The 56189-nt window shown below is 72.6% G+C and carries 52 protein-coding genes (1 of these 52 running past the window's edge); 29 read left to right on the top strand and 23 right to left on the bottom strand.

All coding sequences use genetic code 11. From position 1 onward, the window contains the following. On the top strand, positions 1-1019 hold the 3' portion of the coding sequence (locus tag ABD944_RS22590) for an MFS transporter (RefSeq protein WP_345179499.1). Its footprint begins 406 nt before the window's first position; only the last 1019 of its 1425 coding nucleotides appear in the window; the start codon falls outside the window, past its left edge; it ends in the stop codon at positions 1017-1019. Positions 1020-1285: 266 nt separating this feature from the next. Here the strand turns inward: ABD944_RS22590 and ABD944_RS22585 are convergent, their stop codons facing one another. After that, a complete protein-coding gene (locus tag ABD944_RS22585; protein WP_345179498.1) occupies positions 1286-3442 on the bottom strand; it encodes a TerD family protein in 2157 nt (718 codons plus the stop codon). A gap of 53 nt (positions 3443-3495) precedes the next feature. After that, positions 3496-4767, bottom strand: coding sequence for an acyltransferase family protein (locus ABD944_RS22580; protein ID WP_345179497.1), 1272 nt, complete (start codon positions 4765-4767; stop codon positions 3496-3498). Positions 4768-4898: 131 nt separating this feature from the next. Here ABD944_RS22580 and ABD944_RS22575 point away from each other — a divergent pair, with 131 nt between their 5' ends. Together ABD944_RS22575 and ABD944_RS22570 are read left to right on the top strand one after the other, a co-directional pair. Continuing rightward, complete coding sequence (locus ABD944_RS22575) at positions 4899-5426, top strand: VOC family protein (RefSeq protein ID WP_345179495.1); 528 nt, start codon at positions 4899-4901, stop codon at positions 5424-5426. Between the two features lie 47 nt (positions 5427-5473). After that, on the top strand, positions 5474-6142 hold the full coding sequence (locus ABD944_RS22570) for a nitroreductase family protein (protein ID WP_345179494.1): 669 nt from the start codon (positions 5474-5476) through the stop codon (positions 6140-6142). Between the two features lie 254 nt (positions 6143-6396). On the opposite strand, the gene ABD944_RS22565 is transcribed toward ABD944_RS22570, so the two are convergent. The 5 genes from ABD944_RS22565 to ABD944_RS22545 all read right to left on the bottom strand — a co-directional run bounded on the left by ABD944_RS22565 (position 6397) and on the right by ABD944_RS22545 (position 13913). Continuing rightward, complete coding sequence (locus ABD944_RS22565; protein ID WP_345179492.1) at positions 6397-8958, bottom strand: glycosyl hydrolase family 18 protein; 2562 nt, start codon at positions 8956-8958, stop codon at positions 6397-6399. Between the two features lie 10 nt (positions 8959-8968). Further along, a complete protein-coding gene (locus ABD944_RS22560; protein ID WP_345179491.1) occupies positions 8969-9589 on the bottom strand; it encodes a DUF305 domain-containing protein in 621 nt (206 codons plus the stop codon). Between the two features lie 13 nt (positions 9590-9602). Further along, positions 9603-10478, bottom strand: a complete 876-nt coding sequence (locus ABD944_RS22555) for a lytic polysaccharide monooxygenase auxiliary activity family 9 protein (RefSeq protein ID WP_345179490.1) — start codon at positions 10476-10478, stop codon at positions 9603-9605. Positions 10479-10570: 92 nt separating this feature from the next. After that, on the bottom strand, positions 10571-12334 hold the full coding sequence (locus ABD944_RS22550) for a chitinase (RefSeq protein ID WP_345179489.1): 1764 nt from the start codon (positions 12332-12334) through the stop codon (positions 10571-10573). A gap of 10 nt (positions 12335-12344) precedes the next feature. Beyond that, complete coding sequence (locus tag ABD944_RS22545; protein WP_345179487.1) at positions 12345-13913, bottom strand: chitinase; 1569 nt, start codon at positions 13911-13913, stop codon at positions 12345-12347. 424 nt (positions 13914-14337) lie between these two features. Here ABD944_RS22545 and ABD944_RS22540 point away from each other — a divergent pair, with 424 nt between their 5' ends. Together ABD944_RS22540 and katG are read left to right on the top strand one after the other, a co-directional pair. Then, positions 14338-14742: a Fur family transcriptional regulator gene (locus ABD944_RS22540; protein ID WP_378190713.1), complete on the top strand. Its 405-nt coding sequence runs from the start codon at positions 14338-14340 to the stop codon at positions 14740-14742. Positions 14743-14772: 30 nt separating this feature from the next. Then, positions 14773-16989, top strand: coding sequence for a catalase/peroxidase HPI (gene katG / locus ABD944_RS22535; protein WP_345179483.1), 2217 nt, complete (start codon positions 14773-14775; stop codon positions 16987-16989). 99 nt (positions 16990-17088) lie between these two features. Here katG and ABD944_RS22530 read toward each other — a convergent pair whose 3' ends face one another. Next, positions 17089-17523 (bottom strand): Fur family transcriptional regulator, encoded by a 435-nt coding sequence (locus ABD944_RS22530; RefSeq protein ID WP_345179481.1) that lies wholly within the window; start codon positions 17521-17523, stop codon positions 17089-17091. A 126-nt stretch (positions 17524-17649) separates the two neighbouring features. Then, the gene (locus tag ABD944_RS22525) at positions 17650-19218 is read right to left on the bottom strand and encodes a cellulose binding domain-containing protein (protein ID WP_345179479.1); all 1569 of its coding nucleotides are present in this window, start codon (positions 19216-19218) and stop codon (positions 17650-17652) included. A gap of 314 nt (positions 19219-19532) precedes the next feature. Between ABD944_RS22525 and ABD944_RS22520 the strand changes: the two genes are divergently transcribed. Next, the gene (locus ABD944_RS22520; RefSeq protein WP_345179478.1) at positions 19533-20258 is read left to right on the top strand and encodes a hypothetical protein; all 726 of its coding nucleotides are present in this window, start codon (positions 19533-19535) and stop codon (positions 20256-20258) included. A gap of 52 nt (positions 20259-20310) precedes the next feature. Here the strand turns inward: ABD944_RS22520 and ABD944_RS22515 are convergent, their stop codons facing one another. Further along, entirely contained in the window at positions 20311-20883 is a 573-nt protein-coding gene (locus tag ABD944_RS22515) for a cysteine hydrolase family protein (RefSeq protein WP_345179475.1), read from the bottom strand. 116 nt (positions 20884-20999) lie between these two features. Between ABD944_RS22515 and ABD944_RS22510 the strand changes: the two genes are divergently transcribed. Further along, positions 21000-21926: an NAD-dependent epimerase/dehydratase family protein gene (locus ABD944_RS22510; protein ID WP_345179473.1), complete on the top strand. Its 927-nt coding sequence runs from the start codon at positions 21000-21002 to the stop codon at positions 21924-21926. 61 nt (positions 21927-21987) lie between these two features. Here the strand turns inward: ABD944_RS22510 and ABD944_RS22505 are convergent, their stop codons facing one another. Next, on the bottom strand, positions 21988-22149 hold the full coding sequence (locus ABD944_RS22505) for a hypothetical protein (protein ID WP_345179471.1): 162 nt from the start codon (positions 22147-22149) through the stop codon (positions 21988-21990). A gap of 38 nt (positions 22150-22187) precedes the next feature. Between ABD944_RS22505 and ABD944_RS22500 the strand changes: the two genes are divergently transcribed. Next, a complete protein-coding gene (locus tag ABD944_RS22500) occupies positions 22188-23732 on the top strand; it encodes an AMP-binding protein (protein WP_345179470.1) in 1545 nt (514 codons plus the stop codon). Between the two features lie 42 nt (positions 23733-23774). Here ABD944_RS22500 and ABD944_RS22495 read toward each other — a convergent pair whose 3' ends face one another. Both ABD944_RS22495 and ABD944_RS22490 read right to left on the bottom strand, forming a co-directional pair. Continuing rightward, positions 23775-24221, bottom strand: coding sequence for a hypothetical protein (locus ABD944_RS22495; protein WP_345179468.1), 447 nt, complete (start codon positions 24219-24221; stop codon positions 23775-23777). A gap of 383 nt (positions 24222-24604) precedes the next feature. Further along, positions 24605-25987: a cytosine permease gene (locus ABD944_RS22490; RefSeq protein WP_345179465.1), complete on the bottom strand. Its 1383-nt coding sequence runs from the start codon at positions 25985-25987 to the stop codon at positions 24605-24607. Positions 25988-26143: 156 nt separating this feature from the next. Between ABD944_RS22490 and ABD944_RS22485 the strand changes: the two genes are divergently transcribed. After that, a complete protein-coding gene (locus ABD944_RS22485) occupies positions 26144-27700 on the top strand; it encodes a PucR family transcriptional regulator (protein WP_345179463.1) in 1557 nt (518 codons plus the stop codon). A 14-nt stretch (positions 27701-27714) separates the two neighbouring features. On the opposite strand, the gene ABD944_RS22480 is transcribed toward ABD944_RS22485, so the two are convergent. The 3 genes from ABD944_RS22480 to ABD944_RS22470 are packed head-to-tail and all read right to left on the bottom strand — an operon-like array spanning position 27715 to position 30435. Continuing rightward, a complete protein-coding gene (locus ABD944_RS22480; RefSeq protein ID WP_345179462.1) occupies positions 27715-28581 on the bottom strand; it encodes a polysaccharide deacetylase family protein in 867 nt (288 codons plus the stop codon). 34 nt (positions 28582-28615) lie between these two features. Beyond that, complete coding sequence (locus tag ABD944_RS22475) at positions 28616-29746, bottom strand: NADH:flavin oxidoreductase (protein ID WP_345179460.1); 1131 nt, start codon at positions 29744-29746, stop codon at positions 28616-28618. 47 nt (positions 29747-29793) lie between these two features. After that, on the bottom strand, positions 29794-30435 hold the full coding sequence (locus tag ABD944_RS22470) for a DUF1989 domain-containing protein (protein ID WP_345179459.1): 642 nt from the start codon (positions 30433-30435) through the stop codon (positions 29794-29796). Positions 30436-30811: 376 nt separating this feature from the next. Here ABD944_RS22470 and ABD944_RS22465 point away from each other — a divergent pair, with 376 nt between their 5' ends. From ABD944_RS22465 to ABD944_RS22385, 17 genes are all read left to right on the top strand, one after another. After that, positions 30812-31609 (top strand): STAS domain-containing protein, encoded by a 798-nt coding sequence (locus tag ABD944_RS22465; RefSeq protein WP_345179456.1) that lies wholly within the window; start codon positions 30812-30814, stop codon positions 31607-31609. Beyond that, positions 31609-31995 (top strand): STAS domain-containing protein, encoded by a 387-nt coding sequence (locus ABD944_RS22460; RefSeq protein WP_345179454.1) that lies wholly within the window; start codon positions 31609-31611, stop codon positions 31993-31995. Before ABD944_RS22465 ends, ABD944_RS22460 begins: the two co-directional genes overlap by 1 nt. After that, a complete protein-coding gene (locus ABD944_RS22455) occupies positions 31992-32402 on the top strand; it encodes an anti-sigma regulatory factor (RefSeq protein ID WP_345179452.1) in 411 nt (136 codons plus the stop codon). The genes ABD944_RS22460 and ABD944_RS22455 overlap by 4 nt, the downstream gene beginning before the upstream one ends. Next, on the top strand, positions 32390-33445 hold the full coding sequence (locus ABD944_RS22450) for an ATP-binding protein (RefSeq protein ID WP_345179450.1): 1056 nt from the start codon (positions 32390-32392) through the stop codon (positions 33443-33445). Before ABD944_RS22455 ends, ABD944_RS22450 begins: the two co-directional genes overlap by 13 nt. A 4-nt stretch (positions 33446-33449) precedes the next feature. After that, positions 33450-35174 (top strand): sensor histidine kinase, encoded by a 1725-nt coding sequence (locus tag ABD944_RS22445; RefSeq protein WP_345179449.1) that lies wholly within the window; start codon positions 33450-33452, stop codon positions 35172-35174. Next, complete coding sequence (locus tag ABD944_RS22440) at positions 35171-36751, top strand: SpoIIE family protein phosphatase (RefSeq protein WP_345179447.1); 1581 nt, start codon at positions 35171-35173, stop codon at positions 36749-36751. The genes ABD944_RS22445 and ABD944_RS22440 overlap by 4 nt, the downstream gene beginning before the upstream one ends. Positions 36752-36946: 195 nt before the next feature. After that, positions 36947-37921, top strand: coding sequence for an urea transporter (locus tag ABD944_RS22435; RefSeq protein WP_345179445.1), 975 nt, complete (start codon positions 36947-36949; stop codon positions 37919-37921). A 34-nt stretch (positions 37922-37955) separates the two neighbouring features. Beyond that, positions 37956-38264, top strand: coding sequence for an urease subunit gamma (locus tag ABD944_RS22430; protein ID WP_345179443.1), 309 nt, complete (start codon positions 37956-37958; stop codon positions 38262-38264). 92 nt (positions 38265-38356) lie between these two features. Next, the gene (locus ABD944_RS22425; protein WP_345179442.1) at positions 38357-39031 is read left to right on the top strand and encodes a sirohydrochlorin chelatase; all 675 of its coding nucleotides are present in this window, start codon (positions 38357-38359) and stop codon (positions 39029-39031) included. A gap of 24 nt (positions 39032-39055) precedes the next feature. Next, positions 39056-39487 (top strand): urease subunit beta, encoded by a 432-nt coding sequence (gene ureB / locus ABD944_RS22420; RefSeq protein WP_425550312.1) that lies wholly within the window; start codon positions 39056-39058, stop codon positions 39485-39487. A 6-nt stretch (positions 39488-39493) separates the two neighbouring features. Next, positions 39494-41215, top strand: a complete 1722-nt coding sequence (gene ureC, locus ABD944_RS22415) for an urease subunit alpha (protein ID WP_345179441.1) — start codon at positions 39494-39496, stop codon at positions 41213-41215. Beyond that, positions 41212-41922 carry an urease accessory protein UreF gene (locus ABD944_RS22410; protein WP_345179438.1) on the top strand — a complete coding sequence of 237 codons (711 nt, stop codon included), beginning with the start codon at positions 41212-41214 and terminating at the stop codon, positions 41920-41922. Before ureC ends, ABD944_RS22410 begins: the two co-directional genes overlap by 4 nt. 23 nt (positions 41923-41945) lie before the next feature. Continuing rightward, positions 41946-42581 (top strand): urease accessory protein UreG, encoded by a 636-nt coding sequence (gene ureG, locus ABD944_RS22405; protein ID WP_345179437.1) that lies wholly within the window; start codon positions 41946-41948, stop codon positions 42579-42581. Further along, a complete protein-coding gene (locus ABD944_RS22400) occupies positions 42563-43531 on the top strand; it encodes an urease accessory protein UreD (RefSeq protein ID WP_345179435.1) in 969 nt (322 codons plus the stop codon). The genes ureG and ABD944_RS22400 overlap by 19 nt, the downstream gene beginning before the upstream one ends. Before the next feature lie 8 nt (positions 43532-43539). Then, complete coding sequence (locus tag ABD944_RS22395; RefSeq protein WP_345179433.1) at positions 43540-44055, top strand: FluC/FEX family fluoride channel; 516 nt, start codon at positions 43540-43542, stop codon at positions 44053-44055. Continuing rightward, positions 44052-44408, top strand: a complete 357-nt coding sequence (gene crcB / locus ABD944_RS22390; protein WP_345179431.1) for a fluoride efflux transporter CrcB — start codon at positions 44052-44054, stop codon at positions 44406-44408. The genes ABD944_RS22395 and crcB overlap by 4 nt, the downstream gene beginning before the upstream one ends. An 18-nt stretch (positions 44409-44426) precedes the next feature. Next, the gene (locus ABD944_RS22385) at positions 44427-46346 is read left to right on the top strand and encodes an FUSC family protein (RefSeq protein ID WP_345179429.1); all 1920 of its coding nucleotides are present in this window, start codon (positions 44427-44429) and stop codon (positions 46344-46346) included. A 13-nt stretch (positions 46347-46359) separates the two neighbouring features. On the opposite strand, the gene ABD944_RS22380 is transcribed toward ABD944_RS22385, so the two are convergent. Continuing rightward, positions 46360-47574, bottom strand: a complete 1215-nt coding sequence (locus ABD944_RS22380; protein WP_345179427.1) for an ammonium transporter — start codon at positions 47572-47574, stop codon at positions 46360-46362. A gap of 323 nt (positions 47575-47897) precedes the next feature. Between ABD944_RS22380 and ABD944_RS22375 the strand changes: the two genes are divergently transcribed. Continuing rightward, on the top strand, positions 47898-48905 hold the full coding sequence (locus tag ABD944_RS22375) for an NBR1-Ig-like domain-containing protein (protein ID WP_345179611.1): 1008 nt from the start codon (positions 47898-47900) through the stop codon (positions 48903-48905). Positions 48906-48952: 47 nt separating this feature from the next. Here the strand turns inward: ABD944_RS22375 and ABD944_RS22370 are convergent, their stop codons facing one another. The 3 genes from ABD944_RS22370 to ABD944_RS22360 are packed head-to-tail and all read right to left on the bottom strand — an operon-like array spanning position 48953 to position 51729. Continuing rightward, positions 48953-49900: a peptidase inhibitor family I36 protein gene (locus tag ABD944_RS22370; protein ID WP_345179426.1), complete on the bottom strand. Its 948-nt coding sequence runs from the start codon at positions 49898-49900 to the stop codon at positions 48953-48955. A gap of 34 nt (positions 49901-49934) precedes the next feature. Next, the gene (locus ABD944_RS22365; RefSeq protein ID WP_345179425.1) at positions 49935-50825 is read right to left on the bottom strand and encodes a peptidase inhibitor family I36 protein; all 891 of its coding nucleotides are present in this window, start codon (positions 50823-50825) and stop codon (positions 49935-49937) included. Positions 50826-50868: 43 nt separating this feature from the next. After that, positions 50869-51729, bottom strand: coding sequence for a peptidoglycan-binding domain-containing protein (locus ABD944_RS22360; protein ID WP_345179424.1), 861 nt, complete (start codon positions 51727-51729; stop codon positions 50869-50871). Between the two features lie 235 nt (positions 51730-51964). Here ABD944_RS22360 and ABD944_RS22355 point away from each other — a divergent pair, with 235 nt between their 5' ends. Next, complete coding sequence (locus ABD944_RS22355) at positions 51965-52741, top strand: aldo/keto reductase (RefSeq protein ID WP_345179422.1); 777 nt, start codon at positions 51965-51967, stop codon at positions 52739-52741. 52 nt (positions 52742-52793) lie between these two features. On the opposite strand, the gene ABD944_RS22350 is transcribed toward ABD944_RS22355, so the two are convergent. Genes ABD944_RS22350 through ABD944_RS22340 form a run of 3 tightly spaced genes read right to left on the bottom strand, consistent with a single transcriptional unit; the run spans position 52794 to position 54965 of the window. Continuing rightward, positions 52794-53714, bottom strand: coding sequence for an NAD-dependent epimerase/dehydratase family protein (locus ABD944_RS22350; RefSeq protein WP_345179421.1), 921 nt, complete (start codon positions 53712-53714; stop codon positions 52794-52796). Then, a complete protein-coding gene (locus ABD944_RS22345; protein ID WP_345179419.1) occupies positions 53711-54316 on the bottom strand; it encodes a dihydrofolate reductase family protein in 606 nt (201 codons plus the stop codon). The genes ABD944_RS22350 and ABD944_RS22345 overlap by 4 nt, the downstream gene beginning before the upstream one ends. Before the next feature lie 46 nt (positions 54317-54362). Continuing rightward, the gene (locus ABD944_RS22340) at positions 54363-54965 is read right to left on the bottom strand and encodes a dihydrofolate reductase family protein (protein ID WP_345179418.1); all 603 of its coding nucleotides are present in this window, start codon (positions 54963-54965) and stop codon (positions 54363-54365) included. Positions 54966-55072: 107 nt separating this feature from the next. On the opposite strand from ABD944_RS22340, the gene ABD944_RS22335 reads away from it, so the two are divergent. Next, on the top strand, positions 55073-56189 hold a 1117-nt coding region (locus ABD944_RS22335), incomplete at its 3' end, for an ATP-binding protein (RefSeq protein WP_345179416.1).

Here is a 56189-nt window from a genome sequence, read left to right as displayed (position 1 = left end):
CCGGGACGTTCCCCGAGGGCCCGGCCCGGACGAAGGCGATCGCCATGTGGACGGCCGTCGGCACCGCGGGCGGCGCGACCGGCGGCCTCGTCGGCGGGCTGCTGACCGACTACCTGAGCTGGCGCTGGGTGCTGCTGATCAACGTGCCGGTCGGCGCGGCGGTCGCGGCCGTCGCCGCCCGCTGGCTGCGCGGCGACGGCGACGCGGCCGGGCGGCGCCGCCTCGACCTTCCCGGGGCCGTCCTCGTCACCGCGGGCGTGGGCCTGCTCGCGTTCGGCATCGGCGAGACCGGGGACCACGGCTGGAGGGGCGTGGTGCCGGTCGCGGTCGGCGTCGTCCTGCTCGCCGCGTTCGTCGCCGTCGAGGCGCGCACTCCCGAGCCGCTCGTGCAGTTGCGGCTGTTCCGGCTGCGCAGTGTCGCGGTCGGCAACCTCGCGACCCTCGTCGGGACGATGGCGGGCTTCGCGCTGTGGTACTTCCTGTCGCTCTACATGCAGAACGTCCTGCACTACAGCGCGGTCCGGACGGGCCTGTCGTTCCTGCCGCACACGGCGGGGATCATCATCGGCTCGCGGCTCGCGCCGCCCCTGATGGCCCGGATGGGCACCCGGCGCCTCGCCGGCATCGGCGGGGTCATGGCCGCGGCGGGCTTCGCCTGGCAGAGCCTCGTGCTGGACTCCGATGGAACGTTCCTGACCGCGATCCTCGGTCCGGGCGCGACGATGGCCCTCGGCTTCGGCCTCCTGATGACCCCGCTGGTGGAGGCGTCGACCAGCGGCGCGAGCTCGTCCGAGGCGGGCGCGGTCGCGGGCGTCGTCAACACGTCCCGCACGATCGGCGGCGCGATCGGCCTCACCGTCCTCGGCACCGCCGCCGCGCACACCGGGCCGGACCTGGTGGACGGCTACGCGGCCGCCTTCCTCGTCGCGGCCGCGATCACCGCCGCCGGGACGGCCATCGTCCCGTTCCTGCCGCGGCCTCAGGGAGCGGCCCGGTCCGAGGAGCCCGTGATCGCGTGACGCACGGCCCCGGCCGCGACGACGGCGGTCATGCCGGGGCTTCCGCCGCCACTCACTGGTCGCCCGCCCCGGTCGCGTTCCCGCCCGGTGCTCGTTCACGGATCCGCTATGGCCGCGTCGCGGGGCTCGGGCCAGTGACCGAAACAGAACGGGCGCGCCGGAAGGCGCGCCCGTTTCTGTCAGAAGCGAGGAAAGCGAAAGGGCTGGTTTCATCTGTAGGTATGAGAAGGAAGCCCTTTCATGGCCTCGCACGGCGACTTTAGCAGTCAGGCCGGGATCAGGTCACTCAGGTTTTCCGGCGTGTAGACCGTGGAATCCGCGTGCAGGCCGTCCGGGCGTTCCAGGCCGATGAACGTGACCGGCTCGCCGGGCGCCGTGCCGTCCCAGACGGTCGTCTTCCCGGCGTCGAGCAGGTCCACCAGGTGGCGGACGGTCAGGTGGCGGCGTTCCACGATGCCGCGCAGCAGCGTCGACGTCGTCACGCGGTTGTCCTCCACCCGGTTGAAGTTCGTCGCGCCTCCCAGGTGCAGGTGCAGCCACTTGGCGCGCCACCGGCCGTCGTCGCCGCGCAGGAACACCAGCGGCAGCGCGATCCTGCCCGGCCCGCGCAGGTCCGACTTCATCCGGACGGTCCGCGCCTCGAACGGACGCCCCCGCTGCTCCGCGTCGCGCAGCATGAATCCGAAGAACGACTCCTCGACCTCCTCGAATCCCTCCCCGGAGAAGACGTTCACCTGCGGGACGACGAACCGGGCCCTGACTTTCGCCAGGGTCAGGTTGATGAACTCCGAGGCCCCTTCGGGCGCGTCGGTGATATCGCCGGAATGCTCTCCCGCCACGGTGCTGAGATTGGTGTAGGACAGCCATTCGGGGCTGCCGTAGTCCTGGTCGAGCATGAGCGCGGAAAGGTCGAAGTCCGTCCTGTGCTCGTGCTGCCGCCAGTAGACGAAGAACCGCAGCAGCTCGCCGTCGACCGGGGTCACCGACCCGCGCGGCAGGACGCCGAGCCCCTTCCCGGCGGCCTTCCCGCTGAGCGGCAGCGCGACGTCGAGCACGTCGGGGTCGACGACCAGGCGGCCGACGGCCGGGAGGCGGCCCCGGATCTCGTCCTCCAGCATCGCCGCGAGCCGCTCCGCCGCGTCCGGCTCCAGGGGCGGGCGGGTGTCGGGCACGGCGGCGCCGCGGCCGAGCCGGTTGGCGAACAGCCGCGTCCGCCCGGGCTCGCCGGCGCGGTTGAGCAGGTGCTCCCGCACCGACAGCAGCACCCGTCCCGACACCCGGTCGATCACCGACTCGGCCGTGTCGAGCACCGCGTCCCGGGAATCCGGCGCGAGGCGCAGCAGCCGGTCCAGGGACCGGAACAGCGTTCCTGGCGCGCCCGCCGCCACGCGCGCCGCGCCCGTGACGTCGCCGTCCGCCAGCCGCGCCTCGAAGCGCGCCGCGAACGACGGCGCCTTCTTCTCGCCGCGCGCGACCGCGAACACGTCCGCCGCCCCCGCCCACCTCGGGTGCTCGTGCGGGTGGAGCCGCTCGCCGAGCCGCTTCCACGGCTCGCGCCGGGCGGCGACGTCGCCGAGCTTGCCGGGGTCGTCGCGGACGACGCCGTCGAGCGCGGCGAGCAGCGCCCGGCGCGTGGGGCGCGGCATCGAGACGAACCGCGTGGGCTCCTGGAGGGTCACGTCGCCGTCCGACAGCGCGCACGCCAGGCGCAGCACGTCGGTGACCGTGTCGACGAGCAGGCCGGCGCCCAGCGCCAGGCGGACCCGGTTGATCACGGCGCGGTTCTCCCGGACGGGGATCCGCTCGGGATGGGGGCCGGAGGCGTGGTGCGCGGCCAGCTTCTCCAGGGTCTCCAGATCCTCCTCGCCCAGCGGCGTGGTGCTCTCGGCGAGCCGCAGGTACAGCTCCGCGGCCTCCTCGGCGAGGGCCCGCCCGAGGTGCAGGACGGTCACCCGGTCGCCCGCGGCGGTGACCAGCTCGTCCTGCGCCGCCAGCATCTCCTCGTAGGTGTGCTGGTAGCGGCCGTAGCCCTTGAGGGTGAGCAGGTCGAGAACGCCGTCTCGCAGGGCGCCGCGCGCCGCCGGGGCGAGCGCGGCGTCCTGAAGCGTCTCGTGGAGGAGCCCGAGCCAGAAGTCCAGGGTGTCGGGCACGTTGCGGGGGAAGTCGCGGAAGTAGGAGTTGTGCCGGACGTGGTCGCCCGCCATCTCGCGGACGGTGGCGAGCGTGCGCACCGCGACGCTCCGGACGGTCTGCTCCGACAGCCCCGACAGCGCGCGCAGGACGTCCGCGGAGAGCTTGAAGCCGACCGACATCAGGGCGGCGTCGAACTGCCGCGCCACCGTCGCCCCTTCTCCGGACGGACCGGACGGCGCGGGAATGCGATGCGTGTTCCGGACGACCAATGCCTCAAGCCAGATGTTCACCGCGCCATGGTGACAGAGCGCCATAAATCACTGCACGCTATTAAGTGAGCCGATCAGGAGGCGAGGACGTGCTGTTCCCGCCGCGCGTCCGGAGTGCGCGAGCGGGCCAGGCGCCGTCCCAGCCTTTGCGCGGGCGCCTCGATCCAGCGCTGCGAGGCCCAGCTCGCCGCCACCAGGACGAGAAGGAACAGCGCGAGGCCGACGGCGTCCTCGCGTCCGGAAGCGCCGAGGAATTGCGCGGCCACCATGAGCAGCAGCGGATGCAGCAGGTACACCGAGAAGCTGATGGTGCCGAGACCGGTCGCCCAGGCGGGGAAGCTCCGGTTCCGCAGCCGCCAGCCCGCCGCGAACGTCGCGGACGCCGCCAGGACAGCGCCGCACCACACGAGCTGGGCGTTGCGGCCGTAGGGGGCGGCGTTCCACGTCCCGGCGGCGAGCGCGCCCGTCAGGACCGCCGCGCCCGTCGCTCCGGCCGCGCGCCGGGAGATCTGGCCGTGCTCGGCGCGGTGCACGGCGGTGCCCGTGAACATGGCCGCCAGCATGAGCAGGCCCTCCCACGCGCCGAGGCGACCGTTGACCGCGACCAGCGCGAGGGCGAGCAGCCCGCCGAGCAGCCCGCCCGCGACGCGCGGCGCGGGACGCCGGGACGACGCCGCCGGGATCGCCACCGCCAGGGCGGCCACCGTCACCGCGACCACCGGGCCCGTCCCCGCGGTGCGCGACAGCAGGGCGGCGGGGGCGTACGCGCCGGTCAGCAGGCCGCAGGCGGTCAGCGCGACCGCCGCAAGCGCGACGACGGTGAGGACCACGGCGGCCGGCGCCGAGCGGCGGTGCCCGCCGACGACGAACAGGGCGACGACCAGCAGGTAGAAGGCCATCTCGTAGGAGAGCGTCCACAGCACGTTCATCGCGTTCGGGACGTTGAGGACGTCCTGCAGCATCGTCATGTGCGCGAGGACGGCGGTCGCGGGGGAGTACTGCTCAAGCCCCGCCCGGAGCCCGAGCACGCCCAGCAGGAAAGGCAGGACGGCGAGGAGGCACGTCACCGCCAGCAGCGGGTAGATGCGGAAGAACCGGCCGACCCAGAACCCGCGCACGCTGCCGCGCCGCTCCAGCGAGGCGGGCACGATGTACCCGCTGACCAGGAAGAACACCAGGACGCCGAACAGGCCGGGGTCGAACCAGTCGGCGAGGCGCACCCGCAGGTCGGGCAGGTACACGTAGCTCGCGTGGTGCAGCGCCACCGCCAGGGCCGCGGCCCCCCGCAGCGCATCGAGCCACCCAAGCCTGGACGATACGGGGGAAACACCCAAAGCGGGAAGCATTCCGACAGACTAGTAGCTCTCGTCTCATCTCCACCATCCAGCTCAGGCCTTCCCTTAATCGAATATCTGCCGTGAAATGGACGAGAAAGGTTTCTCGCTCGCCGCGCCGAATGCGGCGGATCGGAGGAGAAGTGCCGGGAATCACGCATCGCTCGACCAGGGAACCCGCGATCAAGCCGCGTTTCCTTTCGCACGGCACGCTGAAGATCACTGATGTGGCGGCGACGCGGCGCTTCTACGAGGAGGTGCTCGGCCTGGAGGTCGTCCAGCCGATGACGGCGGTCCTCTACGTCCGGCTCGGCGGCGACCACACCTACGTGTGCGTGGAGTCCAGGCCGGACCGCCCCGACATGCCGCTGCTCTACCACAACGGGATCGACGTGGGCAGCGACGAGGAGGTGGACGAGGCCTACCGCGCGATAGCGGAGGCCGGCGAGGAGTACGGGGTCAGGGAGCTCAACAAGCCCGTCCGCCAGCACGGCGTCTACTCCTTCTATCTCAAGGACCTCGACGGCAACTGGTGGGAGATCGGGCACCTGCCGCCCGGCGGCTACCGGTTCCGGTTCACCGACGCGCGCAACGACCTCACCGGCCGCACGGACCTCACCCCGCGGGAGGCGAAGGACGTCTTCCTCAACCCGGTCGTCGACACCGGCTGACGGCGGCCCTCCCGGGTAACCCGGGGCCGCCGGGGGACGATGGTGGCATGACGACCGACCAGGGTAAGACCACGCTGCCGCTGAGCCCGGACGAGCTGCTCACCACGACGCGCACCGTGCGCAAGCGCCTCGACCTCGACCGCCCCGTCCCCATGGAGCTGGTCCGCGAGTGCCTGGAGATCGCCGTGCAGGCGCCGAGCGGCAGCAACCGGCAGGGCTGGCAGTGGATCGTCGTCACCGACCCCGGGACCCGCGCGGCGATCGGCGAGCACTACCGGCGGGCGTTCGCCGCCTACGCGCAGGCGGGCGGCGCCGGCGGCGCGCAGTACGAGGGGGACCCGGAGCGGGCCGAGGTGCAGCGCCGCGTCGGGGAGAGCGCCGCCCACCTGGCCGACCGCATGGGCGACGTGCCGGTCCTGCTGATCCCGTGCCTGCGCGTGCCCGGCGGACGGCTGCCGGAGGGCAACCAGGCGGGCCTGTGGGGCTCGCTGCTGCCCGCCGTCTGGAACTACGCCCTCGCGGCGCGCGCCCGCGGACTCGGCACCGCCTGGACGTCCCTGCACCTGGTCTACGAGCGGGAGGTCGCCGAACTGCTCGGCCTTCCCGAGGACGTCCGCCAGGGCGCGCTCATCCCGACCGCCTACTACACCGGCGACACCTTCCGCCCGGCCCCGCGGGTCCCGCTGGAGGAGATCCTCCACCTCGACCGCTGGTGAGAGCTTATTGTCGCAGCGCCAATAAGCGTCTAGGATCCGGAGTGCGCCCCGGAGACACCGGCGGCCCCGCGTGATCCCCGTCTACGCGCCAGACGCACGCGGGACCGCCGGCTTCCGGACCGGAGAGGGAGGCCCCGGGGACGGCGTCCGGGCATGGAACAGGGCCGGCGCCGCGAGCGGGCAGCGACGCCGGCCCTGGGATCGGGGACGGGACGGGCTCAGGCCGTCATCTCAGGCCGTCATCTCGGGCCCGCTCATTTCAGGCCGTCGTCGAGGGCCTTGGTCAGGACGCCCGGGTCGCCGGACATCTCCCAGATCATGGCGCCGAGCAGGTTCTTGCTCCGCAGCCAGGCGGTCTTCTTCTGGATCGACCAGGCGTCGTCGAACGTCCACCACTGGCCGTTGTCGCCGGTGTAGCAGGACGTCGCCACCGCCTGCTCGTCGTGGACGACCCGGCAGTTGGGCACGCTGGCGATCAGGTTGCTGTAGCCGCGCGTCCCGGCCTCCTCCTGGAACTGCCCGGGCGCCGCGCCCTTGGCGGCCTGCCATTCGCCGCTCTTGCCGCCGTCGGTCACGTTCTGCCAGCCGCGGCCGTAGTAGGCGAGGCCGAGCGTGAGCTTGCGCGGGTTCACCCCGGCGTCCAGGTACGGCTTGACCGCGTTCTCGACGCTGAAGTGGAACGGGTACGGGTCGTCGGTGTCGGCGTAGAGGTTGCCCTGGTGGCCCGTCCGGTTGGGCTCCCAGGAGTTGTCGCTGCCCGCGCCGTGGAAGTCGTAGCCCTGGACGTTGAAGATGTCCATGGACTTGGCGACCTCCGCCAGCTCCCAGCCCGCGTCGATCTTCGCGGGGTCGGCGGGGGTGAACGCCGACAGCAGGTAGCGCTTGCCGGTCGACTTCGTCAGCTCGTCGAGCTGGCGGCGGAACTCGGCGATGAGCAGCGTGTTGTTGTGCTTGTCGTCCGGGCTGACGTGGTTGCCCGCGTGGCCCTCGGCGCCCGGCCACTCCCAGTCGAGGTCGATGCCGTCGAAGATCCCGGCGGCCGTGCCCGGACCGCCCGCGCCGTTGTAGTCGGGCAGGTTGCCCTTGATGTAGGTGTCGATGCAGGACGCGGCGAACTTCCTGCGGGACGCGTCGGTCCTGGCGACGTCGGAGAAGTACTTGGAGTACGTCCAGCCGCCGATCGAGATCAGCACCTTCAGCTTCGGGTACTTGGCCTTGAGCTTCTTCAGCTGGTTGTAGTTGCCGCGCAGCTTCTCCCAGCCCGTGTCGGCGACGCCGTCCACCGACTGGGCGGCGCTGAACGGGCGCCCGTAGTCGGCCTCGGCGTCGCCCGCTCCGTCGCCCTGGCTCGGGTCCTGCGGGTCGGCCGTGGTGCCCTTCGTGACGCCCTGGAGGCACGTCAGGTTGACCGGGTCGACGTTCGCGAACGCGTAGTTGATGTGGGTGAGGCGGGCCGCGTTGCCGGTGGTGTCCAGGTTCTTCACGAAGTACTGGCGGCCGTAGATGCCCCACTGGACGAAGTAGCCGACGCGCGCGTAGCCGCCGCTGACCACGTCGTCGGTCTTCACCTTCACCGCCGCGCTCGCCGCCGACACGTTGTCGTACAGGTCGCGCGCCCGGACGGCGAACGCGTACTCGGTGGACGGCGAGAGCCCCGCGACCGTGGCGCTGGTGCCGGCCACGGTCGTGGCGACCTTCCCGTCCACCAGCACGTCGTAGTTCGCGACGCCGGTGTTGTCGGTCGAGGCCGTCCACGCGAGCTTCACGCTGGCGGAGTCCTTGCCGGTGCTCTGCAGCCCGGTCGGGACGGACGGCGCCTGCGTGTCCGCGGCCGGGTCGTTGGTCCTGACGGTGACGGGCGCGCTGGCGGGGGACAGGTTCCCCTTCCGGTCGCGGGCCTTCACCGTGAACGTGTACTCGGTGTTCGGGGTGAGGCCGGTGACCGTGGCGTTCGTCTCGGGGACGGTGGTCGCGAGAGCCGACCCGTTGTAGACCTCGTACGCGGTGACCGGCAGGCTGCCCGCCTTCGCCGCGTCCCAGGCCAGCGACACGGTCCTGGTCGTCCTGACCGTGGACTTCAGGCCGCCGGGCGCGCCCGGCGGCACGTCGGCGGCGCCGTCGCAGTTGACGTCGTTGACGCGGCAGCTCGTCGGCTCGGCGCCGGACCTGCTGACGGTGAACGTCGGGCTGTAGGGCTCGGTCGTCCGCCCGGCCCCGATCGTGGAGTTGTAGTAGACGGGGCTGAGGGTGACCGTGGTGCCGCTCTGGCTGACCGTCCCGTTGTCGGCGCCGCTCGCGGTCACGCCCGCCGGCAGGTCGAACACGACCGACCAGTTGCTGATCGACGCGCTGGTGTGGTTCGCGACGACGAACTTGGCCTGGGTCCCGCTGACCGTGTACTCGGCGGTGATCCCGGCCGGCGCGGGCGGCGGTTCACCCGTCCCGTCGCAGTTCGCGCCGTTCAGCGTGCAGCTCGTCGGCTGGGCGGCGGAGCTGAGCGTGAACGTCGGGCTGTAGGGCTCGGTGGTCCCGCCCGCCTTGACGGTGTTGATGTAGAACGCCGGGGTCAGCGTCACCTTCGTGCCGTTCTGCGACAGCGCGGCGTTCTGCGGGTTGCTCGCCGTCACCCCGGCGGGCAGTTCGAAGACGAGCTTCCAGCCGCTGACGTCGGCCGTCCCGGGGTTGCCGACCACGTACTTGCCCGTCGTGCCGGACAGGCTGAACGTCGCCGTCAGCCGGTCGGCCGCCTGCGCGGGCGCGGCGGCCAGCGCCGCCACGACCACGAAGGCGACAAGGATTCCGATTAATCTGCGCATGCGCGAACACCTACTTCTGGGGGTGGTTCTTCGGGGTCGGGGAACCGAGGAGCGCCAGCATCCGGTCGATCTCGGCCGAGCGTGAGCTGTCGACGCGCCGCGCGAGCCGCCTCGTCCAGGCGTCCTCGCCCCTGCCGGTCTCCAGCCGCGCCAGCTGGACGGCGTCGTCCTGGTGGGCGATCAGCAGGTCGAGGAAGGCGCGCTCGAACCGGTCCGGCGGCGTCCTCGCCAGCGCCTCCAGCTCGGCGTCGGTGGTCTCGGGCATTCCGCCGTGCAGGTCGTGCTCGTGGGAGTGCGGGTCCGCCGTCGGCGGCCGGTGCCAGGCCCTCAGGCGTCCCGCCATGTCACTGATCTCGGCGAGCTGCGTCGTCTCGATCGCCGCGGCAAGGGTCGCGACCTCGGGGCGGACGGCACGCCCGCGGGCCGTCCGGGCCAGCTTCACGACCTGGCCCTGATGCGGGACCATCATCTGCAGGAACATGACGTCGGTGGAGTTGAACCCGGTCCCGCCGCGCGCCTGCACGGGGACCGGCGACGGCGGACCGCCGCCGGCCCCGCACTGGACCGCGAGCAGGACGACGCACGCGGCGACAAGCGCCAGCGAGCCGGACGTCGTCAGGCCGCGCCTCATCGTCGCGGGCTCGTCAGACCGGCTGCCAGAGCGCGGCCGTGGTCGGGGGCTCCCAGCCGGCGATCGCCGTGTGCGCCTGGCGGCACGCGTAGGTCGCGCCGCCGTAGGTCACCCGGTCGCCCGCGGCGTAGGCCGTCCCCGCCTTCCACGTCCCGCCCGGCGTCCCGGTCGGCGTGGGAGTCGGCGTGGGCGTCGGCGTCTCGGTGGGCGTGGGGGTCGGAGTGGGAGTCGGGGTCGGGGTCGGGTTGTTCGTCCCGCCGAAGTCGACGTCGGAGCAGGTGTAGAACGCCTCCTGGCTTCCCAGCACCCGCTGCCAGATCGAGTACAGGATGTGGCGGCCCGTCCGCGGCGGGATGTTCAGCGTCCAGTTGGTGTACTCGGACGGGTTCTGGTGCGTGAAGCTCGCCAGCGGGACGAGGTCGCCCCAGCGCAGCGGCTGTGTCGGGTCCCAGCCTTCGCGGGTGAGGTAGAACTCGAAGTTGCTGTCCCCGTGCGGCGCGGACGCGCGGTAGGTGATCGTCTGCTGGCCCGCCCTCATCGGCTTGGCGGGCCAGTCCGCGCGCCGGAGGTCCAGGCCCCGGTACTTGGCCCGTCCGGCGCTGCACAGCTGCCCGTCCGGGATGATCTCCCGGTGCCGCCCGCCCGCGTCCAGCAGCGACACCTCGTTCCAGTCGTAGAAGGCCTGCGCGCCGCTGGCCGCGACGGCCGCCTTGCACGCCTCCGACTTGGGGCTCTCGGGGCCCTCCTGGTTGCACACGTACACGCGGCTGGGCGGATCGGACATCGTGCCGTGCGCGCTCGCGGCCGTCGCCGTGCCGAGCACGGCCAGCGCGGACGCGGCCGGCACCGCGGCCGCCGCCACGGCGGCCTTCCTGCGGGTCGATCGCATGGGTTTCCTTCCGGTGGGGGTGGGGTCCGGTGAAGGAGGCGGGGGGCGGGTCAGGGGGAGGCCGGTCCGGAAGGCCGGTCGGGGAGGGCGGCTCAGGGCAGGCCGTTCAGGAAGGGCTCGTGGCTGTTCATGAACTCCCAGCCGTAGTAGCGGTCCCAGTTGATCGACCACGTCATCAGGCCGCGCAGATCGGGGGACGTCCCGCCGCGGAGCGTGTAGGACCCGCAGTTCTGCCCCTTGACCAGGCAGTTCACGGCCTGCTGCACCTGGGCGGGCGGCGTGTGCCCGTTGCCGGCGCTGACCGCGGCGGGCAGGCCGACCGCGATCTGGTCGGGGCGCAGCCCGGGGAACGTGCGGCCGGTGTTCGCGACCGGGAACCCGGCCTTCACCATGTCGGTCATCGCGATGTGGAAGTCGGCGCCGCCCATCGTGTGGTACTGGCCGTCCAGGCCCATCACCGGCCCGGAGTTGTAGTCCTGGACGTGCAGGACGGTCAGGTCGTCCCGCATCGCGTCGATCACCGGCAGGTACGCGCCCGTCCGGTTGTCGCCGCCGCCCGCGCCGCCGTAGAACTGGTGCCCGACCTGCACGAAGAACGTCTCGGGCGCCATCGTCAGGACGAACTTCGCCCCGTACTTCGCCTTCAGCGACTTCAGCGCCGAGATCAGGTTGACGATGACCGGGGTGGTCGGGTCGCGGAAGTCGGTGTCGCCCGCGTTCAGGTAGAGCGAGTGGCCCTCGAAGTCGACGTCGAGGCCGTCCAGCCCGTACCTGTCGATGATGGCCGACACCGACCGGACGAACGCGTCCCGCGCGGCCGCCGTCGTGAGCTGCACCTGCCCGTTCTGGCCGCCGATCGAGATCAGCACCTTCTTGCCCTGCGCCTGCTTCGCGCGGATCGCGGCGACGAACTCCTCGTCGCTCTCCACGTTCGCGCACTCGCTCGCCGGGCAGCGGGCGAACCGGATGTCGCCGGAGGTGGGCGACGTCGGCTCGCCGAACGCGAGGTCGATGATGTCCCACGCGTCCGGGACGTCCGCCATCCGCACGTAGCCGGAGCCGTTGGCGAAGCTCGCGTGCAGGTAGCCGACGAGCGCGTGCCTGGGCAGCCCGGTGTCGGTGCAGCCGCTGGTCCGCGCGCTGACGGGCCCTGATCTCACCGACTCGCCGACGTCGTTGTAGGCGGCGACCGTGAAGGTGTGCGAGCTGCACGCGGCCAGGCCCGAGACGGTGGCGGCCGTCCCGGTGACCGTGGCCTTGACCGCGGTGCCCTCGTAGACGCGGTAGCCGGTGACCGTCCCGGACGACGCCCCCCACTGGAGGGCGATCGAGCCGTCGGTGACCGCGCCGGTCCTCGGGGCGCCGGGCGCGCCCGGGACGCCCGGCTGCGGCGCGCCGCCGGGACCGTCGAGGGCGACGTCGTCGGCGTAGTACGCGCCGTTGCCGTACCAGCCGTGCAGGTAGATCTGCGCGGACGTCTGGTCGGCGCCGGTCGTGAACGTCAGCGACAGCTTGGTGAAGTCGGCGGCGGACGGCGTCCACGCGGACGTCCCGCCCGTCACGCCGAGGTAGACGTAGCTGCCGCGCACCCAGGCCGACAGCGTGTACGCGGTGTTCGCCTTCACGCTCACGGTCTGCGTGCACTGGCCGGTGCTCCCGGCCGACACCCCGCCCGCGAGCGCGTGCCCGCCCGTCCGCGCAGGGCTCGTCACGACCGAGCCGCCGTCGCACGTCCAGGGGCTGAGCGAACCGCTCTCGAACCCGGCGTTGGCCAGGATGTTGTCCGCGTGGGCCGGGGCGGTGACCCCGGTCAGCAGCCCGGCGACCATGGCCGCCACAACCCAGATCCTCTTCATGGCGGCCTCCCTACGGCAGGGTGTCCAGGTGCGGGCCGACGGTCCCGGCGAAGCCGCCGCCGTTGGTGACGTCCCAGTTGACGGACCACGTCATCGCGCCGCGGATGTCGGGGTAGGTGCGCGACGGCTTGAACGTGCCGCAGCCGGTCCCCTTGGCGAGGCAGTCGAGCGCGTTGTTGACGGCCGACGGGGCCACGACCCCGCCGCCCGCCGCGCCGGGCCCGGCCGGGAGCCCGAGCGACACCTGGTCGGGGCGCAGCCCGTTCTCCAGCTGGATGCAGGCCAGCGCGGTCATGAAGTCGACCGTCCCCTGCCCGTACACCTTCTGGTCGCAGCCGAGCATCGCGCCCGAGTTGTAGTACTGCATGTGGACGACGGTGAGGATGTCCTTGATCTTCAGCGCGAGCTGGAAGTACGACGCGCCGGTCGACTGCATGTCGAGCGTCTGCGGCGCCATCGTGATGATCAGGTCGGCGCCGGCCTTGGCGCGCAGCGCCCGCAGCGCCTGCTCCATGAAGGTCGGGTTGAGGCCGTTCTCCAGGTCGATGTCGACGCCGTCGAACCCGTACTGCGTCATCAGCCCGGACACCGAGTCGGCGAAGAGCTGCGCGGACGCGCCGTCCGCGACCCGGATGGCGCCCTTCTCGCCGCCGACCGACAGGATGACCTTCTTGCCCCTGGCGTGCAGGCCGGCGATGTCGGCCTTGAACTGCGCGTCGGTGTAGCCGCCGAGGGCCGTGGAGAGCTCGGGGTCGAGGCGGAACGAGACCTCGCCGGACCGGCCGGTCGCCTCGCCGAAGGCCACGGCGACCAGGTCGTACTGGTCCGGGACCTGCGAGAGCCTGATCTCCTGCGCCGGGTTGACGAAGTCGTGCCAGTAGCCGGTCAGGAAGTGCTTGGGCAGCGGTCCGGTCGCGCACCCGCCGGTCGTCCCGGTGACGGCCGCGCTGGCCGGCGACTCGCCCTTGTCGTCGTAGGCCCTGACCGTGTAGGTGTGCGTCGAGCACTTGGCGAGCCCGCCGACCGTGGCGGAGGTCCCGGTGACCGTCGCCTTCAGGTCCGGGCCCTCGTAGACGCGGTGCCCGGTGGGCGTCCCGCTTCCGGGCTGCCAGGCCAGCGTCAGCGAGGTGTCGGTCCGTCCGGTGACCGTGGGCGTGCCGGGGGCGCCGAGCCCGCCCGGGGGATCGGTCGGCCCGCCCGCGCAGGGCCGCCCGTTGAACGTGCAGTTCTGCGGGCTCCCGGGACCGTTCCCGAGGAAGCCGAACGTGACGGACCCTCCGGGCGGCAGGACGGCGTTGTACTCGCGGTTCTGGAACGTGTTCCGCTGGCCGTTCTTCGTCAGCAGCGCGTCCCAGTAGGAGCCGACGGACGTCCCGGACGGCAGGTCGAACTCGACCCGCCACCCGTTGATCGCGGTGTCGGTGCCGTTGGTGAGGGTGAAGCGTCCCTCCCAGCCCGAGCCCCAGTCGGAGGGCTTGGTGAAGGTCGCGGCGGCGGCGCCGGCGGCGTGCGCGCCGGGCGCGAGGGCGAGGACGAGGAGCAGGGCGGCGAGGACGCCGAGGGCAGAGCGGGGGCGCAAGGGCTCACTCCATCGCTTCAGGCAGGCTGGCGGATTCCCCCGAACCCCGAGATCGTTCACGTATTAGACAGGAAGGTTTCCTATCTATTTAGGGTCAAGGTAGCCAGCGGCCGGGGCGTCGGCAAGACCCTGGTGCGGGCGCCGTGCGGGCCCCGTGCCGGCGTCCGGGATCACCCCAGCTCGCGCACCGAACCAGCTCCCGCGATCTTGGAAATCGGCAATTCTCGCCGGAACTCGCGGCGATCGACGGCGAACATCGCCAGGTGACCGGCCCGGCCGCCCGATCTAGGCTCGCGAGGACCCCGTGCGCGGCCGGTCGCGGGTAAAGAAACGATCTTCCTGAACATGGTTGATTCAATATCTTGACTGATTCCAGAAAATGGGACAGTCTGGGGTCGTGGCCAGCTCCTTGGACTTCCACGCGATGCTGCGTGCGGCCGCCCTGAGCGTGACCCGCCCGCGGCTGGCGGTGCTGAGCGCCGTCAACGCGCACCCGCACGCCGACACCGAGTCGGTCATCGGCGCCGTGCGCGAGGAACTCCCGAAGGTCTCCCACCAGGCCGTCTACGACTCGCTGCGCGCGCTGACGGCGGCGGGCCTGCTGCGGCGCATCCAGCCGTCCGGTTCCGTGGCCCGCTACGAGTCGCGGATCGGGGACAACCACCACCACGTCGTCTGCCGTTCGTGCGGGGCCATCGCCGACGTCGACTGCGCCGTGGGCGCGGCGCCCTGCCTGACGGCCTCCGACGACCGCGGCTACCTGATCGACGAGGCCGAGGTCGTCTACTGGGGCCTCTGCCCCGACTGCTCAACCGCCCACAGTTCCTGATTCACCCACGGTCGCCCTGGAAGGAATCACATGTCCGAGAAGAACGAAGCCGCCGCCGGTGGCGGCTGCCCGGTCGCGCACGAGCGCGCTCCCCACCCGACCCAGGGGGGCGGCAACCGCGGCTGGTGGCCGGAACGGCTCAACCTGAAACTGCTCGCCAAGAACCCGCCCATGGCCAACCCGCTGGGCGAGGACTTCAACTACGCCGAGGCGTTCGAGAGCCTCGACCTCGCCGCCGTGAAGCAGGACATCGCGCACGTCCTCACGGACTCCCAGGACTGGTGGCCCGCCGACTTCGGCAACTACGGGCCGCTGATCATCCGCATGGCGTGGCACAGCGCGGGCACCTACCGCGTCAGCGACGGCCGCGGCGGCGCCGGCGCGGGCCAGCAGCGCTTCGCGCCCCTCAACAGCTGGCCGGACAACGCGAGCCTCGACAAGGCCCGCCGCGTGCTGTGGCCGGTCAAGAAGAAGTACGGCCGGAAGATCTCGTGGGCCGACCTGATGATCCTGGCCGGCAACGTCGCCCTGGAGACGATGGGCCTGAAGACCTTCGGCTTCGCCGGCGGCCGCCGCGACGCCTGGGAGGCCGAGGAGGACGTCTTCTGGGGCCCCGAGACCGCCTGGCTCGACGACGAGCGCTACAGCGGCGAGCGCGAGCTGGAGAAGCCCCTGGCCGCGGTCCAGATGGGCCTCATCTACGTCAACCCGGAGGGCCCGAACGGCAACCCGGACCCGGTCGCCGCGGCGCGCGACATCCGCGAGACGTTCGGCCGCATGGCGATGAACGACGAGGAGACCGTCGCGCTGATCGCCGGCGGCCACACCTTCGGCAAGACGCACGGCGCCGCGCCGGCCGACAGCATCGGCGCCGAGCCCGAGGCCGCCCCGCTGGAGGACATGGGCCTCGGCTGGAAGGGCACGCACGGCACCGGCAAGGGCCGCGACTCCTACACCAGCGGCCTCGAGGTCACCTGGACGCCCACCCCCACCAAGTGGGACAACACCTTCTTCGAGGTCCTCTTCGGGTACGAGTGGGAGCTGACCGAGAGCCCCGCCGGGGCGCAGCAGTGGCGGCCGAAGGACGGCGCGGGGGCCAACACCGTCCCCGACCCGGAGGACGGCACGCTGAACCGCCAGCCGATGATGCTGACGACCGACCTGTCGCTGCGCTTCGACCCGATCTACGAGCCGATCTCGCGGCGCTTCATGGAGAACCCGGACGAGTTCGCCGACGCGTTCGCCCGCGCCTGGTTCAAGCTGACCCACCGCGACATGGGCCCCGTCAGCCGCTACCTCGGCCCCGAGATCCCGTCCGAGACGCTGATCTGGCAGGACCCGGTCCCGGCGGTGGACCACGAGCTCGTCGACGCCGAGGACGTCGCCGCGCTCAAGCGCCGCCTGCTGGACTCCGGGCTGTCGGTCGCCCAGCTCGTCACCACCGCGTGGGCGTCGGCCGCGTCGTTCCGCGGCACCGACAAGCGCGGCGGCGCCAACGGCGCCCGGATCCGGCTGGAGCCGCAGCGCAGCTGGGAGGTCAACAACCCCGACGAGCTGCGGAACGTGCTGCGGACCCTGGAGCAGGTCCAGGAGACGTTCAACGCCGAGCAGACCGGCAACAAGCGGATCTCCATCGCGGACCTGATCGTGCTCGGCGGGTGCGCCGGGGTCGAGGAGGCCGCCAGGGCCGCCGGGTACGACGTCGAGGTGCCCTTCACGCCGGGGCGCACCGACGCCTCCCAGGAGGAGACCGACGTCGAGTCCTTCGAGGTGATGGAGCCGACGCACGACGGGTTCCGCAACTTCCTCCAGAAGGGCAACGTCCTGCCGGGCGAGTTCCTCCTGGTCGACAGGGCGAACCTGCTCACGCTGACCGCGCCGGAGATGACGGTCCTCGTCGGCGGCCTGCGCGCCATCGGGGCGAACTACGACGGGTCGTCGCTCGGCGTCCTCACCGACAACCCCGGTGCGCTGACCAACGACTTCTTCGTGAACCTGCTCGACATGGGCACGGTGTGGAAGGGCACGGGCGAGGACCCGATGACCTCTGAGACCTTCGAGGGGCGCGACGCCTCGGGGGCGCTCAGGTGGACCGGCAGCCGGGCCGACCTCGTGTTCGGCGCGAACTCCGAGCTGCGCGCCGTCTCGGAGGTCTACGCGAGCGACGACGCGGGCGAGAAGTTCGTCCTCGACTTCGTCGCCGCGTGGGACAAGGTGATGAACCTCGACCGGTACGACCTCACCTGATCGGGAACGTCCGGGACGTCCGGGCCGGTCGCTTCGGTGGCCGGCCCGGACGCCGTCACGGGGCTGTGCGGGCCGGGCGCGGCCCGGGCGCGGCCCGGGTCAGCCGGCGTCCGTCCGGCAGGCCGGGCACAGGCCCCAGAACGTGACGTCGGCCTCGTCGATGAGGTAGCCGGCGTCGTCCACCGGGTCCAGGCAGGGCGGGTGCCCCACGGCGCAGTCGACGTCCTTGATCGCGCCGCAGTTCCGGCACACCAGGTGGTGGTGGTTGTCGCCGACGCGGCCCTCGAACCGGGCGGGGCTTCCGGCCGGCTCGATGCGGCGGACCAGCCCGGCCGCGGTGAGCGCGTGGAGCGCCTCGTACACCGCCTGCAGGGAGATGTGGCCCACGCGGTCGCGCACGCCCGAGGCGAGCGCCTCGACGCCGAGGTGGTCCCCGGCCCGGACGGTGTCCAGCAGGGCCACGCGGGCGGCCGTCACCCGAAGTCCGGCGCCGCGCAGCTCCTCGGCGGCGGACGGGGTCTGGGACGCGGTCATGGCGCCGAACCCTCCTCGTAAACGCGAATCGTTTAAGACAACAAATGAGGCAAGTCTAGCCGGGCGGGCCGGAGGCGGGCGCGGCCCGCGTCCCCCGAGCCGGGACGCGGGCCGCCGGCGGGACGGTCAGAAACCGGCCGTGATCTTGGTGAACTCCCAGGGCTGCTGGTCGGTGCCGCTGCAGTTCTCGGCGACGCCGCCGCCCGGGCAGGGCCGGTCCCGGTTGACCGACCAGAACGCCAGCCTGGCCAGGCCCTTGGACTTCGCCCAGTCGCGGATCTTCGTCCAGGTGGCGGTCGAGGTGAGCTCCTGCTGGTCGGACAGGCCGTTCATGCCGGAGATCCCCATGTGCGAGTAGGCGGTGGCGTCCGACCACCCGAACGCCGACTTCAGCGCCGTCTTCAGGCCCTCGGACGCGTTGACGGTGCTGCCGTACATGTCCGCGCCGCCGCCGAAGTCGAACGGCATGATCGTGAAGACGTCCACGTTCGCCTGCAGCGCCGCGGCCTGGTCGATGAGCCGCTTGCCCCAGTAGTTCGGCCCGGTGGTGGTCGTGCCGAACGTCAGGATCGTCTGCAGACCCGGGTTGTTCTGCTTGAGGATCTTCAGGGCGCCGAGGACGCGGTCCTGCACGGCGGCGTTCTCGAACTCGTCGCTGTTCTCGATGTCGATGTCGATGGCCTTGAGCCCGTAGGCGTCGATGACCTTCTGGTACGCGCCGGCCAGCGCCTCGGGCGTGGAGCAGTTCGGGCCGAGCTTGTTGCCCGACCAGCCGCCGACGGAGGGCAGCACGTCGCCGCCGGCCGCGCGGATCTGCGAGATCGCCTGCTCGTCCACGCCGCCCTTGAGCGGGCGCTGCCCGTCCCAGCCGGGGTTGCAGCCGCCGCTGGACAGGATGAACGCCATCGTGAACCACTTGATGCCGGTGGCGCTCATGACGGTGGAGGGGCTCGGCGGGTCGCCCCAGCCCATGTACAGGTAGGGCGCGGCGCGGCGGCTGGCGGGCGGCGGCTCCGTGCAGCCGGTCGTGGTGGCCGTGACCGGGCCGCTCGCCGCCGACTCGCCGGCGGTGTTGTACGCCTTCACCGTGTAGGTGTGGTCCGAGCAGGCGGTCAGCCCGCCGACGGTGGCGCCGGTCCCGGTCGCGGTGGCCCTGACCGCCGTGCCCTCGTAGACGCGGTAGCCGGTGACCGTGCCGGACGAGGCCTGCCACGACAGCGTCAGCGAGGTGTCGGTCCTGGCCGTCACGGTCGGCGTCCCGGGGGCGGAGGGGGTGCCGGGCGGAGGCGTGTCGCCGCCCGTGCAGGAGGCGCCGTTGACCGTGCAGTTCTGCGGCGCCCCGGCCCCGTTGACGATGAAGCCGAACGTGACGCTGGCGCCGGCGGCGACGCTCCCGTTGTACTCGCGGTTGGCGAACGCGGCGTGCTGCCCGGACTTGGTGAGCAGCGCGTCCCAGTAGGTCCCGACCGACGAGCCGGACGGCAGGTCGAACTCCACCTTCCAGCCGGTGACGGCGGAGGCGGTGCCGTTCTTGATCGTGTACCTGCCCTCGTACCCCGAGCCCCAGTCGGAGGCCTTGGCGAAGGTCGCCGTCACCGAGGCGGCGGCGCCGGCCTGGACGGGGACGAGGAGGGCGAGCACGAGGGAGCAGAGGGCGGTGAGCAGGAAACCGGGGAGAAGCCTTCTTCTTCGCAATGTCACTCCCGGGTAGGAGACGTGGACGAGCGGGAATCCCCCGAACCCCGAGTCGGTCGCGCGCGATCTGATAGGAAACTTTCCTATAAAACTCGAATGCACCGTAACCACCCGCCCGCCGCCCCGCAAGACCCTGGCGCACACCGATCGCGGCCCGCCCGGACGCCCGTCCGACCACCCCTGCTCCCGGACCGAACCGGCCGGTCGGACCCCGGAAAGTCCGTCCGGCCGCGCGCCCCCGCGGATCCGCTGGTGGGCGGCGGAGGGCGCTGGCATGATCGTCGAATCTCGAACCCTGACAGAACGGTGCGTCGATGCCCCCCAGAACCGTTTCCGCCGCCGCCGCGCTGGCCGTCGCCGCCGGTGTGCTCGCCGGCGGCGCGACCGCCGCCGAAGCCGAGTCGCTCCAGTTCCGCGTCGAGGTGCCGAAGCGCCTCTCCGTCGGCAAGGGCGACTACAACGCGTCCTGCGCCATGGACGTGTGGGTGTGGGGCACCCAGGGTCCCTCGGTCGCCTACTCCAGGGCCTATCTGATCGACCCCGACGGGCGGATCCCCGCGGGCCGCGTCTACAAGCGGGTCCTGGCCAAGGACCAGGTCGGCTGGTCCGTCGGCTGCCCCGGCCACGTGGAGGACCTCGGACGCTGGCGCGTCCGGGTCGTCGCCTACAACGCGAGCGGCAAGGCACTGGGAAGCCGCGAGGACTACTGGTACGAGAAGTTCGACACGGCGATCCAGAGCTACAACGCCGCGCCCGAGCCCGTGCGCGCGGGCCGCCCGATCGCCGTGTCCGGCCGCCTGAAGCGACTCAACGACTTCGCCACCGGATACACCGTGTACCCGGGCAAGACGATCCGCGTCTACTTCCGTCCCCAGGGCTCCGCGTCCTGGACGTACATGGGATCGGCCAAGACCGCCCGCGACGGCCGGTTCCAGAAGGCGTTCACGGCCAAGCAGGACGGCTACTGGCGCGCCTACTTCCCCGGCACGAGCAACTTCGACCGCCAGAAGTCCGCCGACGACTTCGTCGACGTGCGCTGACCGGTCCGGAAAACGAGAACGCCCCGCCCGTCCGGCGGGGCGTTCTCCGCTTTCAGAAGCAGCGGTCGGCGGTGACGATCTCGGCGCGCATGTTCGACTCCATCATGCGCAGCGCGGCGTCGCCGAGCCCGGCGTCGATGTGCGCCACCGCGTCCCGGACCACCCGGAGCTGGAAGTGCCGGACGTAGGCGTCCAGCGCGCTGTAGAGGACGCACTGCTCGGTGACCTGGCCGGTGAGGACGACCTGCTCCACCTTCTCGCGGGACAGCAGGTACTCCAGCGCGGTCCCGTAGAAGGCGCTGTGCCTGACCTTGGACATGAACCCGCAGCCGGGCTCCGGGACGACGGGCTCGACCAGGTCGGGCCGCCGCCCCTTCAACGCGCGGTCGACGAGGTCCCTCCGGTCGGCCGAGAAGTCGCCGTAGTTGTCGTTGACGTACAGGACGCGCACGTCGTCGCGCCGCCTGGCGTCGTCCAGCAGGCGCCGCAGCGGGCCGACCATCTCCTGCACGCTCTCGATCAACGCGTCCGCGTCCTCGTGCTCGTACGGGTTCAGCATGTCGATGACGATCAGTGCGCTCGTGCTCACGGACGTGCCCTGCCCGGCGGGGAGGATCGCAATCATGACCGCCGCCCGCGGCGTTCTCCCAGGCCCGTCGCGGAAAGGCGGTGCCGGTATGTCACAGACCCGGAGGGAGGGGCGTCTTGAGGGGAGAGGCATTCCAGGGAAGGAAGAAGAGGATGCGAGTCTTCGTCACCGGAGCGACGGGAGCGCTGGGGCGCCACCTCGTCCCCGGGCTGATCGCGGCGGGCCACCAGGTCACGGCCGCCACGAGGTCGCCCGCCCGGGCGGCGGTCCTGCGCGGGACGGGCGCCGAGCCGGTGGTCCTGGACGGCTTGGACCGCGACGCCGTGGTCGCGGCGGTGCGGGCCGCGGCGCCGGACGTGATCGTCCACCAGATGACGGCGCTGGCGGACATGCGGAGCCTGCGCAGGGTCGACCGGGTGTTCGCCGCGACCAACGAGCTGCGGACGCGGGGCACCGACAACCTGCTGGAGGCCGCGGACGCCGCGGGCGTCCGCCGGGTCGTCGCGCAGGGCCACAACTTCCTCTACGGGCATTCCGGCGGCCCGGTGAAGACCGAGGACGACCCGGTCGAGACGCGGCCGGTCCCGTCGGCCGAGCGGACGGTGGCGGCGATCAGGTACGTGGACGAGACCGTGCGGCTCAAGGCGCCGGAGGGGATCGTGCTGCGCTACGGCACCTTCTACGGGCCGGGCGCTTCGGACTCCATGGTGGAGCTCGTGCGGAAGCGGCAGATGCCGGTGGTCGGCGGCGGGGCCGGGGTCTGGTCGTTCATCGACTGCGCCGACGCCGCGTCCGCGACGCTCGCGGCGATCGAACGCGGCGAGCCGGGCGCGTACAACGTCGCCGACGACGACCCGGCGCCCGTCGCGGAGTGGCTGCCCCACCTCGCCGAGGTGGCGGGCGCGAAGCCGCCGCTGCGGGTGCCCGCGTGGCTCGGGCGGCTGCTCGCCGGAGAGTTCGTCGTGGCCCAGATGACCAGCGCGCGGGGCGTCTCGAACGAGAAGGCGAAGAAGGAGCTCGGCTGGGAGCCGCGGTACGCGAGCTGGCGGGAGGGGTTCCGCGCCGCGGTCGGCGCCTAGCGGCGGGGGCGCGACTTGTAAGCGACTCCTTATTCGGGTTTAGCTTACAGGAGTCGTTTCGTCAGGAGGTCGCGCCGATGACGGTGACCGAGGGGACGCCCGCGAGCCCGCCGGACGGGCGGGAGCGCCGCGGCGAGCCCGCGCCGTCCGGTACATGCCGATCGCCTACCGCGCCCGGCAGGCGGCCCGCGCCCAGGAGCGGCTGGAGCGCGCCCTGGCGCACCGGCCCATGTGAACCCCCCCCGCAGGAGGTCGATCACCATGCCCGCCGAAGACCCGCTGGCGGCGACGGCCGCCGCCGCCCCCTCGAAGATCGCGGTCGTCGAGGGCGAGCGGCGCCTGACCTACCCGGAGTTCAACACCCTCGTGAACCGGTACGCCAACCTGCTGGTCGAGCACGGCGTCCGGGCCGGGACCAAGGTCGTGTGGTGCGGCCGCAACAGCACCGAGGTCGTCGCGCTGATCTCGGCCCTGCGCAAGTGCGGCGCCGTCGGCGTCCCGCTCAACTACCGCCTCACACCGGAGGAGACGGCCTACGTCGTCGAGAACGCCGACGCCGCGCTGGTGGTGTTCGACGCCGAGCAGGCCCCCCAGCTCGAAGCGGCCCGCGGCCTGGCGGCCGGCGTCCGCGCCTGGCTCGCCTGGGGCTCCGCGCCGCCGGACTGGGCGTCCTCGCTCGACGCCCTGGCCGACCGGAGCCCGGGAACCGAGCCCGTCGCCCGCGGCGCCGACCCCGCGGCCGGCACCTCGATGTTCTACACCTCCGGGACGACCGGCAGGCCGAAGGGCGTCGTGCGGGGCGAGCCCGACCCGGCCCTGGTCCTCGGGCTGGTCGGCGAGATCGGCTTCGAGCCCGGCGACGTCTACCTCACCACCGGCCCGCTCTACCACTCGGGCCCGATGAGCTTCATGCTGATCGTCCAGCTCATGGGCGGGACCGTGGTCGTGATGCGCGACTTCGACCCCGAACGCTGGCTGGACCTCGTCGAGCGGCACCGGGTGACCACCACGTTCTCCGCGCCGACCCCGATCCGCCGCGTGGTGGACCTGCCGGAGGAGGCGATCCGTCGCAGGGACCTCTCCTCGCTGCGGCGGGTCATCGCCAACGCCGCCCCGTGGCCGTTCGAGCTCAAGCGCCGGTACGTCGACCGCATCGGCGACGGCTCCCTGTTCGAGGTGTACGGCTCCACCGAGCTCGGCGTCGACACCGTCCTGCGCCCCGAGGACCAGATGCGCAAGCCCGGAAGCTGCGGCCGCGCCGCGCCCGGCGTGGAGATCGCGCTCTTCGGCGAGGACGGCCGCCCCGTCGAGGAGCCGCGCGTCCCCGGCGACCTCTACGTGCGCGGCGCCGGCACCTTCAACGCCTACTACAAGGCGGAGGGCAAGTTCCGGGACGCCGGCCGCGGCGACTGGCTGACCGTCGGCGACATCGCCTACCGCGACGAGGAGGGCTTCTACTACATCTGCGACCGCCGCACCGACATGATCATCTCGGGCGGGATGAACATCTACCCGGCCGAGATCGAGGCCGTCCTCACCGCCCACCCGGCGGTGGCCGACGCGGCCGTGTTCGGCGTCCCGTCCGACGAATGGGGCGAGTCCGTCCACGCCGCCATCGTCCCGGCACCGGACGCCGTCGCCACGGACGACGAGCTCCGCGACTTCTGCCGGGAGCACCTGGCCGCCTACAAGACCCCCAGAGGCTTCGACCGGCTCGCGGAGATCCCCCGCAACCCCTCAGGCAAGACCCTGAAACGCCAACTCCGCGCCCCCTACTGGGAATCCCGCCCCTCCAACCTCACCTGATCCGGCCGCGGTCGGGTGCCGCGGCCGCCGGCTCTCGTCCGGTCAGGGGTGGGCGCGTTCGGTGTGGCGGTGGTCTGCCTTTCCCTCGGGTTCCGTAGGGCGGGCCCAGGGAGAGCGCTGGCCGGGGTGGCGGTGGTGGGTTCTGGCCCGCCTCGGGGGGCGTTGGGTCAGGTACTCCGTGGCGTCCTCGGCGTCCCGGGGGAGGGGCGGCGCGGTGCCCCGGTCGGCGAGGCGCGCCGAGGTGATCGTGAGCTCGTAGTGGGCCCACACCATGGCGGCGTTCTCCAGGCGGCCGGGCGTGGCGTGGACCAGGTAGACCTCGGACAGGGCGGTGACGATCAACAGGACGGGCGTGCCGCGGTCCAGGTCGGCCGCGGTGGGGTCGGACGGCCAGACCGCCACGCGCAGGCGCCGGTCGTCGAGGACGCGGAGCTCTCCCCAGTCGGGCACGCAGACCCGGGGCCGCCCGTCCGGGGCGCAAGTGATCATAACGACGGGGTGCTGGCGGGAGGGGGCGCTGCTGATCGCTTGGACGGCGGCTGGGAGCACCTCGGAGGAGAAGGCCATCGGCATGTCCGCCTTACGTCGAAGGTCCGACCGGCCCGGCGGGCGCCCCGGGCCGGTCCCTGCGCGTCTCACTCACTCGATCATATGTTCGATTTCAGGGTCGGGCGAGCGAAAATTCGACGAGCGAGGGCGCCTGCATCATTCCCAGTGGAGGGGGGCCGCCATGCGCCGACCTGTCGTGCAGGAGACATGGTTGGCCCGTTGAGGATGCGTCGAGCTCGGCGGTCCGCATCCGGGCGGACGCGCACGGTGAGCCGCCGGCGCCGTGGCGTCGGCGGCTCACCGTGGAGGGCGCGGAACTCCCGTCAGGCGGCCGTCCCGATCGGTGCGGCCTTCCGGTGGGCTCGGCGCGCCAGGGCGTAGTGCAGCCCGCCCGCGACCAGGGCGCCCGAGAGCCACGAGAAGTCGGTGTTCCCCAGCGTCCGCGCGATCGGGCCCTGCAGGGCGGGCACCGTGCCGAACTGCCACGCCCATGCCGCCAGCAGCCCGAGCGCCAGGCTGACCAGGGCCCGGACGTTCGCGCCGCCGTCCCGGTAGAGGGCGGACACGTCGATCCGGCCGCGCCGCAGGACGAAGAAGTCCACCAGGACGATCGCCGCCCACGGGCTGATCCACACCAGGATGGACGCCATCCAGTGGTCGAACGCCTGGGCGAAGCTGTCGGCGTGCACGAACACCACCAGCACCAGGGACGCCACCGTCCCGGCCACCAGCGTCACCTTCCACCGGGCGACCCGGATGCCGACCGACAGCGCGGCGAGCGAGCACGAGTACAGGTTCAGGATGTTGGTCGCCACGGGCCCGTGCATGATCAGCAGCAGGACGGGCACGGCCATCACCCCGAACGCGCCCGTCACGAGGCTGGAGGGGTCGCCCCCGTCGCCCGCGCTGGCGAGGCAGGCGCCGAGTGCGGCCAGCCACACGGTGGGGACGTACATCCCGAGCGCGGTGGACCAGAACACCGACCGGTCCGAGGCCGCGGGGCGGACGAAGCGGCTGTAGTCGGCGGAGTAGGGCAGCCAGCTGATGCCCCAGCCGATGCCGATGGCGGTGAGCAGCTGGGTCACGGCGGTGAACTTGTCGCCCGCGGTGGTCGCGGTGGAGGCCGTCCAGTGGAGGTCGGCCTGCGCGAGGGCCAGCCCGGTCATGACCACCATCACCAGGACCGTGGCCGGGACGGTGTACTTCTCGAACGTGCGGATCGCGTAGAACCCGTAGAGGGCCAGGAGGAGCTGGGCGCCCATGATGAGCCCGGCCACCAGGTAGCGCAGCCCTGTGCCGCCGTGCACCCCCGCCTGGGCGAGGATCTCGATCACCAGGTCCAGCACCACCCAGGTGTTGACGCCGACCCAGCCCATGGTCAGCAGCCCCTGCACCAGGCCGGGGACGAGGGCGCCGCGCCGGCCGAACGGCCCGCGCCCGAGGACCATCTGGTTGACGCCGGTGCGGTGGCCGATCACGTTGAACAGCCCGAAGACCGCGCAGCCCACCAGGTTGCCGAGGGTGACGACCACCAGGGTCTCCACCAGGCTCAGGCCGAGCGTGACGCCCAGCGCGCCGAGCACCCAGTTGATCGGCGCGATGTTGGCCCCGCACCAGATCCAGAACTGCTGCCACGGCGTGGAGTCGCGGGCGGAGGCCGGGATGGGCTCGATGCCGTGTTCGTCGAAGCGGACCTGATCTTCCAAGCGAACCGGTTCGGCTGCCGGGCCTCGGTATGCGGATTCGTTGCTGGACATGGGTTCCTCCGTCCGTAACGTACAGCACACCAAAGCACCGCGCCGTCCCGTCCAGAAGTAGAGAAACCTCTATCGTCGAACTCAGGGGATGGATAGATTTACAGGGTGTTCACGCTGGCGTCCCTGCTGGAAGACGAGTCGCTGGGCCTCAGGGTCCTGGTTCCGGGCCCTGAAGGGGCCCTGGAGGAGCCGGTCGCCTGGGTCCACAACACCGAGCTGCCGGACCCCTCGGGCTACGTGCGGCGGCGCGAGCTGGTGCTGACCAACGGCCTGTGGGACGACCGGATCGCGGCCTCCGGGTTCGTCGCCAACGTCCGGCGGGCCCGCGCGGCCGGCATCGTCTTCGGCCTGCGCCCGGAGCGCCCCGCCACCCCGCAGGACCTGGTCGACGCCTGCCGCGACGCGGGCGTGCCCCTGCTGGAGATCGCGGCGGCGGTGCCGTTCACCGCGATCTCCGAGGCCGTCGCCACCCGCTACAGCGAGGAGCGGCAGGGCGCGCTGGTCGGCATGGTGCGCCGGGGGGACGCGCTGGCCACGGCGATCTCGCGGGGTGCGGGCGCGTCCGGCGTCCTGCGGGTGCTGCGCCGCGACCACGAGCTGCCGCTCGCGGTCGTCGACCGGATGGGCCGCCTGCTGGCCTCGGCGGGGACGGAGCTGGACGCCGCCCAGCTCCACGCGGTCGCCACGGGGCTGACCCGCCGTCCGCCGCCCCTGGAGCTCGACCTCGGCGCCGCCGGACGGGCCGCGCTGTACCTGGTCGGCGCGGTCGGCGACGTCGACGCGGCGCTGATCTGCCTGCGCCCGGTGAGCGAGCTGACGCGCGCCGAGCAGGACGCGCTGGACCAGGCGGCGCGCTTCCTCAGCCTGGAGGTCGCCAAGCAGCAGGCCGTGCAGGCGATCGAGCTGCGGTTCGCCAGCGAGCTGCTGGAGATGGTGCTGTCGGGGGGCAGCCGCGACGCCGAGGTCCCCGGCCGGCTGCGCGCGTTCGGCGTCGACCCGGAGGGGCCGCTCGCGGTGTGGACGACGGCGTTCGCGGGCGCGGAGGCCACCCTGCCCGGACTCGCGGAGGTGGTCGGCGAGTTCTTCGTCTCCGCCGGCGTCCCGGTCGTCGTGGCGGCCGGGTCGCAGGACGTGGTGGCGGTCCTGTCGTGGCGGCACGGCGAGCGGGAGGCGGCGCCCCTCGCCGAGCGCCTCGCCGCCGCCGTGGGGGAGCGCTTCCCCGGCCACCGCGCCGTCGTGGGCCTCGGCGGGACCGCCCGGGGGCCGGCGGGGCTGCGCGAACCGCTCATCAGGTCGCGCGAGGTCTGCCGCACCCTGCGGCGGGGCGGCGCCGGGCCCGCCGTCCGGACCTTCGCCGAGCTCGGCCCCCACCGGCTCCTGCTCGGGACGCAGAACGCGGCCGCCCTGCGCACCCTGGCGGACGGCGTGCTCGCGCCGATACGCGAGCACGACGCCCGGCGGGGCGGCGAGCTGGAGGCCACGCTGCGCGCGTTCCTGGACCACGACGGGCACTGGCAGGCCACCGCCGCCGCCCTGCGGGTGCACGTCAACACGCTGCGGAACCGGCTCGCCAGGATCGCCGAGCTGACCGGCCGCGACACCGCCCGCACCGCCGACCGCGTCGACCTGTTCCTGGCCCTGCGGGCCGCCGACATGGCCTGACCCGGCGCGGGCGGTCAGTGGGGGTGGACGTCCGGGTCCACCCGCGGGGGGCGGTGGGGACGCGGCCGGACGTCCGGATCGGCGAGCGCCGCCTCCGCCACGTCCCGGCAGCGGGCGAACGCGACGTCACCGCACTCCCGCGCGTACTCGATGAACCGGCGCAGCGCCAGCGCCCGGCCCGGCCGCCCGGACAGGAACGGGTGCACGCACAGGTTGAACAGGCACCGGTAGTGCCGCATGCCGTCCAGCTCCGCCCGCCACAGCTCCAGCACCTTGCCCGGCGACTCGATGACCGCCCCGACGTGCGGCTCGGGCAGGTAGGCGTACTGCTCCCAGTCGTCCAGCGACCAGTGCACCGGCAGCTCGACGATCTCGCCCGCCGCGGTGGGCACCCGGTAGGGCCGGTCGTCGCCCATCAGGGACGAGTCGTAGCGCAGTCCGTGCTCGGCCACCAGCTCCGCCGTCGTCCAGGACGCCTCCCACAGCGCCGCCCGGTGCCCGGTGATCTCGATGCCCTGCCCGGCGAACACCTCCAGGGCGCGCTCGAAGTCCGCGCGCTCCTCCTCCGGGGACATCGACGTGGGCGGACGGTGGGAGTAGGAGTGGTGCGCCACCTCGTGCCCGCGCTCGACGATGGAGGCGGCCAGCCCCGGGCGCCGCTCGGCCACCCAGCCCGGCACGAAGAACGTCGCCGGGACCTCCAGGTCGTCCAGCAGTTCGAGGATCCGGGGGAGCCCCACGTCCGGCCCGTAGGCCTGGTGGGACATCGTGCTCGCGTGCGCGGCGTACCGGCCGCCCTGGGCGAGGACCGGCGTCTCGGCGTCCACGTCGAAGCCCAGGGCGACCACCGCGGCGGCCCCGCCGTGCCAGCTTCCGGCCATGTCCCCGCCCCTCTCCTCGCCCTCCGCCGCCGGATCAGGCGTCCGCACCGGCCGCCAGCCGCCAGCGCCGGACGTTGTCCAGGGTGACCATCGGCGACAGCATCGCATGGTCGAACCGCTCGGACGGCGTGCCCTCGGCGAGGCGGCGCGGCAGGTCGGGGTGCACCAGCGCGCCCCTGGCCACCGAGACCAGGTCGGCGTGGCCGTCCGCCAGGACCTGCGCCGACAGGTCCGGATCGTGCATCCCCCCGTTGGCGATCACCGGCAGGCCGCTCACCCGGCGGGCCAGGCCGGTGACGGTGAGCCCCCGGTCCAGCCGCGCGGATTCGAGCCAGTTGCGCCCCTCGCTCGCGACGTGCAGGTAGCTCGCGCCCGCCTCGGCCAGCGCGGCGAAGATCACCTCCGCGTCGTGGGCGCCGCCGGGCCAGCGGTACCGGAAGTCGTTCACCTTGGTCTGCGACACCCGGACCCCGACGCTCCAGTCCGGCCCCACCTCCGCGCGGATCGCCGCGACGACCTCCGCCGCCAGGCGCACCCGGGAGGCGACCGGCCCGCCGTAGGAGTCCTCGCGCAGGTTGGTGTAGTCGGTGAGGAACTGGTCCAGCAGGTAGCCGTTGGCGGCGTGGACCTCCACCCCGTCGAACCCGGCGCGCTTGGCGTTCGCCGCCGAGGCGACGAAACCGTCCACGGCCTGCCTGATGTCGTCCAGGCTCATCTCCTTGGGGGCCGTCCAGGGGCCGTGCCCGCCGTACTCGGGCATCTTGACGCCCTGCGGCACCACCGCGGACGGCCCCGCGGTGTCGTCGCGGTAGGGGTTCCCCTGCGACAGCGCGCCCGCGTGCATCAGCTGGGCCACGATGGAGCCCCCGGCCTCGTGCACACCGGCCGTGGCCTCTCGCCAAGCGGCCACGTGCCGCTCCGACACCAGGCCCGGTTGGTTGAGGTAGCCCTGGCTGTAGACGGTGTCGGTGTAGGTCCCCTCAGTGATGACCAGGCCGAAGCCGCCGCGCGCGAACTCCGTGTAGTACTCGGCCATCTCGGGGGTCGGGGTGCCGTCCGGCGCGGCCGAGACGCGTGTCATCGGCGCCACCACCAGGCGGTTGGACGTGCGCAGCCCGCCGGCTCGTCCCGGCTCCAGCGCCGGATGCGCGATCTTCACGGTCATCTTCGCTCTCCTTCTCGTTCCGTGGACCGGGTCGGGGCCGGTCCGTCTCACAGGACGTCGATCGCCATCGGGGTCGGGCCGTCGGCGTTGATCCCGGCCAGGTCCTGCGGGCACGCCGACACGACGACGACGCAGTCCATGACCGCCTCGAAGGTGATCGCGTCCCCGGCCCGGCTCTCGGCGGCCAGCCACCGCAGCCGTCCGGACGCCTCCACCGGGATCCGCATGAACACGTTGACCGGCTGCGGGACGGTGGCGGTCGACAGCCCCATCCCCGCCAGCGCCGATTCGAGGTTCCGCGCGCACGAGGCGTGCCCCGGCGCTCCGAGCCCCTCGTACCGGGCGGGGTCGCACGCGGCGATCAGCATGTCGTGCGAGCCGGGGGAGGTGTCGTCCGCCAGGGTCAGGATCGGCCTGCGCCGATCAGTGACGAACGACTCACCCACCTGGGGAAAGAGCCGGCTCGTCACGCTGCGGGTGTGCGCGGCGCTCAGATGCTCGCGCGGGTCGTCCGCGGCGAACGCGAACAGGTCGCCGACCTGGCCGCCCTCCACGTCCACCACGCGCACCCGCCGCCCGGCGCCCACCCGCACCGCCCGGCCTTCTCCGGCGGGCACCATCGTCCGTCCCATCGTCACCATGCCGGACAGCACACCACCGGCCGGACCGCCCTGGCCATAGAGCTTCATCCAGGCTTGTAGAGGTCGGGTGGACCTTCATCCATGGTCGACCGTCCTGGACGGGCCAGTGCCCGGCCCGCCCTCCGGCGTGCCCGCTTCGCGCCCGCACGGGGCGCGGCCGATGGCGGCCATGCACCCTCGGTCACGGCCGGTAACCGGCGGAGCGGGCCGCCGGTCGGTCGCCTCATGGTCCACGGCCCGCTCGCCGGACGCGGCCCGGGCCGGAGCCACGCCGCCGCCCGCTCTGAATGATCATGGCGCCTGGTCCGTTTCTCTCTGATATGGGCGGTACTCTTCCCGCAGCGTTCATGCGTGATGAAGGTGCGGCGGGCAGAGAGGGACACGGCAGTTGAGCAAGGGAACAGGCGATGCACATCTCCCCGAGATGTTGCGCTCCCGGCGGGATGTCATTCTTAACCGGTGGGTCAACCTGGTCGTCGCGGGGGTGCGCGGCCGGATCACGGAGAGTGAGCTCCGGGCCGAGCTCTCCGAGCTGTACGGGTTGATCGAGAAGGCGACCGGCGGAGAGCGGGAGGCGGCCGCGGAACTCCGGGCCGCGCTGACCGAGATCTCCCGCACCCGCGCCCGGCAGGGATTCAGCCCCAGCGAGACCGCGGTGAGCGTGTTCTCGATCAAGCAGGCGGTCCTGGAGCAGGTCGGCGCCCTCGGCGACGTGGCGGCGTACGCCGAGTTCGCGGCGTTCTCCTCCGAGATCGACGATCTGGGGCTGCTGACCTTCGAGACCTACGCCGCCGCGCGCGAGCAGGTCATCGCCGACCAGACCGAGCAGCTGCTCGAACTGTCCACGCCCGTGGTGAAGCTGTGGGAGGGGATCCTCGGGGTCCCGCTGGTGGGCACGCTCGACTCCGCCCGCACGCAGGTGGTGATGGAGACCCTGCTGGAGCGCCTGGTCGAGACGGGCTCCCAGTTCGCGGTGATCGACATCACCGGCGTCCCGGCCGTGGACACCGAGGTGGCCCAGCACCTGCTGAAGACCGTGATGGCGGCCAGGCTGATGGGCACCGACTGCGTGATCTCCGGCATCCGCCCGCAGATCGCCCAGACCATCGTGGCGCTCGGGATCGAGTTCGGCGACATCCCGACCAAGGCCTCCCTGGCCGACGCCCTGGAGTGGGCGCTGGAGCGCAACGGCACCCGGGTCGTCGCCGGGGCGGGGGCCTGATGGAGCGCGTGCCGATTCTGAAGATCGGCCAGGTCCTGCTGGTGTCGATCCAGATCGACCTGCAGGACCAGACCGTGCTGGCGCTCCAGGAGGATCTGGCCGACCGGATCGTCAGGACGGGCGCACGCGGTGTGATCATCGACATCACCGCGGTGGACATCGTGGACTCGTTCATCGGCAGGATGTTCGCCACCATCGCCTCGATGTCGCGGCTGATGGACGCCGAGACGGTCGTGGTGGGCATGCGGCCCGCGGTGGCGATCACCCTGGTCGAGCTGGGGCTGTCGCTGGGCGGCGTCCGCACCGCCCTGGACCTGGAGAAGGGCATGCGCCTGCTCGGCGCGCCGCTGCCGGCCATCGCCCCCGGCGCCGTGGACGCTCGGTGACGACTCCGGCGGGTGACTCCGTCCCCATCACCTCCAACGACGACGTGGTCCGGGTGCGGCAGCTCGTGCGGGCCGCGGCGGCGTCGGCGGGGATGTCGCTGGTCGACCAGACCAAGATCGTCACAGCGGCCAGCGAGCTGGCCCGCAACACCTTCGTGCACGGCGGAGGCGGCTCCGCGCGCGTGGAGTCCGTCGTCAACGCGCGGGGACGCGCCGGGGTGCGGCTGGTGTTCACCGACTCGGGCGGCGGGATCCCCGACGTGGCGCAGGCGCTGACCGAAGGGTGGACGAGCGGGGGCGGCCTCGGCCTGGGCCTGCCGGGCGCGCGGCGCCTCGCGGACGAGTTCGAGCTGGAGACCGAGGTCGGGAGGGGCACCACGGTGACGGTGACCAAGTGGATCCGCTGACCGGCACCGGATGGATGACCAGCCCGCCGCCCGGTGACGCGGTATGGCTGCGGGCCGAGGAGCCCAGCGCGGCGGCCGGCGCCCGGCGCCACGCCGCCCGCCTGGCCGGGAGGCTCGGCTTCGCGGGGGAGCGCCTCGGGCAGATCCAGCTCGCGGTGACCGAGGCGGCCACCAACCTCGCCAAGCACGCCGTGCAGGGCGAGATGCTCGTACGGATCGTCCGGACGGGTGAGGAGGCCTCGCTGGAGCTCGTGTGCCTGGACCGGGGCCCCGGCATCACCGATGTCCGCGCGTCCCGCCTGGACGGGCACTCCACGTCCGGCACGCTCGGCCTGGGGCTCGGGTCGATCGAGCGGCTCGCCGACCGCACCGGAATGCATTCGCTCCCGGGCGCCGGCACCGTCCTGTACGCCGGGTTCACGCGGTCCGCCGGCAGGGAGGCCGGCCCGGCGCCGGGCCCGCCCTTCGCCGGGCTGACCCGGCCGATCGACGGGGAAGAGGAGTGCGGCGACGCCTACGCCGCGCGGCTGGACGGCGGAACGGTCTACGCGATGGTCTGCGACGGCCTCGGGCACGGGCCGATGGCGGCGCGGGCCGGCCGGGAGGCCGTCACGGCGATGCGCGAGGCCGTGCTGCCGGCGCGCCCCCTCGACCTGCTGCGCCAGGTGCACCAGCGCCTCGGGGCGACCCGGGGCGGCGCGGTCGCGGTGGCGGCCGTGGACCCGGCGGCGGGCGCGGTGCGGTTCGCCGGCCTGGGCAACGTCGCCGGATGGATCGTCGGTCCCGACCGCCGGCAGGGCATGATCTCGGTGCCGGGCATCGCCGGCGCGAAGACCCGGACGCTGCGCGAGCACGCCTACGAGCTGCCGGAGGGCGCCGCCGTGGTGCTGCACTCCGACGGGCTGACCGACAAGTGGGGCCCCGCCGGCCGTCCCGGGCCCTCCCGCGAGCCGCTGCTCATCGCCGCGGACCTGCTGCGCTCCGCCGGGGTGCGGCACGACGACCGCTGCGTGCTGGCCGTGACCACCGCCGGACGGAGGTGAGCCGATGCCGGAGGAACTGCTGCGCCTGCGGGTGGCCGACGACGAGGGGGTCTTCGCCCTCCGCCAGGCCGGCCGGCAGGTCGCCGCGGCGGTCCGGCTGGACGTCCAGGACCAGGTGCGGGTCGCCACCGCGCTCAGCGAGGTCGGCCGGGAGCTGGTGGCCCACTCGGGCAGCGTCGCGGTGGTCTTCTGCCTCGACGTGCGTCCCGTGCCGCGGCTGCTGATCGACCTGGAGTACGCGCCCGCGCGCGGCGACCGCCGTCCCATGGAGGGCGACGCCGCCGCCGCGCGCCTCATGGACCTGGTGGAGGAGACGGGGCTGGAGGCGAAGCGGACCGTCCGCCTCGCCAAGGACCTGCCCGCCGACGCCGTCGCGGTGGCGGGAGCGACGCTGGCCGACCTGCGCGCCCGGCTGGCGCGCCTGCAGCCCGCCACCGCGCTGGAGGAACTGCGGACCCAGAACGCCGAGCTGGTCGAGGCGCTGGAGGACGTCCGGCGGCAGAGCGAGGAGCTCCGCGCGCTCAACACCGAGCTGGAGGAGACCAACCAGGGCGTGATGGCCCTCTACAACGAACTCTCCACCGAGCTGGAGGAGACCAACCGGGGAGTGGTCGCGCTGTACGCCGAGCTGGAGGAGAAGTCCGACCAGCTCCGCGAGGCGGGCGAGGCCAAGAACCGCTTCTGGGCCAACATCAGCCACGAGCTGCGCACGCCCGTCAACGGCGTCATCGGGCTCGCCCGGCTGCTCCTCGACCCCGCGGCCGAACCCCTCACCGAGGAGCAGCGGCACCAGGTCTCGCTGATCGCCGGCGCCAGCGAGACCCTGCTCTCCCTGGTGAACGAGCTGCTGGACATGGCCAAGGCCGAACAGGGGCGGCTCGCGCCGCGCCGCACCCTCGTCGAGGTCTCCTTGATGCTGCGGCAGCTGGCGGACCTGATGACGCCCATGGCCGAGCAGTCGGGAGTGCGGCTCCAGGTGGACGCCGCCGAGGCGGGGGCCCTCACCCTGGTCACCGACGAGGTGATGCTGACCCGGATCCTGCGCAACCTGGTGGCCAACGGGCTGAAGTTCACCGACGAGGGCGAGGTGCGCCTGACGACCCGGCGCGCACCCGGCCACCTGGAGTTCGTCGTCGCCGACACCGGGATGGGCATCCCGCCCGGCGAGCAGGAACGCGTCTTCGAGGAGTTCTACCAGGTGCCGGGCGGCAAGCCGGGGGGAACGGGGCTCGGCCTGACCTACTCCCGCCGTCTCGCCCACGCCCTCGGCGGCGATCTGACGCTGGAGAGCGAGGTCGGCGCGGGCACGACGGTGACGCTGCGCCTTCCTCCGTACCTCGGCCTGGCCGAGCTCCGCCTCGCGCACGTGCTGGTCGCCGACGGGGACGGCGCCGCGCGCCGGCTGCTGCGGGACATGATCGGCGACGCCGCCGAGCGCGTCAGCGAGGCTGGCGACCCGGAGACCGTCCAGGACCTGGCGGCCTCCTCCGACCCGCCCGAGCTGATCCTGCTCGGTCCCGGCATCTCCGCCGCCGACGCGGTCGGCGGACCCGGCGGGCCGCCCGCCGGGACCGCCGTCGTGCAGATCGCCCCGTCGGACGCGGCCGCCTCGGACGGGACGCGGCCCGAGCGCGTCGACGCCGTCCTCGACCAGGCCCAGCTCGCCCCGGTCATGCTCGCCGACGCGGTGGCGCGGGCCCGGGCCCGGCGAACGGCGCGGACGCCATGACCGACGTGATCCCCACCGCGACCACCCTGGTCGTCGACGACAACGAGACCAAGCGCTACATCATCGGCAGCTGGCTGCGCCGCGCCGGGCACATCGTCGTGGAGGCCGCCACCGCCGCCCAGTGCTGGGAACGGCTCGCCGAGCACCAGATCGACCTGGTCGTCCTCGACGTCCAGTTGCCGGACGCGAACGGCATGGAGGTCTGCGAGCAGATCAAGGCCGCCCCCGCGACGGCGTCGCTGCCCGTCGTGCACATCTCCGCCACGGCCGTCGAGGCCACCGACCGCACCCACGGGCTGCGGCGCGGCGCCGACGCCTACATGACCGACCCCATCGACCCGGGCGAGTTCATCGCCACCGCCGAGGCGGTCCTGCGCTACTACCAGGCCCGGCGCCGCGCCGAGCGGATCGCCGAGCGGATGGCGGCGTTCACCAGCACCTCGCTGGCCATCAACGCCGCCACGACCTTCGACGGGCTCGCGGCGGTGGCGGCGCGCGGCGCGTTCGACATCTTCTCGTCCCCCGCGGCGGTGTACATCCTCCCCCCGGACGGCCACGTGAGGAGGACGGCCAATCTGGGCGGCGAGCCGTGGAACCGGCCCTGCCCTCCCGACGTGCCCGCGCGGCTCGCCGCGGCGACCGGCCTCGGCGACGACACCGGCACCCGCATCGCGGCCGTGCCGGTGGCGCGCTGGCGCGAGCTGCTGCCCGACAGCGAGCCGAAGGGCGAGGTCCTGCTGGTGACCTCGCGGGCCAAGCCCGGCCGCCCCGCGATCGGGGTGGCGATCGAGGCCGGCGGCGCCTCCGACGAGGACGCCACCCACCTCCTGCGCCAGCTGGGCCAGGCGGTGGCGCTGGCGATGGAGGCGCTGCGCTCCTACACCGAGGAGCACATGATCTCCCTGACGCTCCAGCGCAGCCTGCTGCCCGCCGTCCACCCCGCCATGCCCGGCTGGGCGTTCAGCGTCCGCTACGAGCCGGCCAGCGACCAGGCCGAGGTGGGCGGCGACTTCTACGAGGTCATCGACCGCGGCGAGGACGTCCTGGTGGCCATCGGCGACGTGCAGGGGCACTCCCTGCACGCGGCCACCGTCATGGCGGAGCTCCGGCACGCGATGCGCGCGTTCGCCGCGGAGGGCCATGGCATCACCGAGATCCTCAGGCTGCTCAACACCGTGATGCAGCGCTACCACGACGACCAGACCGCCACGATGTGCCTGATGTCGCTGGACCCGCGCACGGGACGGCTCCAGGTCGCCAACGCGGGCCACCTGCCGCCCCTCCACATCGCCGGGGGGCTGGCCGAGTACGGCGGCCGGGGCGGCCTCCTGCTCGGCTTCCCCGCCGAGCGTCTCGGCCTCGAGGAGACGACCGTCCCGCCGGGCGGCACCGTCGTGCTCATCACCGACGGGCTGGTCGAGGACCGCACGGTCTCCCTGGCCGCCAACCTCGAACGCCTCCGGGTCCTCGCCACCGACGTGGACGACGACCTGGAGGCCTACAGCGACCGCATCATCACCGAGTTCGGCCACCGCGAGGACGACGTCGCCCTCATCGTCCTGCGCCGCGACGCCTGAGTCAGAGGCGCCGAGGAATCGCCGGGAGTCACCGTCCCCGTGAAACGCCGGCGGCGGGATCCGACCCGATCGCGTGCGCGGTGATTGACCCAAAACGTGCACTCCCTTGAGCTAGTCGATCGAGGCAGCGGGAATCAGGCGAGGCGTACGGGAATCCACGCTCCGCGATCGTGCGCGGGCCATTAGGGAGTGCACTTGTCCTCGGCACCGGATCCGTCGGAACCGGAAGCGGAACCGGAGCGGCGGCGAGGCCTTGACTACCTTCTCACCATTCCGAGGGGCATCGCGCAGGTCGATTTCCAGCCGAACCACTGGACCGGTCTGATCTTCCTCGCGGCCCTGTTCGCGGGCGGCTGGCAGTTCGGCGCCTACGGGCTTCTGGGGACGGTCGTCGCCACGCTCACCGCCCACCTGCTCGGCGTCTCCTGGCGGGACCGGACCTCGCTGGGCCTGGAGGGCTTCTGCGGCACGCTGATCGGCGTCAGCCTGGTGCTCTACCTGAACGCCCGGTGGATGACGGTCCTGCTGGTCATCGGCGGCGCGATCGCCGGCAGCGTGCTCACCTCGGCGCTGCGGGCGGTCCTCGCCCCGTACGACCTGCCCACGTTCACCGCGCCCTTCTGCGTGATCACGTCCGTGATGGTCATCGGCGGGCCGTCCCTCGGCCGGGTGTGGGCGGAGCACGCGGGCTCGGCCCCGCCGTCCGCGTCCGCTCCCGGCACGGCGATGACCTGGACCTACTTCTGGAAGGGCACGTTCAACGGCGTCGGCCAGGTGTTCTTCCAGGACAAGTGGTACGTCGGCCTGATCTTCCTGGCCGGCCTGGTCGTCGCCGGCTGGGTGACGGGGCTGGTGGCCCTGGTCTCCAGCCTGATCGGCCTGCTCACCGGCTGGGCGCTGGGGGCGCAGGCCGCCGACCTCGGGGCCGGCCTGTACGGCTACAACTCCGTGCTGACCGGGCTCGCGCTGTTCGGCACCTTCGTCGTCGTCACCTCGCTGAGCGCCGCCTACGCCGTGGTCGGCACGGTGGCGGCGGCGGGCCTGACGGCCGGCGTCGGCACCCTGTTCGAGGTGGTCGGAGGCCACACCCTCACCTGGCCGTTCGTGCTGGTGACCTGGGTGTTCCTCGCCGCCGTCCCGATGTTCAACAAGATCGAGCGCGCTGGGTGACCGCCGGCGGCGGTCGGGCGCGGAAGGGAAACCGATGAACCTCACCCCGCGGGAGATGGACAAGCTCGTCCTCTTCACCGCCGCTCAGATGGCGCAGCAGCGCCGGGACAGGGGCCTGAAGCTGAACTACGCCGAGACGGTGGCGCTGATCAGCTCCGCGATCGTGGAGGCGGCCCGGGACGGCAGGACCGTCGCCGAGTGCATGGAGCTCGGCAAGCGGGTGGTCGGGCCCGGCGACGTGCTGCCCGGCGTGCGCGCGATGCTGAAGCTGATCCAGATCGAGGCCGCCTTCGACGACGGCACCAAGCTGGTCTCCTGCCACGACCCGGTCGGCGGCAGATAGTGTCCGGCGGCCGCCGGGTCGTCCTGGTCGGCGGGCATGAGAGCCGCCAGGGCCGGTGCCTTCCGGACCTGGCCGGTCCCGGGGGCCCGCGCGTGCGCGCCGCGGGACGGGACCTGCACTCGGCGCTGCGGCCGGGCGACCGCCTCGTGGCGGTGCCGATGACGCTCGGGCGCGACCCGGACCTGCCGGTCGTCACCGCGCAGACCCTGAGGTGGGCGGCCCGGGAGCGGGCGCCGGGAGACCTGCTGCTGGCCCGGCCGCTGGGCACGGCCGAGCACCTGGTCGGCTGGATCAGGGGCGAGGTCACCCGGACGCTGCTCGACGGACCGGGGGAGCGGGCGGTCCTGCTGGTGGCGCCCGCCGCCGGGCCCGAGCCCGACGCCGAGCTGTTCAGGGTGGCGCGGCTGGTGTGGCAGTACACGCCCGTCCGGTGGGTGGAGGTGGCGCTGACGGGCGGTGAGCCGGACGTGGACGAGGGCGTCGAGCGCTGCCGGCGGCTCGGGGCGGACGACGTCGTCCTCGTGCCCGCCTCCTTCGTGCCGGCGCCCCGGCGGGACGGCGTGCGGACAGCGGGCCCGCTCCTCGGACCGGCCTCGCTCGCCGCGCTGGTCCGCGCACGGGTGGCCGAAGCGGAACGCCGGTGGAGCGGCGACGGCGACGACGGGCTGGCGCCCGCCGCTCCCGGGCACGGCCACGGCCACGGCCACGGCCACGGGCACGGCCATGAGCAGGATCACGGTCATCTCCGGGAGATCCACGTCGGGTGATGGCGGACATGAAAGGAGAGGTCCATGTCGGATGACGTCTACATGTACGGCGAGGGCGATATCGAACTGAACGCCGGTCAGCCCAGGGAGACCATCCTGGTGCAGAACACGGGCGACCGCGCCGTCCAGGTCGGTTCGCACTTCCATTTCTTCGAGACCAACCGGGCGCTGAGATTCGAACGCGACAAGGCGTTCGGGAAACGGTTGGACATCCCGTCGGGAACCGCGGTCCGATTCGAGCCCGGAGACACCAAGGAAGTGACGCTGGTCGAGTACGGCGGGGGGTTGCGGCTGGTGGGGTTCGGGGGCCTGCTCAACGGCAGCGTCCGGTCGAGCGAGGCCCACCGCACGGCGCTGCGGCGGATGCACAAGCGCGGCTATCTCGACGAGCCGGTCGAGCCGCCGAAGAAGACGTCCAGGAAGACGAAATCCTCCCGTTCCGGGAAGAAGGGCTGAGTCGCCATGACCACGATGAGCCGTCAGCAGTACGCGTCCATGTACGGCCCGACGGTCGGCGACCGGCTCCGCCTCGGGGACACCGACCTCGTCGTCGAGGTGGAGAAGGACCACACCGAGGGGCACTACGGGGACGAGGCCCAGTACGGCGGCGGCAAGACCGCCCGCGACGGCATGTCGGCCGACCCGGCGTCGGGGCGGTCGGTCGCCCTGGACCTGGTGATCACGAACGCGGTGGTCCTCGACCCGGTGCTGGGCGTCGTCAAGGGCGACATCGGCATCAAGGACGGGAAGATCGCCGGAATCGGCAAGTCGGGCAACCCGCACACCCAGAACGGCGTCGACCGGCGTCTCATCATCAGCGCGACGACCGAGGTGATCTCCGGTGAGAACCTCATCGCCACGCCCGGCGGGATCGACACCCACGTCCACTTCATCACGCCCCAGCAGGCCCAGCACGCGCTGAGCAACGGGATCACGACCCTGGTCGGCGGCGGCACCGGTCCGGCGGACGGCAGCCGCGGCTGCACCACCACCCCCGGCCCGTGGAACATCTCCCGCATCCTCCAGGCCTACGAGGACATCCCGATCAACATCGCCGTCTACGGCAAGGGCAACAGCAGCCTCCCGGGCCCGTTGGAGGAGCAGATCGCCGCGGGCGCCGCCGGGCTGAAGGTGCACGAGGACTGGGGCGCCACCCCGGCCGTCATCGACTGCGCGCTGTCGGTCGCCGACGAGCTGGACATCCAGATCAACATCCACACCGACACCCTGAACGAGGCCGGCTTCGTCGAGGACACCATCAACGCGATCAACGGCCGCGCGATCCACACCTACCACTCCGAGGGCGCGGGCGGCGGGCACGCCCCCGACATCCTCCGGGTGACCGGCGAGCCGAACGTGCTCCCGGCCTCCACGAACCCGACACTGCCCTACACCGCCAACTCGGTCGACGAGCTGCTGGACATGACGATGGTCTGCCACCACCTCAGCTACGACGTGCCCGAGGACGTGGCGTTCGCCGACAGCCGGGTCCGCGCCGAGACGATCTCGGCCGAGACGGTGCTGCACGACCTCGGCGTCATCAGCATCATCGGCTCGGACTCCCAGGCGATGGGCCGGGTGGGAGAGTCGTTCACCCGCGCCTTCCAGGTCGCCCACCACAACAAGGACAAGAGGGGCGCGCTGCCCGAGGACTCGTCCCGCAACGACAACTTCCGGGTGCTGCGCTACCTGGCCAAGCTGACCATCAACCCGGCCCGCGCCTCCGGGATCGCGGACACGATCGGCTCCCTGGAGGACGGGAAGCTCGCCGACATCGTGCTGTGGCCGGTCCACTCCTTCGGAGCCAAGCCGTCCATGGTCGTCAAGGGCGGCATGGTGAGCTGGGCGCAGATGGGCGACCCGAACGCGTCCCTGCCGACGCCGCAGCCCGTCTACTACCGGCCGACGTACGGGGCCTTCGGGAGGGCGCTGTCGAGCACCTGCGCGACCTTCATGTCCGGCGCCGCGATCGAGGCGGGCGTGCCCGAGCGCCTCGAACTGAAGCGGCTGATCCGGCCGGTGCGCCAGTGCCGGACCGTCGACAAGCGCCACATGCTCCGCAACTCGACGCTCGCCGAGATCAAGGTCGATCCGGAGACCTACAAGGTGACGGTGGACGGGGAGCCCGCGCACATCGAGCCGGCCACGAAGCTGCCGCTGAACCGGCTCTTCTTCCTGGCATGAGCGCACGTCCGGCCACCGCGGACCTGGATCCGCTGCTGGCCCAGTTCCAGCTCACCGACTCCGGCTTCCCGAGCGGGATGTACACGCTGTCGCACGGTCTGGAGGGGTACGTCCAGCTCCAGATCACCGGGCCGGAGAACCTGCGCGAGCTGCTGACCGACCTGCTGGACAACGCGGTCGGCCCGGCGGACGCGGCCGCCCTGGTCCTGGCGCACCGCGCGGCCCGCGAGGCCGGCTGGGACGAGCTGGTCCGCGTCGACCGGCGGCTGCACGCGATCAAGCTGAACCGCGAGCAGCGGGCCGCCTCGACCCGGACCGGACGGCAGGTCCTGGACACGGCGGCCTTCGCGTTCCCCGCGCCCGAGACCGCCCGGCTGGCGGAGCTGGTGGCGGACAGGACCACGCCGGGCAACCACGCGGTCGTGGTCGGCGCGCTCTACGCGGGGCTCGGCGTGTCCGCGGCGCACGCGGTCGCCGCCGACCTGTACGCCTTCGCCGCGAGCTGGACGGCGGCGGCGGTGCGGCTGGGGCGCACCGACTTCCGCCGCGCCCAGCGGCTGCTGTGCGAGGTCCGCCCGGACCTCGCCCGGGTCGCGCGGGCGGCGCTCGCCGTCCGCGACCCGCGGGAGCTGCACGGCTCGGTGCCCGTCGCCGACGTCGTCTCGGCCGCGCACGAGCGGGCGGACGCCCGCCTGTTCGTCACCTGATCCGTTGACACGAAGGAGGCGGGATGGAGCTCGACAAGGTCTTCAAGGTGGGCATCGGGGGCCCGGTCGGAAGCGGCAAGACGGCGCTGATCGAGGCGCTGGTGCCGAGGCTGCGGACGCTGGGCCACGAGATCGGCGTCATCACCAACGACATCTACACCCAGGAGGACGCCGAGCACGTCCGCCGCACCCTGGCCGGGACGCTCGACCCCGAGCGGATCGTGGGGGTCGAGACGGGCGCGTGCCCGCACACCGCCGTCCGCGACGACCCGACCATGAACCTGGCGGCGGCGGCCGAGATGCTCGACCGCTTCCCCGAACTCGACCTCCTGCTGTTCGAGAGCGGCGGCGACAACCTCACGCTCACCTTCAGCCCGGCGCTGGCCGACGTGTACATCTTCGTCCTGGACACCGCCGAGGGCGAGAAGATGCCGCGCAAGCGCGGCCCCGGCACCACCGACTCCGACCTGCTGGTCATCAACAAGATCGACATCGCCCCGTACGTCCGCACCGACCTGGCGGTCATGGAACGGGACGCGCGGGCGGTGCGCGGCGAGGGCCCGGTCGCGCTGACCGACTGCCTCGCCGGCACCGGCGTCGCGGAGGTCGTCGACTTCATCGAGGCGCGGGCGGGGGCGGCGTGTACCTCGCCGGTGTAGGGGCGGCGGGCGGCGCAGGGGGGACCGACCGCCTCTCGCCCGAGCGGTACCTGCCCCGCTGGGTGCCCGAGCCCGTGCGGCGGCACGCCCGCGCCGTGGACATGCTCCCGGCCGGCAGCCCCGGCAAGGTCGGCGTCCTCGACCTGGAGTTCGAGCTGGTCGGCGACCGGACGGAGCTGACCGGCCACTACCAGAAGGCGCCGCTGCACATCACCCGCCCGCTCCGCCCCGATCCCGGGGCGCCGGACCTGCCGTACGTCATGCTCATGTCGTCCGGAGGCGGTGTCCTCCAAGGGGACCGCTACCGCGTCGACGTCTCCTGCGGTGCGGGGGCGTCCGTGCACGTGACCACCCAGGGCGCCACCCGGCTCTACCGGATGGAGCAGGACTACGCCACGCAGCTCGTCCGGCTCGCGGTGGGCCCCGGCGGCTACCTGGAGTACATGCCGGACACGACGATCCCCTTCGGGGGCGCCCGCTTCTACCAGCACATCGCCGTCATTGCCCCTCCCGACTCCACTGTCCTGATGGGCGAGACGCTGCTGGCCGGCCGGCTCGCCCGCGGGGAACGGCACGCCTACACGGCGTACTGCAGCGACGTCGAGGTGCACGACACCGCGGGACGGCTGCTGTTCGCGGATCCGCTTCACCTGGTGCCAGGGGAGCGGGCGGTGACGGGCCCGGCGGTGATGGACGACTTCGGGGTCCTGGCGTCCCTGTACGTCGTCACCGGTCGGAGACCCGCGCAGGCCGTGGCGGACACGATGCACGAGGCGCTCGCCCGCACGGGGCTGCGGGCCGGAGCCAGCGTCCTGCCGGGAGACCGGGGCGCCTGGGCGCGCGTCCTGGGGGAGCGGTCGCCCGAGGTCGAGACCGCCTTCATGCACGTCTGGGATGCCGTCCGCCGGCTGCTGCTCGGCGTGCCCGCCCCCGAGCGGCGCAGATGGTGACACCGGCCATGGGGGATCCGCGAAGGCGGGCCGGGCGGCTGCTCCGCCGCGAGGCGGCCGAGGCCACCGTCCTGGACCGGCGCAGGAAGGGGCCGCCCCGCCACCCCGGGATCAGGCCGCGCGCGCTCCTCGACGTCGCGATCGGAGGGGCGGTCGGGGCGCTGGCCCGTGACCTGCTCATCAAGGCGATGCCCGGGGCGCGGCACGGGTTCCCCTGGGGGACCCTCCTCGTGAACATGCTCGGTTGCCTGTTCATCGGGATCCTGACGACGTACCTGCTCAAGGGCAGGCCGCACCCCGTCGCCCGGCCGCTGCTGGTGACCGGGTACCTGGGAGGGTTCACCACGTTCTCCCACCTCATCGACGGCGTGCACGCCCTCGGCCGCGCCGGCGCCTGGGACCAGAGCGCCGTCTACGCGGTGGTCAGCGTGGTGGGCGGGTGGATCGCGGTCACCGCCGGCCTCTGGGGCGGAAGGCTCCTGCCGTACCGCGCCGCAGGACCGGAGGGCGGCGCGCCGACATGATCGCTCTGCTGGTGCTCATCGGGGGAGCGTGCGGCGCCATGCTGCGCTTCGTCCTCGACACGACGGTCAAGAACCGGTTCGGGAAGGCGTTCCCGTGGGGGACGCTGACGGTCAACCTCCTCGGCACGGGAATCCTGGGCGCGCTGCACGGCGTGACGACGAGCGCGGGACCCGACGGCCTGGTCGGCACCGGTTTCTGCGGTGCGCTGACGACGTTCAGCACCTTCGAGCTGGACACCGTCCATCTCTTCCAGGACGGGGAGTACGCCAGGGGCGCGGCGAACGTGCTCCTCTCCCTGGGGCTGGGCATCGGCGTGTTCAGCCTCCTGTACGCCGCCTTCCAAGCGGTCTGACGCGGGCCGTCCCTGCCGATGGGCGCCACGCGGGCCGCTGCCGGGAACTGGCTGAGCCGGGCCCTCGCGCCGTCCAGGGAGCCCCTGCCCTGGCTCGGCGCCGCCCGCGCGGCGGTCGCGTTCGGCACGGTGACCGCGGTGGCGCTGGCCCTGGACGAACCCCGCGCCGGACTGCTGGCGGCGGCCGGCATGGTGCTGGCGACGATGCGGCCCGACACCGGCCCCTACCGGTCGAGGGCGCTCGGCCTCGCCGCCTCGCAACTGGCGGGCGCGGCCGGCCTGGTCGTCGGCCAGTTCGCCCACGGGCACGGCTGGGGGACGGTCACGGCGACCACGGCGGTCGCGCTGCTGTCCGGGCTGGTCAGCTCGATCGGCACCATCGCGTCGGGGGCCTCGCTGGCGCTGCTGTTCATGAACGTGATCGGTACCGGCCTGCCCGGGCCCGGGGAGTGGTGGCTCCCCCCGCTCTTCCAGCTCGCGGGCGGAGCCTTCTACATCGTCCTGGCGGTGCTGAGCTGGCGGCCGTGGAGACGCCGCCCCGGCCCCGAACACCGGGCCGTCGCCGACGTCTACGGCAGGGCCGCCGACCTGGTCGACGCCGCCCCCCATCCGGGCGGCGCCCGGACGGCGCTCAGCATGGCGGTGGACACCGCCCAGGACGCGCTGATGTGCCATCGCGTCCGCGACAAGGAGCACTGGGGCGAGGAGACGCGGTGGCTGGTCGCCATGCTCAACGCGGCCACGCCCCTCCTGGAGGCGCTCACCCTGCTCATCCGGTCCGCGCGGCCCGCGCCGCCGGGACTGGCCGAGGCGGTGCGGCGGATCGCGGACGCCGTCCGGAGCGGGAACCGGGACGCGGGGACCGCGCCGTTCCGGGGGGACCCGGCGTTCGCCCGGCCCGTCGAGTTCGCCCGCCGGCGGCTGTCGGAGGCGCACCCCGAGGACCCCGACTGGCTCGGGCTGCCGAGACCGCTGCCGGCCCGGGCGTACCGGGCCGCCCGGATGGCCCTCACCTCCGCTGCGGCCTGGCGGTACGGGCTCCGGCTGGCCCTGTGCATGGCGATCGCCTCGGCGTTCGTCGAGTTCCCGGGCGTGCTCCACGACCTCTGGATCCCCACGGTGCATTCCCTCTGGCTTCCGCTGACGGTCGCCGTGGTCCTGAAACCCGACTTCGGCTCGGTCTTCGTCCGGTCCCTGCTGCGCGCGGTCGGCACGGTCGCGGCGGCCGTCCCCACCCTGCTGGTGCTGGTGGCCGTCCCGCGCGGCTGGGCCGCGGTCCCGCTCGCGGCGCTGTTCGGCGGGCTGATCCCGGTGCTGAAGGCACGGTCCTACGCGATGCGGACGGTCGCGGTCACACCCCTGATGCTCTTCCTGTTCGACATGACCTCGCCGCAGCCGTCCGACGAGCTCGTGCTGGCCCGCCTGTCCGACACCCTCCTCGGCTGCCTGATCGTCATGGTCTTCGGATACGCCCTCTGGCCGTGGAGCCGCCGGGTCCGGATCGGCGAGCGGTTCACCGCGGGGTTCGGGGCGCTCGCCGACTACCTCGACGAGGCCTTCACCGGCCCCCGGAACGTCCGGGCCCGGGACCGGAGGGCCCTGCACCGCAGCCTCGACGCCGTCCGGGCCGACCTGCGGGAGGTGCAGTCCGAACCCCCGCCGGCCGGCCGCGCGGGCGCCGCCTGGTGGCCGGTCCTGGGCGCCCTCGACGCGCTCGTGGACACCGTCACCGCCGCGTCCGTCAAGGTCCGCGGGGGCGCCGAGCCGCCGCCGCGGCGGGCGGCCCGGGCCATCTCGGCGGATCTCCGGGAGATGGCGGCGGCGGTGCGCGACGGACGGCCGCCGCGGACACCGCGCCTGCCCGGCCCGTCCGGCGAGGGCGTCCTCGGCGAGGCGGCCGTCCAGATCCGCCGTCTGCACAGGACCCTTCCGCTGTGACGGCCGGGCGCGTTCACCCGATCCGCAGCTCCGTGTCGAGGCCCTCGGCCTCCTCGCGGGCGCTCGGGCGGAAGGCCAGCAGGACGTCCACGACCTTGCCGATGACGTAGGTCAGCACGAAGCTGTAGCAGCCGACGGCGAGAATGGCGACGATCTGCTTCCCGAGCAGGGAGATCGAGCCGCCGTAGACGAGCCCGGCGGTGGGGCTGCCGTACTTGCCGGTGGCGAAGAACCCGAGCAGGACCACGCCGACGATGCCGCCGGCGCCGTGGATGCCCACGACGTCCAGGGTGTCGTCGTATCCGACGGACGTCTTGACCTCGACGGCGTACGTGCAGACGACGGCGACGACGATGCCGAGCACCGTCGCGCCGAACAGGTTGACGTATCCGCAGGCGGGGGTGATGGCCACCAGGCCGGCGAGCGCGCCGGTCGTGCCCCCCAGCCTGGAGAACCGCCCGAACCGGGCCCGCTCCAGCAGCATCCAGGCCAGCATCGCGACGCACCCGCACATCATGGTGTTGACCACGGCGTTGGCCGCGAGGGCGCCGTCCGTCAGCGCCGATCCGCCGTTGAACCCGAACCAGCCGAACCACAGCAGCCCCATGCCCGCCATCACCAGCGGGATGTTCTTCGGCTCGGGAGGCCCCTCCCTGCGGAAGCGCAGGCCCGGCCCGAGCACCAGCGCCAGCGCCAGGCCCGCGATGCCGGAGTTGAGTTCGACGACCAGGCCGCCGGCGAAGTCCAGCGCGCCCCACCGGTTGATCCAGCCCCCCTTGGAGAACACCCAGTGGGCGACCGGCAGATACACGAGGGTCACCCAGACCACGCCGAAGACCATCCAGGGCCCGAGCCGGACGCGGTTGGCGACCGAGCCGCTGATCAGTGCGAGCGTGATGATCGCGAAGACCAGCTGGAACATCGAGAACACGTACTCCGGGATGACGCCCCTCAGGACCGACGGGGTGGTCTTGAGGAACTGCCACCTGCCCCAGCCGATGAGGCCGGCCCCTCCCACGTCGTCGCCGAACGCTAGGCCGTACCCGTAGGCGAACCAGACGACGGTCACCACGGCGATCGAGACGAAGCTCATGTAGAGGACGCTGACGAGGTTCTTCGCCCGGACCATGCCGCCGTAGAAGAGGGCGAGTCCCGGCGTCATGAGCAGCACCATGGCGAAGCTGACGAGCACCCATGCTGAATCGCCGGTATTCAACCCAAAACTCATGCATCAACTCCTGGCTTAAGGCGACACCATTGAGGTATGGGCAGCGGCGAGCATGTGAAACGCTCCGGAGGAGTGCCTCCGGACAAATTTAGATAGGTCGGCCTTTGCCTTCGTTTACCAGGCCGAACTTTTTCTGGGGCGTCGCCGGGGCGGGCGGTTGCGGTGTGGTCGCGGCGCCCGATGATCATCGCGTGCGGTTCCAGGCCGTGGACGCGGTGGGGCCGCGCACAGGTCACGACGAAGCGACCGGAACGGTAGAAAACCGATAAAAACATGTGCTTGAGGGGAGGACCGGGCGCTGTTAGCTTCACCCGGTGGACCACATGCGTGCACAGGCGGAGGCGATCGAGGACTTCGCGGCGGTTCTACGAGAACTGCGGGAATCGGTCGGCAACCCGCCTTTCCGTGAGATGTCCGGAAGGTCGGGGGCCATCTCGCACACGACGTTGCACGAGGCCACGAAGGGCAACCGCCTCCCGAGCTGGGGGACCACCGTCGAGTTCGTCAAGGCGTGCGGCGGGGATCCGGCCGCGTACCGGGAACGCTGGGAGAGGGCGAACCAGGCGGTCAGGTCGGCGAACGCCGAGAGGCCCGCGTCCGCCGCGCTCGAAGCCTCCGTCCCGAAGACGGCCGAGGCCCAGGCCCTGCACATCGCCCTGGAGCCGCCGGGGCCCTCCGAGCATGACGAGACCTCGGCTCCCCGGTCCGCCGCGCCGGTGCCCGGGCATGGCGCGGGGGACGTGCGGGCGCTCTACCCGGCCCCGAAACGCCGGGGAAGATACCGGTTGAGCAGCCCGGGCGCGGTGGCGCTGGCGGCGGCGGTCATCGGTACGTGGGCCGTGGTCCTCATCGTGGTCGACCACGACTCCGGCAAGGACGGCATGGAGGAGTACGGGAACCGGGCGAAGAACGCGCTCACTCCTGCCGACTGCCCGGTGCAGCCGACCAACCCGGCGCCGGCCTCGCCGAGGCACAAGGGCGACGCCGCCAGCTTCGTCGCGGACATCACCCTGCCCGACTGCACGCGCGTCGGCGCCGGCCAGAACATCACCAAGGTCTGGCGGCTCAAGAACACCGGAACGGTCCCATGGGACGGCTACTCGCTGCGCCGCCTCGACCTCCCGCAGAAGGCCGGCGACTGCCAGACCATCTCCGACGTGCCGATCGCCGACACGGAGCCGGGCCGCACGGTCGACGTCCGGGCCGAGATCACCACGCCGCGGAAGCCGGGCTTATGCTACGTGCGGTTCAAGATGGTGGACGGTGAGGGAAAGGTCGCGTTCCCCGGAAGCCGTCCGGTCAACTTCCAGGTCATCGTCGAAGGACCGTAGCCCCCGCCGCGAGGGGCACGGCGGGGGCCGGTCGAACGGTCGGGGGATCAGGAGAGCGTGATCCCGGTGTAGTAGGCGTTGAGGATCCTGGAGTAGCTCCAGCCGGCCTCGGCCTTGTCGCGGGAGCCGTACTGCGACATCCAGTCCCCGGTGACCCAGCCGCCGCACGCCGTCGTCGTGGAGCAGTAGTGGGCCTCAAGGATCTTCCCGCCGCGGGTCATGCGGGTGTCCCACGTCGCGTCCACCGCGGCGCTCGTCGACGCCTTCGCGGATCCGGGCTTGTAGACCTGGCTCGACGTGGTGTCGTAGACGTCGAAGCACTGGCCGCCCGACGTCGTGCGGGTCGAGTGCAGCGCCCAGTACCAGCCGTAGCTCTTGACGGCCATCGCGCCGGCCTTCAGGGACTCCGCGGGCCAGCTCGGCACCCACTCGTTGGGCAGGACGTCCTTGACGTAGCTCTTGAACGTCACCCGGTCGACCCGGCCGAGCGACACCCGGTACACCAGGATCGTCGATGGGAGCCTGCTGTCGGAGCCGTCGGTCTTGCAGCCGGTCGGTGGCGGCGTCGAGCCCAGGAACTGGTGGGAGGCGTTCTGGTTCTTGAGGGTGGCGTTCAGGTTGCCCTTGGCGCCGGCGCTGAAGTCCTGGTAGCTGCCGCCGTAGTTGCTGTTGTAGTAGACGCGGACGGTCTTGCCGGTGTTGTTCCAGACGGAGGCGGCGTTGTTCTTGACGCAGAGGCCTTTGCCGTTGCCGTCGCCTTTGAAGTCGTAGCAGGAGGGCTGTGTGGTGCCGTAGTCGGCGATGGATCCGGTGAAGTCCGAGATCGAGCCCTGGTTGTCGCTGTTGTAGTAGTAGCAGAACTCGCCGCTGTCGCACTTGCCGTCGCGGGCCGCGGCCGAGGCGGGGGAGGCGGGGACGAGGGCGATCCCGCCGAGCGCCGTCGCGGCGGTCGTCGCGGTGACCCGCGAGATCAGCCGCACGCTTCGTTTCGACACAGTCGTCTTCCCCTCTGGTGGAGGCCGCTGCGCTCTATCGGACGTTGTAGCCCTGGGAGTTCCAGAACGTGGTCGGGTTCGGGTTGTCCAGGGTCGGGTCGTTGACGCTCTTGGCCGCGTGCGTCTGCTGCCCGAGACGCATCTCGACGTGGGTGTGGGCGCCCGAGCTGGACGACACCCCGTGCCACGACTCGTCGGCGATGACCTGGCCGCGGCTGATCGACTGCCCCACGCTCAGCGAGGACCGCGGAGCGGAGTGCAGGTAGATCACCGTCTTGTCGAGCGAGGCGTTGTAGACGGAGATGGTGGAGAGCCCCGAGCTGCCGGTGGCCCCGCGCGCGATGTAGATGATCTTACCGGCGACCAGGGCGTGGACGTCGGAGCCGATGCCGCGGGCGATGTCGATGCCCTCGTGCCGTCCGGGCGTGGTGGTGTAGCCGTCGAAGCCGCAGGTGATGCTCCCGCCGCTCGCCGCGTACAGCCCGTACGACATGTTCGTGCGCGCCGACGGCGAGAACTCGTGGGAGGCGTTCTGGTTCTTGAGGGTGGCGTTCAGGTTGCCCTTGGCGCCGGCGCTGAAGTCCTGGTAGCTGCCGCCGTAGTTGCTGTTGTAGTAGACGCGGACGGTCTTGCCGGTGTTGTTCCAGACGGAGGCGGCGTTGTTCTTGACGCACAGGCCTTTGCCGTTGCCGTCGCCTTTGAAGTCGTAGCAGGAGGGCTGTGTGGTGCCGTAGTCGGCGATGGATCCGGTGAAGTCCGAGATCGAGCCCTGGTTGTCGCTGTTGTAGTAGTAGCAGAACTCGCCGCTGTCGCACTTGCCGTCGCGGGCCGCCGCCGAGGCGGGCAGGACGTAGACGGACGCGATCCCGCCGAGCGTGACCGCGCCGGTCGCCGTGGCGGTGAGGGCCTTGGTGAGCTTGTTCATGCCGTTCTCTCCTTCGGTTCTCTTGTCAGGGGGTACGGACGGGTCAGGTGCGCTGGTACTCCTCCCAGGTGCGGATGGTCACCTTCGGGCCGTCGTCGGGGCCGCGGCCGGAGAGGCCGTCCAGGCCGAGGTAGTAGTCGCCGGTCTGGTGCTGGGCCTGGCTCGAGAGGTCGGTGTCGCTGATGGCGGCGGCGTGGATGTGCCACGGCCAGTCGCCCTGCGCGGGGCTGCGCACCCATGCGGCGAAGCCGACACGGCGCAGCGTGCGGGCGACCGCGGTGCGGGTGGCGGAGTCCATCCCCTGCACCGAGACGTCCACGACGCCCCCGCCGTCGTGGGTGCCCGCGGAGGTGGGGTCGCCGCCGGGGTTGTAGGAGCCCTGGTCCAGCACGAGGTCGCGGCCGAGCAGCCGCTCCGCCTCGGCCAGCATGCTCCGCGTCCGGGTGTTGACGACGGCCCCGTCGGCGGGCACGCGCGCACCCGGTTCGATGACGTCGGCGACGGTGAAGCGTCCGGTTCCGAGCTTGGCGAGCGACGTCTTGCCCGGCAGCCCGTTGGCGGCGAGACCGGTGTAGCCGAGCGACTTCTGGTACTTCGCGTAGGCGGCGACCGTGGTGGTGCCGAAGTAGCCGTCCACCCACGCGGCGTCGAGCAGGTTCCGGTCGCGCAGTGCCTGCTCGACCAGGAGCACGCTGGCCTTGGCGCCCGGGGTGAGCGTGTCGTCCGCCCGCCGCGGGTCGATCTGGGCGGCCTTGACGGTGGCCTCCATGTTCACGCTCGGCAGGGCCCGGACGCCGGGCGCCTGGCCGCCGGCCGCCCGGGCCGCCGGCGTCTCGGCCGGGCCGGTGAACGAGGTGAGCAGGGTCGCCGTCACGAGGGCGGCGGCGTACGAAGGCAGCTTCATCGGGTCTCCTGGGGAGGGGACTGGGCGCAGAGCCCGCGGCGGATTCCACGGTCGCCCGGCTGCTCACGTGTTCACAAGAAGATCGTTGTTGTCAGCCTGTCCGCCAGGAGATTCCGTACAGACGTAGACACGATCTGACAGACGGGACGCGCGGCTCGGAAGGCCCCTCCGGGGCACCGGGCGTCAGGAAACGGAAATCGTTGCGGGACGCTGATCGCGGGGAAGAATGCGATGCATGACGCGGACTGTGACTCTGCCCGGCGGCGGCGCGCTGCCGATGATCGGTTTCGGGACCTGGCAGCTGCGGCCCGAGGCGGCGTACGCATCGGTGCGGGAGGCGCTGGAGATCGGCTACCGGCACGTCGACACCGCCACGCTGTACCGCAACGAGGCGGACGTCGGCCGGGCCCTGAAGGACAGCGGCGTCGACCGGGAGGAGGTCTTCGTCACCACCAAGCTGCGCCCGCAGGACGCGCGGGACGCCCGCCGCACCCTGGAGACGAGCCTCCGCCTGCTCGACACCGGCTACGTGGACCTCTGGCTGATCCACTGGCCGACCGGCGGGGACGAGCTCGTCCCGACCTGGCGGGCGCTGCTGGACGCCCAGGACGCGGGACTGGTCCGCCATGCCGGGGTGAGCAACTACAGCCCGGCGCTGATCGACGGCCTGACGGAGGCCACCGGGCGGCGGCCGGCGGTCAACCAGATCTCGTGGAGCCCGGCGCAGCACGACCCGGCGCTGCTGGACGAGCACCGGCGCCGGGGGATCGTGGTCGAGGGCTACAGCGGTCTGAAGAACACCGACCTGCGCGACCCCGTCCTCACCGGGATCGCCCGGCGGCACGGAGTCACGCCCGCCCAGGTCGTCCTCCGCTGGCATCTGGAGCACGACATCGTGATCCTTCCGAGGTCGTCGCGCCGGGAGCACATCGCCGCCAACTTCGACCTCGAAGGCTTCGCTCTCACGGACGAGGACGTCGCCGCCGTCGACGCCCTCGCCCGAGACGCCTGACCGGCCCGCCCCACGCGAGCGGGGGCGGGCCGGGAGGGGCGGGAGGTCCCGGTCAGCGGGGGTTGCCGGCGCGCCAGGCGACGTAGTCGGCGACCGCCTTGGCGACGTCGAACTCCGGCGTGAACCCCGTGTCGCCGGTGAGCCGGCCGATGTCGAGGTAGGGGTCCTCGCCGGGGCCGTTCCGCCTGCCGGGCAGCAGGTCGAGCCGCAGGCCGGGCGTGATCGCCTCCAGGGCGTCGGCGACCTCGCGGTTGGTGAACGGCCGCCCGCTGGAGACGTTGTAGGTGTCGTGCCCCAGCGTCCTCGCGGTCATCAGGAGGGCGATCGCCCGCCCCGCGTCCGGTGCGTAGCAGCAGTCGCCGCCGTCCTCGGCGTGCAGCGGCGGCGGCCGCTCACCGCGGAGCACCGCGCTGACGTACGGCGGGACGTGGAAGAACGGGGACTCCGGGTCGACGAGCGGTCCCCAGACCGTCCCGATCCGGAGGACGACCGGCTGCACGCCGCTGCCCTGGAGGGCGTGCGTGGTCAGCGGCTCCACGGCCTTCTTGAAGGCGATGATCAGGTGCGGCAGGTCCGCCGTGGGGAGCGCGAGCTCCTCCCGCCAGGGGATCTCCGGGCGGCCGATGTACGCGCCGAGGCTGCTCGCGACGGCGAACCTGCGGACGCCCCAGGAGCGGGCGGCGTCCAGCGCGTTGAGCAGGCCGGACATGTCCGTGCGGAAGTAGCCGACCGGGTCCTCGCCGGGGACGCTGCCGGCGAGGTGGACGATGTCGCCGATGTCGTGGCGGTCGCCGAGGGAGAGGAAGGCGTCCCGGTCGGTGACGTCGAGGCGTTCCACCGTGACCCGTCCGGCGAGGAAGGACGGGACCTCGCTCCGCCGGTGCGAGGTGACGACGACGTCGTGCCCGAGGTCGGCGAGCGCGCGTGCGGTGTGGGCGCCGATCATGCCCAGCCCGCCGGTGACGAGGATCATCGGATCACCTCGTAGTGCAGGTGGGTCACGCCGGGCGCCGGGACGGCCTCCAGCAGCCGCAGGTTCACGTGCTTCGGGAACGCGCGGAAGTAGCCGTGGCCGCCGCCGAGCAGGACGGGCACCTGGTGGAGGATCAGCTCGTCGACCAGGCCCGCCTCCAGCGCGGAGGTCAGCACCCCGCCGCCCATGAGGGCGACGTCCTTGTCCCCGGCCGCCTCGCGTGCCGCCGCGACCGCCTCCTCGATCCCGCCGGTGACGAGCGTCTGCCGCTCGCCGATCCCGGGAACGGCCCGGTGGCTGAGGACGAACAGCGGCGCCGTCGGGTGGGGGCCGCCCCCGCCCCAGCGCCCGGAGTGCTCCCAGGTGACGCGCCCCGCCACCACCGCTCCCACGCGTGCCGCGGCGGTGTCGAAGACGCGCGCGCTCTCCTCGCTCAGCTTGAACCCGCCGAACTCCCGGCTCGGGGTGTCGCCGTCGAAGTACCAGTCGAAGAGCGTTCCCGCGTCGCCGAGTCCGCGTCCGAGCTCCTCCTCCCCGTCGGGCGTTCGGCCGCTGATGTAGCCGTCCACCGAGACGGCGTGGGCGCTGACGACCCTGCTCATGTGTCCCCCTCGTTGATCATCGGTTGGTCCGTCCGGTCGGGGCCGCTCAGCGCTCGGCCCGGTCGTACAGGAGGCAGATCGCGCCGCTCTCGGTGACCCGGCTGGAGGCCAGCGTCCACGACGCGGAGGGGCCGTCGGGGAACAGCCGGGCGCCGCCGCCGACGAGTTCGGGGCACAGGGTGATGCTCAGCCGGTCCACCTCGCCCGCCTGGAGGAGGCCGCGGATCACGCTCGCGCTGGCCAGCACGATGATGTCGCCGCCCTCCTCCTCGCGGAGCCGCTTGACCGCCGTCACGGGGTCGGTGTCGGCGAGGCGCGCGTTGTCCCAGGCGGCCTCCCTGAGGGTGGTGGAGAAGACGACCTTCTCGACCGCGTTGAGCCAGCGGGAGAACTCCCGGTCCCTGGGGTCGGCGCTCTCGTCGTCGGCGACGGCGGGCCAGAACCCGGCGAACCCCTCGAAGTTCTTGCGGCCGAGCAGGGCGGTGGTGGCCGCGCCGGTGACCGCCACCATGTGGTCGCGGGACGCGGACGCCATGGCGTGCGGGACGATCCAGCTCATGTCGTACTCGCCGCCGGCGCCGTTGACGCGGCCGTCCAGGGACAGCGTGATGTTGGCGGTGACGGTGCGGCGGGCGTTCTGTCCGGTCATCGGACGGTTCCTTTTCGGTCGTGGGCAATACCCCTCACAGTGGCGGCACCGATGGCAGGCTGTCGTCGTCAGAGTTGGTGACATCCGGTCCGGGCTTGGAGGGGGCGATGACCGGTTCCGTCGTCAGCCCCGTCCTGATCGGACGGGACGACGAGATCGCCGTCCTGCGGGCGGCCTACGAGCGTTCCCGGGCCGGGATCCCCGCGACGCTCCTGGTCTCGGGTGAGGCGGGGATCGGCAAGTCGCGGCTGGTCGCGACGGCGGTGGGGGACCTGCCCGGCGACCCGCTGGTGCTGTCCGGGGGATGCCTGGAGCTCGGCTCGGAGGGCACCCCGTACGTGCCGTTCGTCGCCGTCCTGCGCGATCTGGTGCGCCGCCTCGGCCGCGACCGGGTGGCGGCGCTGCTCCCGCCGGGCGGGGCCGCCCTCGGCGACCTGCTCCCGGACCTCGGCCCGGCGCCCGCGCGCTACGGCCCGGCCAGGCTGCTGGAGGAGATGCTGACGCTGCTGGGCCGGGCGGCGGAGACGCGGCCCGTCGTCGTGCTCGTCGAGGACCTCCACTGGGCGGACGCGTCGAGCCGCGAGCTGTTCGCCTACCTGGCCCGCAACCTGGCGGGCGTCGCGGTGCTGCTGGTCGGCACCGTCCGCACCGGCGAGCTGGCCGCCGGGCATCCGAACCGGCGGACGCTGGCCGAGCTCGGCCGCAGCGACGCGGTGTCGCGCGTCGACCTCGGCCCGCTGGAGCACCGGCACGTCGCCGCGCTGCTGGCCGCCGCGGACGGGCGGCCGCCCGACCCGGCGCGCAGCGTCCGGATCCACCGGCGCAGCGGCGGGAACCCGCTGTTCGTCGAGGCCCTGAGCACCGCGGGCGAGACGCCGCCGGGCGACCTGCGGACGCTCCTGCTCGCCCGCGTCACCGACCTGCCGGACCCGGCCCGCGAGGCGCTGGAGGCCATGGCCGTGGCGGGCGCCGAACTGGACGACGACCTCGTGAGCGCGGTCGCCGGCGGGCCCGGCCGCGACCTCGGGCACGCCCTCGGCGACCTGACCGAGCGGGAGCTGGTGGTGGCGCGGGAGAACGGGTACGCGATCCGCCGCGACCTGATCCGCGAGGCGGTCTACGACGGGTTGCCGCCGCCCCGCCGCCGGCGCATGCACGCCCGGTACGCCGACCCGCGCGCCGCCCGCGCCCCGCCCGCCGGTCCCGCCGCGGGCGGCACGGCCC

The sequence above is a fragment of the Actinomadura verrucosospora genome (assembly GCF_039540335.1).
Taxonomy (GTDB): domain Bacteria; phylum Actinomycetota; class Actinomycetes; order Streptosporangiales; family Streptosporangiaceae; genus Spirillospora; species Spirillospora verrucosospora.
The sequence above is the reverse complement of the archived record's forward strand: the minus strand, read 5'-3'. Positions and strand labels throughout refer to the sequence as shown.

Excerpts from the sequence above, each read along its gene's own strand:
- ABD944_RS22380 (WP_345179427.1), bottom strand. The coding sequence starts at position 47,574 with ATGAGTTTTGGGTTGAATACCGGCGATTCAGCATGGGTGCTCGTCAGC.
- ABD944_RS22520 (WP_345179478.1), top strand. The coding sequence starts at position 19,533 with ATGCCCCCCAGAACCGTTTCCGCCGCCGCCGCGCTGGCCGTCGCCGCC.
- ABD944_RS22540 (WP_378190713.1), top strand. The coding sequence starts at position 14,338 with ATGCTGCGTGCGGCCGCCCTGAGCGTGACCCGCCCGCGGCTGGCGGTG.
- ABD944_RS22560 (WP_345179491.1), bottom strand. The coding sequence starts at position 9,589 with ATGAGGCGCGGCCTGACGACGTCCGGCTCGCTGGCGCTTGTCGCCGCG.
- ABD944_RS22355 (WP_345179422.1), top strand. The coding sequence starts at position 51,965 with ATGACGCGGACTGTGACTCTGCCCGGCGGCGGCGCGCTGCCGATGATC.
- ureG (WP_345179437.1), top strand. The coding sequence starts at position 41,946 with ATGGAGCTCGACAAGGTCTTCAAGGTGGGCATCGGGGGCCCGGTCGGA.
- ABD944_RS22460 (WP_345179454.1), top strand. The coding sequence starts at position 31,609 with ATGGAGCGCGTGCCGATTCTGAAGATCGGCCAGGTCCTGCTGGTGTCG.
- ABD944_RS22385 (WP_345179429.1), top strand. The coding sequence starts at position 44,427 with ATGGGCGCCACGCGGGCCGCTGCCGGGAACTGGCTGAGCCGGGCCCTC.
- ureC (WP_345179441.1), top strand. The coding sequence starts at position 39,494 with ATGACCACGATGAGCCGTCAGCAGTACGCGTCCATGTACGGCCCGACG.
- ABD944_RS22580 (WP_345179497.1), bottom strand. The coding sequence starts at position 4,767 with ATGCTTCCCGCTTTGGGTGTTTCCCCCGTATCGTCCAGGCTTGGGTGG.
- ABD944_RS22465 (WP_345179456.1), top strand. The coding sequence starts at position 30,812 with ATGTTGCGCTCCCGGCGGGATGTCATTCTTAACCGGTGGGTCAACCTG.
- ABD944_RS22395 (WP_345179433.1), top strand. The coding sequence starts at position 43,540 with ATGGGGGATCCGCGAAGGCGGGCCGGGCGGCTGCTCCGCCGCGAGGCG.
- ABD944_RS22365 (WP_345179425.1), bottom strand. The coding sequence starts at position 50,825 with ATGAACAAGCTCACCAAGGCCCTCACCGCCACGGCGACCGGCGCGGTC.
- ABD944_RS22375 (WP_345179611.1), top strand. The coding sequence starts at position 47,898 with ATGCGTGCACAGGCGGAGGCGATCGAGGACTTCGCGGCGGTTCTACGA.
- ABD944_RS22565 (WP_345179492.1), bottom strand. The coding sequence starts at position 8,958 with ATGCGCAGATTAATCGGAATCCTTGTCGCCTTCGTGGTCGTGGCGGCG.
- ABD944_RS22510 (WP_345179473.1), top strand. The coding sequence starts at position 21,000 with ATGCGAGTCTTCGTCACCGGAGCGACGGGAGCGCTGGGGCGCCACCTC.
- ABD944_RS22475 (WP_345179460.1), bottom strand. The coding sequence starts at position 29,746 with ATGACCGTGAAGATCGCGCATCCGGCGCTGGAGCCGGGACGAGCCGGC.
- ABD944_RS22445 (WP_345179449.1), top strand. The coding sequence starts at position 33,450 with ATGCCGGAGGAACTGCTGCGCCTGCGGGTGGCCGACGACGAGGGGGTC.
- ABD944_RS22440 (WP_345179447.1), top strand. The coding sequence starts at position 35,171 with ATGACCGACGTGATCCCCACCGCGACCACCCTGGTCGTCGACGACAAC.
- ABD944_RS22495 (WP_345179468.1), bottom strand. The coding sequence starts at position 24,221 with ATGATCACTTGCGCCCCGGACGGGCGGCCCCGGGTCTGCGTGCCCGAC.
- ABD944_RS22530 (WP_345179481.1), bottom strand. The coding sequence starts at position 17,523 with ATGACCGCGTCCCAGACCCCGTCCGCCGCCGAGGAGCTGCGCGGCGCC.
- ABD944_RS22480 (WP_345179462.1), bottom strand. The coding sequence starts at position 28,581 with ATGGCCGGAAGCTGGCACGGCGGGGCCGCCGCGGTGGTCGCCCTGGGC.
- ABD944_RS22340 (WP_345179418.1), bottom strand. The coding sequence starts at position 54,965 with ATGACCGGACAGAACGCCCGCCGCACCGTCACCGCCAACATCACGCTG.
- ABD944_RS22515 (WP_345179475.1), bottom strand. The coding sequence starts at position 20,883 with ATGATTGCGATCCTCCCCGCCGGGCAGGGCACGTCCGTGAGCACGAGC.
- ABD944_RS22350 (WP_345179421.1), bottom strand. The coding sequence starts at position 53,714 with ATGATCCTCGTCACCGGCGGGCTGGGCATGATCGGCGCCCACACCGCA.
- ABD944_RS22430 (WP_345179443.1), top strand. The coding sequence starts at position 37,956 with ATGAACCTCACCCCGCGGGAGATGGACAAGCTCGTCCTCTTCACCGCC.
- ABD944_RS22345 (WP_345179419.1), bottom strand. The coding sequence starts at position 54,316 with ATGAGCAGGGTCGTCAGCGCCCACGCCGTCTCGGTGGACGGCTACATC.
- crcB (WP_345179431.1), top strand. The coding sequence starts at position 44,052 with ATGATCGCTCTGCTGGTGCTCATCGGGGGAGCGTGCGGCGCCATGCTG.
- ABD944_RS22555 (WP_345179490.1), bottom strand. The coding sequence starts at position 10,478 with ATGCGATCGACCCGCAGGAAGGCCGCCGTGGCGGCGGCCGCGGTGCCG.
- ureB (WP_425550312.1), top strand. The coding sequence starts at position 39,056 with ATGTCGGATGACGTCTACATGTACGGCGAGGGCGATATCGAACTGAAC.
- katG (WP_345179483.1), top strand. The coding sequence starts at position 14,773 with ATGTCCGAGAAGAACGAAGCCGCCGCCGGTGGCGGCTGCCCGGTCGCG.
- ABD944_RS22470 (WP_345179459.1), bottom strand. The coding sequence starts at position 30,435 with ATGAAGCTCTATGGCCAGGGCGGTCCGGCCGGTGGTGTGCTGTCCGGC.
- ABD944_RS22410 (WP_345179438.1), top strand. The coding sequence starts at position 41,212 with ATGAGCGCACGTCCGGCCACCGCGGACCTGGATCCGCTGCTGGCCCAG.
- ABD944_RS22500 (WP_345179470.1), top strand. The coding sequence starts at position 22,188 with ATGCCCGCCGAAGACCCGCTGGCGGCGACGGCCGCCGCCGCCCCCTCG.
- ABD944_RS22570 (WP_345179494.1), top strand. The coding sequence starts at position 5,474 with ATGACGACCGACCAGGGTAAGACCACGCTGCCGCTGAGCCCGGACGAG.
- ABD944_RS22550 (WP_345179489.1), bottom strand. The coding sequence starts at position 12,334 with ATGAAGAGGATCTGGGTTGTGGCGGCCATGGTCGCCGGGCTGCTGACC.
- ABD944_RS22360 (WP_345179424.1), bottom strand. The coding sequence starts at position 51,729 with ATGAAGCTGCCTTCGTACGCCGCCGCCCTCGTGACGGCGACCCTGCTC.